Source organism: ANME-2 cluster archaeon (assembly GCA_019429385.1).
In the GTDB taxonomy this organism is placed as follows: Archaea; Halobacteriota; Methanosarcinia; order Methanosarcinales; family Methanocomedenaceae; genus Methanocomedens_B.
Map to the genome: position 1 here is coordinate 57,672 of JAHYIS010000004.1, position 50,708 is coordinate 108,379.

At 43.8% G+C, this 50,708-nt stretch carries 54 protein-coding genes (1 of these 54 only partly in view); 24 read left to right on the forward strand and 30 right to left on the reverse strand.

Features of this window, described 5'->3' with window-relative positions:
* The 5 genes from K0A89_02660 to K0A89_02680 all read left to right on the forward strand — a co-directional run.
* Positions 1–1,115, forward strand: the 3' portion of a protein-coding gene (locus K0A89_02660; GenBank protein MBW6517388.1) for an LL-diaminopimelate aminotransferase. Its footprint begins 43 nt before the window's first position; the window shows 1,115 of its 1,158 coding nt (coding positions 44–1,158); its start codon lies off the left edge, out of view; its stop codon occupies positions 1,113–1,115.
* A 91-nt stretch (positions 1,116–1,206) separates the two neighbouring features.
* Positions 1,207–1,944 carry an AAA family ATPase gene (locus K0A89_02665; GenBank protein MBW6517389.1) on the forward strand — a complete coding sequence of 246 codons (738 nt, stop codon included), beginning with the start codon at positions 1,207–1,209 and terminating at the stop codon, positions 1,942–1,944.
* A 184-nt stretch (positions 1,945–2,128) separates the two neighbouring features.
* A complete protein-coding gene (gene eif1A / locus K0A89_02670; GenBank protein ID MBW6517390.1) occupies positions 2,129–2,446 on the forward strand; it encodes a translation initiation factor eIF-1A in 318 nt (105 codons plus the stop codon).
* 6 nt (positions 2,447–2,452) lie between these two features.
* Positions 2,453–3,271: a serine protein kinase RIO gene (locus tag K0A89_02675; protein MBW6517391.1), complete on the forward strand. Its 819-nt coding sequence runs from the start codon at positions 2,453–2,455 to the stop codon at positions 3,269–3,271.
* 47 nt (positions 3,272–3,318) lie between these two features.
* On the forward strand, positions 3,319–3,852 hold the full coding sequence (locus K0A89_02680) for a KH domain-containing protein (protein MBW6517392.1): 534 nt from the start codon (positions 3,319–3,321) through the stop codon (positions 3,850–3,852).
* 42 nt (positions 3,853–3,894) lie between these two features.
* Here K0A89_02680 and K0A89_02685 read toward each other — a convergent pair whose 3' ends face one another.
* Positions 3,895–4,839, reverse strand: a complete 945-nt coding sequence (locus K0A89_02685) for a hypothetical protein (protein MBW6517393.1) — start codon at positions 4,837–4,839, stop codon at positions 3,895–3,897.
* A 300-nt stretch (positions 4,840–5,139) separates the two neighbouring features.
* Between K0A89_02685 and K0A89_02690 the strand changes: the two genes are divergently transcribed.
* From K0A89_02690 to K0A89_02715, 6 genes are all read left to right on the forward strand, one after another.
* Positions 5,140–7,227 (forward strand): minichromosome maintenance protein MCM, encoded by a 2,088-nt coding sequence (locus K0A89_02690; protein MBW6517394.1) that lies wholly within the window; start codon positions 5,140–5,142, stop codon positions 7,225–7,227.
* A gap of 40 nt (positions 7,228–7,267) precedes the next feature.
* A complete protein-coding gene (locus tag K0A89_02695) occupies positions 7,268–7,558 on the forward strand; it encodes a DUF424 family protein (protein MBW6517395.1) in 291 nt (96 codons plus the stop codon).
* An 86-nt stretch (positions 7,559–7,644) separates the two neighbouring features.
* On the forward strand, positions 7,645–8,319 hold the full coding sequence (locus tag K0A89_02700; protein ID MBW6517396.1) for a hypothetical protein: 675 nt from the start codon (positions 7,645–7,647) through the stop codon (positions 8,317–8,319).
* Positions 8,316–9,242, forward strand: coding sequence for a phosphoserine phosphatase (locus K0A89_02705; GenBank protein MBW6517397.1), 927 nt, complete (start codon positions 8,316–8,318; stop codon positions 9,240–9,242). The genes K0A89_02700 and K0A89_02705 overlap by 4 nt, the downstream gene beginning before the upstream one ends.
* A 1,277-nt stretch (positions 9,243–10,519) precedes the next feature.
* Positions 10,520–10,939, forward strand: coding sequence for a hypothetical protein (locus K0A89_02710; protein ID MBW6517398.1), 420 nt, complete (start codon positions 10,520–10,522; stop codon positions 10,937–10,939).
* A 257-nt stretch (positions 10,940–11,196) separates the two neighbouring features.
* Positions 11,197–11,481, forward strand: a complete 285-nt coding sequence (locus K0A89_02715; protein MBW6517399.1) for a carboxymuconolactone decarboxylase family protein — start codon at positions 11,197–11,199, stop codon at positions 11,479–11,481.
* Positions 11,482–11,540: 59 nt separating this feature from the next.
* Here K0A89_02715 and K0A89_02720 read toward each other — a convergent pair whose 3' ends face one another.
* Positions 11,541–11,924 carry a hypothetical protein gene (locus tag K0A89_02720; GenBank protein ID MBW6517400.1) on the reverse strand — a complete coding sequence of 128 codons (384 nt, stop codon included), beginning with the start codon at positions 11,922–11,924 and terminating at the stop codon, positions 11,541–11,543.
* Between the two features lie 241 nt (positions 11,925–12,165).
* On the opposite strand from K0A89_02720, the gene K0A89_02725 reads away from it, so the two are divergent.
* A complete protein-coding gene (locus K0A89_02725; protein ID MBW6517401.1) occupies positions 12,166–12,843 on the forward strand; it encodes a YkgJ family cysteine cluster protein in 678 nt (225 codons plus the stop codon).
* A gap of 7 nt (positions 12,844–12,850) precedes the next feature.
* Here K0A89_02725 and K0A89_02730 read toward each other — a convergent pair whose 3' ends face one another.
* From K0A89_02730 to K0A89_02765, 8 genes are all read right to left on the reverse strand, one after another.
* Positions 12,851–13,147, reverse strand: a complete 297-nt coding sequence (locus K0A89_02730; protein ID MBW6517402.1) for a hypothetical protein — start codon at positions 13,145–13,147, stop codon at positions 12,851–12,853.
* Between the two features lie 97 nt (positions 13,148–13,244).
* A complete protein-coding gene (locus tag K0A89_02735; protein ID MBW6517403.1) occupies positions 13,245–13,439 on the reverse strand; it encodes a hypothetical protein in 195 nt (64 codons plus the stop codon).
* A 15-nt stretch (positions 13,440–13,454) separates the two neighbouring features.
* Positions 13,455–14,477, reverse strand: a complete 1,023-nt coding sequence (locus K0A89_02740) for a zinc-dependent dehydrogenase (protein ID MBW6517404.1) — start codon at positions 14,475–14,477, stop codon at positions 13,455–13,457.
* Positions 14,478–14,488: 11 nt separating this feature from the next.
* A complete protein-coding gene (gene lsrF, locus K0A89_02745) occupies positions 14,489–15,277 on the reverse strand; it encodes a 3-hydroxy-5-phosphonooxypentane-2,4-dione thiolase (protein ID MBW6517405.1) in 789 nt (262 codons plus the stop codon).
* Between the two features lie 58 nt (positions 15,278–15,335).
* Positions 15,336–16,793, reverse strand: coding sequence for a TrkH family potassium uptake protein (locus K0A89_02750; GenBank protein MBW6517406.1), 1,458 nt, complete (start codon positions 16,791–16,793; stop codon positions 15,336–15,338).
* Positions 16,794–16,834: 41 nt separating this feature from the next.
* Complete coding sequence (locus K0A89_02755) at positions 16,835–17,998, reverse strand: NAD(P)/FAD-dependent oxidoreductase (protein MBW6517407.1); 1,164 nt, start codon at positions 17,996–17,998, stop codon at positions 16,835–16,837.
* A 46-nt stretch (positions 17,999–18,044) separates the two neighbouring features.
* A complete protein-coding gene (locus K0A89_02760) occupies positions 18,045–18,455 on the reverse strand; it encodes a Tfx family DNA-binding protein (protein MBW6517408.1) in 411 nt (136 codons plus the stop codon).
* Between the two features lie 180 nt (positions 18,456–18,635).
* Positions 18,636–19,466, reverse strand: a complete 831-nt coding sequence (locus K0A89_02765; GenBank protein MBW6517409.1) for a F420-dependent methylenetetrahydromethanopterin dehydrogenase — start codon at positions 19,464–19,466, stop codon at positions 18,636–18,638.
* A gap of 159 nt (positions 19,467–19,625) precedes the next feature.
* Here K0A89_02765 and K0A89_02770 point away from each other — a divergent pair, with 159 nt between their 5' ends.
* On the forward strand, positions 19,626–20,069 hold the full coding sequence (locus K0A89_02770; GenBank protein ID MBW6517410.1) for an FAD synthase: 444 nt from the start codon (positions 19,626–19,628) through the stop codon (positions 20,067–20,069).
* Positions 20,070–20,100: 31 nt separating this feature from the next.
* Here K0A89_02770 and K0A89_02775 read toward each other — a convergent pair whose 3' ends face one another.
* Positions 20,101–21,597: a hypothetical protein gene (locus K0A89_02775; protein MBW6517411.1), complete on the reverse strand. Its 1,497-nt coding sequence runs from the start codon at positions 21,595–21,597 to the stop codon at positions 20,101–20,103.
* A gap of 238 nt (positions 21,598–21,835) precedes the next feature.
* Between K0A89_02775 and K0A89_02780 the strand changes: the two genes are divergently transcribed.
* The 3 genes from K0A89_02780 to K0A89_02790 all read left to right on the forward strand — a co-directional run bounded on the left by K0A89_02780 (position 21,836) and on the right by K0A89_02790 (position 23,543).
* Complete coding sequence (locus tag K0A89_02780) at positions 21,836–22,048, forward strand: DUF2180 family protein (protein ID MBW6517412.1); 213 nt, start codon at positions 21,836–21,838, stop codon at positions 22,046–22,048.
* Positions 22,049–22,060: 12 nt separating this feature from the next.
* Entirely contained in the window at positions 22,061–22,282 is a 222-nt protein-coding gene (locus K0A89_02785; protein MBW6517413.1) for a DUF2180 family protein, read from the forward strand.
* Between the two features lie 61 nt (positions 22,283–22,343).
* Positions 22,344–23,543, forward strand: coding sequence for a hypothetical protein (locus tag K0A89_02790; protein MBW6517414.1), 1,200 nt, complete (start codon positions 22,344–22,346; stop codon positions 23,541–23,543).
* Between the two features lie 97 nt (positions 23,544–23,640).
* Here the strand turns inward: K0A89_02790 and K0A89_02795 are convergent, their stop codons facing one another.
* Entirely contained in the window at positions 23,641–23,874 is a 234-nt protein-coding gene (locus tag K0A89_02795; protein ID MBW6517415.1) for an Lrp/AsnC ligand binding domain-containing protein, read from the reverse strand.
* Between the two features lie 226 nt (positions 23,875–24,100).
* Between K0A89_02795 and ppdK the strand changes: the two genes are divergently transcribed.
* The 3 genes from ppdK to K0A89_02810 are packed head-to-tail and all read left to right on the forward strand — an operon-like array spanning position 24,101 to position 28,269.
* Positions 24,101–26,752 carry a pyruvate, phosphate dikinase gene (gene ppdK, locus K0A89_02800; GenBank protein ID MBW6517416.1) on the forward strand — a complete coding sequence of 884 codons (2,652 nt, stop codon included), beginning with the start codon at positions 24,101–24,103 and terminating at the stop codon, positions 26,750–26,752.
* 54 nt (positions 26,753–26,806) lie between these two features.
* Positions 26,807–27,145, forward strand: coding sequence for a DUF2098 domain-containing protein (locus K0A89_02805; protein ID MBW6517417.1), 339 nt, complete (start codon positions 26,807–26,809; stop codon positions 27,143–27,145).
* Positions 27,146–27,156: 11 nt separating this feature from the next.
* On the forward strand, positions 27,157–28,269 hold the full coding sequence (locus K0A89_02810) for a DUF2117 domain-containing protein (GenBank protein ID MBW6517418.1): 1,113 nt from the start codon (positions 27,157–27,159) through the stop codon (positions 28,267–28,269).
* Positions 28,270–28,321: 52 nt separating this feature from the next.
* Here the strand turns inward: K0A89_02810 and K0A89_02815 are convergent, their stop codons facing one another.
* The 11 genes from K0A89_02815 to K0A89_02865 form a co-directional block, all read right to left on the reverse strand.
* Positions 28,322–28,927 carry an orotate phosphoribosyltransferase-like protein gene (locus K0A89_02815; GenBank protein MBW6517419.1) on the reverse strand — a complete coding sequence of 202 codons (606 nt, stop codon included), beginning with the start codon at positions 28,925–28,927 and terminating at the stop codon, positions 28,322–28,324.
* 53 nt (positions 28,928–28,980) lie between these two features.
* Positions 28,981–29,469, reverse strand: coding sequence for a DNA-binding protein (locus tag K0A89_02820; GenBank protein MBW6517420.1), 489 nt, complete (start codon positions 29,467–29,469; stop codon positions 28,981–28,983).
* 4 nt (positions 29,470–29,473) lie between these two features.
* Positions 29,474–31,177, reverse strand: coding sequence for a hypothetical protein (locus K0A89_02825; protein MBW6517421.1), 1,704 nt, complete (start codon positions 31,175–31,177; stop codon positions 29,474–29,476).
* 220 nt (positions 31,178–31,397) lie between these two features.
* On the reverse strand, positions 31,398–31,790 hold the full coding sequence (trxA, locus tag K0A89_02830; protein MBW6517422.1) for a thioredoxin: 393 nt from the start codon (positions 31,788–31,790) through the stop codon (positions 31,398–31,400).
* Between the two features lie 16 nt (positions 31,791–31,806).
* The gene (locus tag K0A89_02835; protein ID MBW6517423.1) at positions 31,807–31,977 is read right to left on the reverse strand and encodes a 4Fe-4S binding protein; all 171 of its coding nucleotides are present in this window, start codon (positions 31,975–31,977) and stop codon (positions 31,807–31,809) included.
* Between the two features lie 110 nt (positions 31,978–32,087).
* Positions 32,088–33,446: an FAD-dependent oxidoreductase gene (locus tag K0A89_02840; protein ID MBW6517424.1), complete on the reverse strand. Its 1,359-nt coding sequence runs from the start codon at positions 33,444–33,446 to the stop codon at positions 32,088–32,090.
* An 82-nt stretch (positions 33,447–33,528) separates the two neighbouring features.
* Positions 33,529–34,203, reverse strand: coding sequence for a heme exporter protein CcmB (locus K0A89_02845; GenBank protein MBW6517425.1), 675 nt, complete (start codon positions 34,201–34,203; stop codon positions 33,529–33,531).
* A 3-nt stretch (positions 34,204–34,206) separates the two neighbouring features.
* Entirely contained in the window at positions 34,207–34,917 is a 711-nt protein-coding gene (locus K0A89_02850; GenBank protein MBW6517426.1) for an ABC transporter ATP-binding protein, read from the reverse strand.
* 61 nt (positions 34,918–34,978) lie between these two features.
* On the reverse strand, positions 34,979–35,791 hold the full coding sequence (locus tag K0A89_02855; protein ID MBW6517427.1) for an aspartate dehydrogenase: 813 nt from the start codon (positions 35,789–35,791) through the stop codon (positions 34,979–34,981).
* Between the two features lie 38 nt (positions 35,792–35,829).
* Positions 35,830–36,153, reverse strand: coding sequence for a DUF2551 domain-containing protein (locus tag K0A89_02860; GenBank protein ID MBW6517428.1), 324 nt, complete (start codon positions 36,151–36,153; stop codon positions 35,830–35,832).
* Between the two features lie 40 nt (positions 36,154–36,193).
* Positions 36,194–37,276, reverse strand: a complete 1,083-nt coding sequence (locus tag K0A89_02865) for a radical SAM protein (protein MBW6517429.1) — start codon at positions 37,274–37,276, stop codon at positions 36,194–36,196.
* A 119-nt stretch (positions 37,277–37,395) separates the two neighbouring features.
* Between K0A89_02865 and K0A89_02870 the strand changes: the two genes are divergently transcribed.
* The 4 genes from K0A89_02870 (at position 37,396) to K0A89_02885 (ending at position 41,179) form a co-directional block, all read left to right on the forward strand.
* Positions 37,396–38,433 carry a hypothetical protein gene (locus K0A89_02870; protein MBW6517430.1) on the forward strand — a complete coding sequence of 346 codons (1,038 nt, stop codon included), beginning with the start codon at positions 37,396–37,398 and terminating at the stop codon, positions 38,431–38,433.
* A gap of 114 nt (positions 38,434–38,547) precedes the next feature.
* A complete protein-coding gene (locus K0A89_02875; GenBank protein ID MBW6517431.1) occupies positions 38,548–39,360 on the forward strand; it encodes an HAD-IIB family hydrolase in 813 nt (270 codons plus the stop codon).
* Positions 39,361–39,413: 53 nt separating this feature from the next.
* Positions 39,414–39,941 (forward strand): hypothetical protein, encoded by a 528-nt coding sequence (locus tag K0A89_02880; protein ID MBW6517432.1) that lies wholly within the window; start codon positions 39,414–39,416, stop codon positions 39,939–39,941.
* A gap of 5 nt (positions 39,942–39,946) precedes the next feature.
* Positions 39,947–41,179: a glucoamylase gene (locus tag K0A89_02885; protein MBW6517433.1), complete on the forward strand. Its 1,233-nt coding sequence runs from the start codon at positions 39,947–39,949 to the stop codon at positions 41,177–41,179.
* 51 nt (positions 41,180–41,230) lie between these two features.
* On the opposite strand, the gene K0A89_02890 is transcribed toward K0A89_02885, so the two are convergent.
* The 5 genes from K0A89_02890 to K0A89_02910 form a co-directional block, all read right to left on the reverse strand.
* Entirely contained in the window at positions 41,231–42,442 is a 1,212-nt protein-coding gene (locus K0A89_02890) for a glucosyl-3-phosphoglycerate synthase (protein MBW6517434.1), read from the reverse strand.
* Between the two features lie 40 nt (positions 42,443–42,482).
* Positions 42,483–44,219, reverse strand: a complete 1,737-nt coding sequence (locus tag K0A89_02895) for an aldehyde ferredoxin oxidoreductase family protein (GenBank protein ID MBW6517435.1) — start codon at positions 44,217–44,219, stop codon at positions 42,483–42,485.
* Between the two features lies 1 nt (position 44,220).
* A complete protein-coding gene (locus K0A89_02900; protein MBW6517436.1) occupies positions 44,221–44,685 on the reverse strand; it encodes a (Fe-S)-binding protein in 465 nt (154 codons plus the stop codon).
* Positions 44,686–44,759: 74 nt separating this feature from the next.
* The gene (locus K0A89_02905) at positions 44,760–45,500 is read right to left on the reverse strand and encodes a tRNA 5'-guanylyltransferase (protein MBW6517437.1); all 741 of its coding nucleotides are present in this window, start codon (positions 45,498–45,500) and stop codon (positions 44,760–44,762) included.
* A 17-nt stretch (positions 45,501–45,517) separates the two neighbouring features.
* Positions 45,518–45,793 carry a PRC-barrel domain-containing protein gene (locus K0A89_02910; GenBank protein ID MBW6517438.1) on the reverse strand — a complete coding sequence of 92 codons (276 nt, stop codon included), beginning with the start codon at positions 45,791–45,793 and terminating at the stop codon, positions 45,518–45,520.
* Between the two features lie 191 nt (positions 45,794–45,984).
* On the opposite strand from K0A89_02910, the gene K0A89_02915 reads away from it, so the two are divergent.
* Positions 45,985–47,268, forward strand: coding sequence for a TraB/GumN family protein (locus K0A89_02915; GenBank protein ID MBW6517439.1), 1,284 nt, complete (start codon positions 45,985–45,987; stop codon positions 47,266–47,268).
* 51 nt (positions 47,269–47,319) lie between these two features.
* Here K0A89_02915 and K0A89_02920 read toward each other — a convergent pair whose 3' ends face one another.
* Together K0A89_02920 and K0A89_02925 are read right to left on the reverse strand one after the other, a co-directional pair.
* Positions 47,320–49,122 (reverse strand): PGF-pre-PGF domain-containing protein, encoded by a 1,803-nt coding sequence (locus K0A89_02920; protein ID MBW6517440.1) that lies wholly within the window; start codon positions 49,120–49,122, stop codon positions 47,320–47,322.
* A 276-nt stretch (positions 49,123–49,398) separates the two neighbouring features.
* A complete protein-coding gene (locus K0A89_02925; protein ID MBW6517441.1) occupies positions 49,399–50,568 on the reverse strand; it encodes a PGF-pre-PGF domain-containing protein in 1,170 nt (389 codons plus the stop codon).
* Between the last annotated feature and the right edge of the window lie 140 nt (positions 50,569–50,708).

Sequence of the window (50,708 nt, forward strand, 5' to 3'; positions counted from 1 at the left end):
CAGCCATAGATAAAGCAAAGTCCAGGGTCCGTGAAAAAGGCGTCGATGTGATCGACCTTGGTGTTGGCGACCCCGATATGCCCACACCTGGTAATATTGTCGAGGCTCTTTGCCGTTCTGCCAAAAACCCCGACAGGCAAAAATATCCTTCATATATTGGTATGCTGTCCTTCAGGCAAGCCGCAGCAAAGTGGTACAGGGAACACCTCGGTGTTGAACTGGACCCTGTCTCCCAGGTGCTGGCACTTATCGGCTCAAAAGAAGGCATCGCCCATATCCCCCTGGCCTTTTTGAATCCTGGCGATGTGGCACTCATACCAGACCCCGCCTATCCTGTTTATAAGATAGGTACGCTGTTTGCGGACGGTAAGCCATATATCATGCCCTTGCTGGAAGAAAACGACTTTTTACCAGACCTCGATGCAATTCCCCGGGATGTAGCAAAACAGGCAAAACTTATGTTCCTGAATTATCCCAACAATCCTACATCTGCCATTGCACCTGAACATTTCTATGAAGAGGTCGTAGAATTCGCAAAAGAGAATGATGTAATCGTTATTCTCGATAATGCGTACAGTGAAATGACATTTGACGGTTACAAGGCACCCAGTTTCCTGAAGGTCGATGGTGCTATGGACGTGGGTATTGAGCTGCATTCCCTTTCAAAGACCTATAATATGACAGGCTGGAGGATTGGATTTGCCGTGGGGAATGCAGATATCCTGGATGGTCTGGGTAAGGTCAAGACCAATGTAGATTCAGGCGCCTTTGAGGCCGTGCAGGAAGCAGGTATCGAGGCTATGCTCGGGCCCCAGCATTTTATCCGTGACATGAACAAGATATATACCCAGCGGCGGGATGCCCTGATGGTAGGGCTCAAGGATCTGGGTATTGATTTCCGGCCACCCAAGGCTACATTCTATGTGTGGGCACCTGTACCTGAAGGACACGATTCCATGGGATTTGCAAAAATACTGCTTGAGGAGGCAGGTATCGTAGCCACTCCGGGTGTTGGATTTGGCGATTATGGTGAAGGATATGTCCGTTTCGCCCTGACCAGGTCTGTGGAGCGTATCAATGAAGCTGTAAGCCGCATGGGAAAATTGAAAATCTGAAACGGTTCATATAGTATATAAGCTTCAAAGAACATCAGTTATACAGAAAGTTAAATAAGACGTTACATACAATAAATATTAGGGGTTTGTTATGACAACCGAACGTAAGACTATGGAAAGAGTACCTTCAGGTATTCAGGGCTATGACGAGATGATAAAGGGTGGTTATTTCAAAGGTACCGTCAACATCATATCAGGAGAATCCGGCACCGGCAAAACAGTATTTGGCTCCCAGTTCCTGTACGAAGGTGTAAAGAAAGGCGAAAAATGTTTATGCATTGTTACTTCAGAGGCCTCAGAATCATTAAAAAGGGAAATGAACTCTTCATTTGGCTGGGATCTATGGGAACTCGAAAAATCAGGTTCGATCATTTTTGTTGATATAACTGACCCGGGATTAAGATTACAAAAAACTGTTGATATGGCACCGATGGAACTGATAAAAAGTTTTAAGAAACTTTTGTCCCGCAAAGTTGAAGAGGTCAAACCTGACAGGATATTTATTGATTCTATTGAAGCTCTGTTTTTGGCAATTGATTCACATTACAAGTTAAAAACGCTGGTGGACGACCTGTTCGGCGAGCTCAGGACATTTGATATCACAACCCTGGTCACGGTTGGGACAACCTTCGAAGTGGAGTCAATAGTGGAGTACGGTGCTGATTCAGTAACCCGTTTGGGCAGGGTTGTTTCAGGAAACAATCTTCAGCGTTCTATTTACGTGGCCAAGTTCCGCGGTTCAGGTACGATAAATGAGATTCGTGTCCTCAACATTTCTGATAATGGTATCAAAGTGCTTGACCAATCACCATATACTTCAACGATGTAGCATAAATTGATACTATTTATGGGAACCACATTAATTTGGTCCAAATTACAAATGTGGCATCCCATTTTTCATTAGTTTTATATAGAAATGAGAATGTATAAACAATTATATCTTTACAATTAAAAGAACCACATGGAGAAATCCGTAAATTCAGTGGTTTTTTCTTATTTGGATTAGAGGTGTTATACTGAGTATTTACAAGAAAAATCAACCCGCTGAAGGTGAAGTCGTTAGAGTCAGGGTTCCCCGTAAGCAGGATAGAGAGATCCTGGGGACCGTTGAAAGCATGCTGGGGGCAAATAAAGTGCGTGTACGGTGCATGGACGGTGTAATGCGGCTTGGAAGGATACCTGGCAAGATGAAGAAACGGACATGGATTAGACCGGGCGATATTATCATTGTTGTACCATGGGAGTTCCAGAATGAGAAAGCAGATGTGATGTGGAGATATACTGGTCCACAGGCTGATTGGCTGGAAAGACGTGGATATCTGAAAGGATAATCCAATATGAAGGACTTTGACAGTGCGGTTTCTGAAAAAGTGTACAAAATTGATAAAAAAGTAGATGATTTTCGAAAACGGATAAAAGATTCCGAGGATTTAAAACTTAAGGATGAGGTTTTCGATACTTCTACGCTTATGTCACTATATAAACTTTCATCCAGAGGTTATCTGGATGCGCTTGGGGGTACTATAAGTACAGGGAAAGAAGCGAATATTTTTCATGCGATTAGAATGCAGGACAATAAAGAGCAGGAACTTGCAATTAAGATATATCGCATCAATAACAGCAATTTTAAAGCCATGCAGGATTATCTGATAGGTGATGTCAGGTTCAGGAACATAAGGCACACGAAAAAAGATATCGTTCTGGCCTGGACCAGAAAGGAATTTCGTAACCTTACCCGGGCACTTGAGTGTGGCCTGAATGTACCAAAACCTATTATTACGGAACGTAATATACTAATTATGGAGTTCAAGGGAACAGATAATATTCCTTATCAACAGCTTCGTGAATTTCATTTAACGAAGGAACAAGCGACCCGTATCTGTAGTGAAGTGAGCGATTTCATGCGTCGGTTGTTTTGCGATGCACAACTGGTCCACAGCGATCTGAGTGAATATAATATCCTGCTTGAACCCGAATCTTTGACCCCGGTCTTCATTGACATGGGGCAGTCTGTAACTCTTGACCATCTCAATGCCAGGGATTTCCTATTGCGGGATATCACTAATATGGCTCACTTTTTTGCCAGGTATGGGGTTGAAATGGATGTGGAAAGTACCCTGGAAATGATTGTAAAGTCCAGGATAGACCATCAGTAATATGTGCTATTAGTTATATTATGGGGGAAGTTATGTTAGAGAATAAAATGACCACTTATGTAAAGGTACCCATGGAAAGGATCGCTGTAATTATCGGACCCGATGGAAACACTAAAGCACTTATTGAGCAAAAATCCACTGCCACTCTAAAAATTGATAGCCAGACTGGCAGCATTGAGATAACTGACCCGAGCGACCCAATACTGGCAATGAGGGCTGCGGAGGTTATCAAATCTATAGGGAGAGGTTTTAGCCCTGATAAAGTGCTCCGCCTTTTTGACGATGACATGCTTACTGTTGAGATAATGGACCTGAGCCATATAGCCACAACTGCCAAGGAATTGCAGCGCATAAAGGGGCGTATTATTGGTAAAGGTGGTAAATCAAGGGAGATATTCGAGAACCTGACAGGCTGCAAAATTTCAGTGATGGGTAAGACCGTGAGCATTCTCGGACATCTGGACCAGATACTTGTAGCACGCACAGGTATCGAGATGCTGGTAAATGGCTCTCCTCATGGACCGGTATTCTCTTTTCTGGAAAAGAAACGCAGGGAATTAAAAGAAAACAGATGGGAATAGTAATATTTTTAATTCTATTACCATCTGTACAATGCCGGTACTTTAAACCGGGAATACTAATTTTTCAACTGCCACATATTTCAGTATGGTCAGTGCCGAATTTCCAGGATATATCAGGATTTTGTCTGCCCGATATGCATTAAGGATCACTCTGACCGAATAGCCACCATATCCTCCGAGAAGTTGATCGCTGTAATGATCTATCCAGGCCTTGAGTATCTTGGCTGCAACGGTTGATGGATTATCGTTCATAATTATATGCGACGGGGGATACTCGGATTGCACAATCCATTTATACATGTCATCCACGTAAATTTCATTACCGGTTTCGTATAAGATGTAACTGTCAGTTGACAGGGCTTTTAGCGTGTCCACATCAATGATTATCATCCGGTCCAGTCGACCATAATCATTCTCGGCTTTTTCAAAGAACTGTTTCCTATTCGATAATGCGCCAAGTTCAGTGATTTCAATGATCTCGGATTGTCGTACATCTTTGTGGTAAACACTGGCTGCTTTTGGCACATCCTTGTATACTACTACGATGAGGTAATCCGTGTCATCCCTGAGATCCTCCATACCACTTGTCCAGGCATACAAACTTCCACCAATGACCAGTGCAATAATTAGAAAAACTGCAAGGAATGACCGTCTCATTTTTTTCACAAATTTATTCGATTGTTTTTTCTCCACTTCTCTAATGATCACCACTTCCTTTTGCACTTCTTTTGGCGGGGTGGGTTCAGGTTTAGGTTTTGGTTTCAGCTTTGGAATGAAACTCGATTTGGTTTTTGCTTCAGACTTCAGGTTTGGTTTATTTTCGGAAGTCGTTTCGGTCGTATCATACCCAGAAAAATCGTCTTCCAGATTACCTTCAGTATCAGGACTTGATTTCTTCGCACCTGACGTAAGTGGTTTTCTATCAGATCCAGACGTTCCAGGCATATCTTCGGCTGCCTGTAAAGTCTCTTCATCCTTTTCGTTCATAATTATCCCTCATATTGACAATAGTATTTTTCAAATACAAATCAGTATATAGTTATCCTTTTTCATACTTTATCAAGTTTTCCTCACTATAAAGAAACAAATACAAAGTAAGAATCTGCTCGCTCAGGTCGCTGTTACTTGAGTATATTTCGTATACTAAAGAATTTTTAATAATATATTTCACTATAGATAGTAACCCCCCTTTGTTTCCACTCCATGAAAAACAGTAGCAACAATACTTTCAGTCCGCTCTTTACCACAACATTCTTATGCACGTTTGACTTAACCTATGGTTTGGAAATGGCTGACAATTCATCAGAGATTACATGGGAAGAGTTCATAAAACGTTATTATTTTGAGCAGTTGCTTTCTTTGGCAGGAGAATATCCTGAGCGAAAAAGCCTGATCATAGAATACCCGGATATAGAAAAATACAGTATTGAACTTGCCAGTGAATTGCTGGAAACTCCTGATAGTGTACTGCGGCACGCCAACAAGGCGCTGAACAATATTGACCTGCCTATGGATGTGACACTGGCTGATACCCATGTCAGGATAGTAAATCTCCCTGCTGATGTAGAGATTAGGCAGCTTAGAAGCGATAATATATCAAAATTAATAAGCATCAGTGGTATTATCAGGAAGGCCACAGAAGTAAGACCAAAACTTGTCATGGCAGCATTTGAATGTCAAAAATGCGGGCATATTACTGAATTGCCCCAGAGCAGTACTAAGTTTTCAACACCTTTTGATTGTGACAATGAACAGTGTGGCAGGCAGGGTCCTTTCAAGTTGCTTGTTAAAGAATCTACCTTTATTGATGCCCAGAAACTCAGGATACAGGAATCTCCTGAAGACCTGAGAGGCGGTGAACAGCCCCAGACCCTTGATGTTGATATTGAGGATGACCTTGTAGGGCAGGTCGCTCCTGGTGACCGGGTGACCATATCCGGCATACTGCGAAGCTACCAGAGAGAGAAGGGTATGGTAAAAAGTACCTTTTTTGACCTTGTACTGGATGGTCAGTCCATTGAACGGGAAGACCACGAGTTCGATGAGATAAAAATTACCCTGGAAGAAGAAAAGCAGATCGAAGAAATGGGAAATTCTCCTGATATCTTTGACCGGATAATTGCCTCCATTGCCCCCAGCATTTTTGGGTATGATGAAATTAAGGAGGCTATGGCGCTGCAATTGTTCAGCGGTGTGCCTAAACACCTGCCTGACGGGTCAAGAATTAGGGGAGATATCCACATGCTGCTGGTGGGAGACCCGGGTATTGCCAAGTCACAGCTGTTGCGTTATGCAATTAAGTTGTCACCACGGGGCATCTATACTTCAGGTAAGGGTACAACGTCTGCCGGTCTTACTGCCACTGCTGTCAAGGACGAGTTCGGGGACGGACGCTGGACACTTGAGGCCGGTGCCCTGGTATTGGCTGATAAGGGAATGGCTGCCGTGGATGAGATGGACAAGATGGCAAAGGAAGACAGGAGTGCACTGCATGAGGCTATGGAACAGCAGACCATCAGTATTGCAAAGGCCGGTGTCCTGGCAACCCTGAAGAGCAGGTGTGCCCTGCTGGGTGCGGCAAACCCAAAATTCGGTCGGTTCGACCGCTATGAGGGCATTGCTCAACAGATCAACCTGCCCCCTGCCCTGATATCCAGGTTTGACCTGATATTCATACTAACAGATGAAACAAACACTCAGCGTGATACAAATATTGCGGAACATATTTTGAGGGGGCACTATGCCGGTGAGATTGATGCCCAGTACAAAAATGTGCAGTCTTCCAAAATCACATTGGAGCAGATAGAGACTGCTATGGAGGTAGTCCAGCCAGCCATCAAACCCGAGATGTTGCGTAAATATATTGCATATTCGAAGCGCCACATATTTCCTGTGCTGGAAGACGATTCACGCCAGATGATCATTGATTTTTACCTTAATCTCAGGAGCCAGGGAAGCGATACCAATTCACCGATCCCGGTAACAGCAAGACAGCTTGAGGCCCTTGTGCGCCTTGCAGAGGGGTCAGCCAAAATGAGACTCAGTAATACGGTAACGACTTCTGACGTTAATCGGATAATCAGGATCGTTACTGAAAGTCTCAAACAGGTAATGACAGACCCCGAAACCGGGAAACTGGATTCCGATATGATCAACACAGGCATGGCAAAAAGCCAGCGTGACAAGGCCAAACTTATCAGGGATATCATCCGTGAAGTGCAGCAGGACCATGATGGTAAAGCACCTAAGAACGAAGTGATACAGCGTGCAGTGGAAGCGGGTATGGATGAGGATAAAGCTGAGGATTTTATAAAAAGACTTAAGCGTGAAGGGTCTATTTTTGAACCCAGTAATGGATTTTTGAAAACCACGTAAATACCATTAACTTTAATAGTCAATGAGAAGTGCATAGACTATGTACATCAAGATATACGAAACCGATGAATCTATACTGGTAACGGTATGTGATAGAGAACTCATCGGCAAGACCCTGAAAGGAAATGGTCTGAAACTGGAAATCGACGAAGAATTTTATAAGGGTGAACTGGCAGATGCTGCACAGGTAAAAACAGCACTGCTGGATGCCACGACCGCAAATATTGTAGGCGAGCGTAGTATTGATATTGCCATAAAATGCAGGGCTATAGATAAATCATGTCTGATTTACATTGATGGTGTACCTCACGCCCAGATGTTCTGTGTGTGAAACTAAGATTTTGGGGAGCATTTATAAATATATTTGTTATTCCGGATTATTTGATTATTTGATTATTTCCATAGGAGAAATCCATCATGACAGAGATAGAAAACCAGGCAGAATATCATCCTGTATCAATATTGAGCGATGTAGAATTGCATTCTGTTGTAATTAATAAACACAAGAAGTTCTTGCAGGATTTTACTGAAGAACTGGATCGTCTGGATGAACCAGTAAACAGTAAAAGGACAGAATACCAGCGTATCAATAATGAACTGGAAGCACTTGAGACACGAATTGTTGTGCTCAGAGAAAAACGTCATCAACTTTATCACCAGGCAACAAAATTACGTTTAAAACTTTTGAGTGGTGTTGATACAAACGAACACTTACTGCATAGAGAAAAAGAGATAAGTGATATAGATAACAGATTGCAGAATGCCAGTATGTCTTCAAGCGAAGAGTTGGCATGCATCGACAGGATAGGTGCACTGGTAAATGAAATGATGCAGGGTTTACCTGAACTGAATGATGTGCAGCGTGGAGATTTTTTATCAATTCTGGATGTTCTCAAGACCGCTGAATCTGCACGAAAAGAACTGGACATTATGGTAGATGCTCCAGCAAAGCACAAATCAGAATCCGCTTCAATAAAGGAAGATTTCGAAGAGATGGAATCAAGGCAAAGATGGTTAAAACTCAGGATCGAACTTCATAATGATGCTCTTGAGTACTGGGAAAAGACCTTGGCAGGGGGAGAACAAAAATGAATGATGTCGTGGCTATGTCTGAAAATGAATTGAAGAACATAATCAATGTGCTCAATCAGCAGGTGGAACACAAGGAACAGGATATCAAGGATCTCTACCAGGAAATGAAACTGCATAACAAGGGGGCAAATGAACTCAGGAAAAAACGTGACGAACTTAACCAACAGGTTAAAGAACTGAAAGAATCTGCTACTGAATTAAGGACCAGACGCGATGAGGTCAATAAGAAGATTGCTGAACTGAAAAAACAACGGGATGATATCAGGAGCAACAGTGATGGTTATACTGATAAAATAAGTGAATTGAAAAAGATTCGTGATAACCTGAACAAAATAGCAAGGGGCAGGCTTGAATCCCTCACAGAGGCATACAGGACTGAGCTGGAAAAGTTCTCCACATCTGATATACCATTGGATTATGAGCAGTCGCTGATGAAGAGATTGAGTGAACTGGGAGACCGTCTTAAAGCCATACAGGAAGCAAACACTATCCATAATGAGATGGGGGGTATCTACGGAAAAGTGAGCAAATTCCATCAGGAGATTGACACATTCAATGCTTTGATCCACGACCTGGCAAGTGAGTCCCAGTCTTATCACGAAGATATGCTGGATGCTTATAATAAAATGGACGAAATCAGGAAAAAATCAGACGAATATCACAGGCGTTTGCTTGAGATATACGAGTTTACTAATCCTATTAAAGAGAAGATCGATGCTGTTAAAAATTCAGTTTCCCAAACCCGGGATGAACTGGATGTATACCTGGACCAGATGAAAGAGATACAGCTTGTTAAGGACCAGAAAAATCTGGACGAAAAACGGGTGAATGCTAAAGATAAATTCCAGAAAAAGGGTAAACTGAGTTTGGAAGACTTGAGATTACTTCTGGAAAATGACGAAATAGAATTTGTGAAGAAGTGAGCCTGTGGCAAACCTACTGATATTCCATATTTTCTAATTCCAAATGCCATGATAACTTATATTATTAATTAATTTAATAAATCAAAGTTTTATTGAAATTAAATTAAAATAATAATGGTTATGCTTTATTAAAGTAATATTAGTGTTGCAAAACAAAAACCACATCTAATTGGGGCATAACCATGATTAAGATTGTAGGCAAGGGATATAAATATTTCATCAAACAATTTGATGATTTTTTAGGTGTAAACAGTCTGAGTGTAATAAGTCTCAAGAGTGTTGATGGCCAAAAAAGATACAAAGAAATCTTTCATAAAACGCCTGACGAAAAACAGATTACAAAAAAAATCCGAAATCTTTCAATATTTTAGTCAAAGCTCTCGGACTTTACACGAAAAATAAGATCGATTAGAAAATGTCAGAAAATAGTATGTGGAAACCAAGAAATTGTATTCACAGATACCCACAAAATAAAAAAGAAAAACAAACATGAAAGCTATGGCATCCATGTTTTTCAAACGAAGCTTACTGATTTCATAAATGGTACCTTATCATAGCTAAAAAGAAAAATCAGGATACCCTATAAAACAAAACCACTTAGGGGGAATAATGAAAAATATATGGAAGGTGTATTACCTGAAATTCAGATATCAGCCTTCCAAACATATCCTACTTTTCATGGATATTTGAATCACTTGTTTGCATTAAATCCCTCAATTGATGACTTCTTCATGAATATGCAGATAAATCATGGTTATAAGCCGCAGAATAATTTTGATTTCCTCAACTTCAATAATATTTTCAAGTTAGAAGTAGCAAGATGCAAGCTTGGATATACACATTTTAATTCCTGGATTAGAGAATTCAACCAAAATAAGTCGTTGAGAACAGAATTTGGAATACAAAGCCATTATCACCTTGATGTGCGTTCTTATCTTAGAAATCTGAATATCATCAGTTCATGCTTGAATGAATATGCAGATCAATTAAAACAAGAATGTAGAGCCCTGAATCTTATTGGCGATAAAATATGGATCTGGGATAGAAGATTCTTTGAATGCAATAGCAATGGTGTCAAGTGTAAAGAAACTGGGAAGTTTTCTGATCCTGATGCTGGGCATTACGTAAAAAAAACTGGAAAATATAGTGTACTTACAGGAACTGGTTATACTGATACTTGTCTCGTTGATCGATTGTGGGGATTACCTGTATATTGGGATGCAGTAAGTGCCAATAAAAATGATAATACAATATTTCAAGATACAATCATTGAGAGTATGAAATCAACAGACTTGAAGCTGATTTTTCTCATTGGTGATGCAGGACCTGATAGTCATGGATCAAATAAAGTTGTGAAGGATTACAAAATAATTCCTGTTATAGCCGCACGAAGAAATAATGTTGGTGATATAATAAAAACGGATGAAGGTAACTGTTTCAGAGGTGAATATATCCCTAGGAAATTCCATCCACTGCTTGGCAAATTATACAATCTTAGGACTATTATTGAACGTAGAAATTCTTACGAAGTGGTAGGATATCATCGTTCTGAAATGCCAACGAGAGGAATAAATTGGGCAAATTGTTTTGTTTCAATTTCTAACGTTACTTCTCTACTTACTGCGTTAACTGCCTATAAAGTTGGGAGATTTGACTTGATTAGATCTCCGAGTGCTTTTAGAAGGTTGTCAATCTAAACCAGCAAAATAAATTTTTTAGAGATTAAAGGGTTAATTGATTTTTATTTTGATTTTCAGGTGAATCTAACATGTTTGCCACAGGCTCAATTTAGTACTATTTCTGGTTGTTTTTGTCTCATTGATCTTTAACGTTATCAGAAAAACCTGAATTTTTGGCACACGAACAACATTATTATTTAATTCCGCCACTTCTGGACCGTTTAGATACCTTTATCATTGATTATTTAATACCTTCCCGGTATAAGGTGATTCTTTTGGGATGGTTGGATGAACGATTACCAGAAACACAGAAAGCTTTTGCTGGAATAAGAGAGACAATATTCAAAGACGGTGCACTGGATGTAAAAACCAAGGAACTTATCGCAATCGTGGCAGGGAATTTGATGAGATGCGAGTCCTGTGTACGTATCCATTCAGAGCGGGCCAAGCAACACGGTGCAACCGAAGATGAGATCGCAGAGGCGATATCCACGGGTCTTTTCGTGGCAGCAGGGAGCCAGATTCACTGGACCAGAGCGCTCGATGACATTATGAAATGATATCCTGCATTAACCTGTCTTCGCAGTTGAGAGCAAATCTATTCTCAATAATACCTTTCTCACATTTTGTGTTGCAGGACATATCCCATGCCTATGGTGAAAATGGGCATCATGAGGTAGCGTAAGCCGATATCTGTGAAATATTGGGTAATCGTCATAGGGAAGAATCCCATTGACACAAGACCCAGGTCAAAGACAAGACTTATTGCAAGCCATACTATTCCAATGGTAATTCCCTCTCGTACATAATTTTCATTGATATCCTTGAAGTACATTACTGCGAGAGTTACACCCACCAACCCGCCTACTAATATCATTATTGTTTTGAAAAATGTCTCAGGTATCAGGAAGTTACCACCTGCATCCACGAATGGGATTCCTGCGATAAAAGGAATTAACCATAAAAGAAATCCGAAAAGAATTATCTTTAGATATTTATTCATATATACCACTCCTTATATTTCCTTTGTTATCGGGAACAAGCAACATCTTACATATTTTTGTGGTTACTTGTATGCTCAAAGATATATATGAAATATTATAAAATATTATCCGCAGTCCTTAGCCAAAATGAAGAGCTTGTAAAGGGTTAAGCACATCAAGTTCTATTCTTAATCAACATTAATACCAGGACAACAATACTTTAGAGAGGTGGTGACCTTAACAGCACCCACAATCCAAACCATGCTCACCAACAGAGAAAAAGAACTGCATGACCTCATCCGGTATCCGGCAGAAAAACTCGCCAGCATTATCAGGGAAATAGGATTCGAGTGCGATCTGTGCGGTCGCTGCTGTACAGAAGAATTCAATGACCACGTATTCCTGCTCGATACCGATACTGCCCTTATCAAACAGATAGACCCCTCTGCATTAACACCAGCCCCCTACTTCGAGTTCTGCGACCAGCACGGGAAGTTCTATGTATCGGGCTATGCCCTGAAAAGCAAACCTGGCGGTGCATGTTATTTCCTGGAAGGAGGGCGGTGCCGCATATATTCCCAACGCCTTTCGATATGTCGCATCTATCCTTATATGCTGCACAGGGAAGCAGATGAGGCAGGGATTGTGGACTGGCGGCAGGTCAGCGGTTTGAACGAACACGGATGTTACTATTCAGAGATAGGAGAGAACGAGGCTGGAGAGATAGCAAAGGATACCATGGATTATGAAAAGTCATTCCTGGAACAGGAGATCCGTTTCCTGAAAGCCATAGATATCCACTTTCGTAAGAATGGACTCAGGCATGTTCAAAGAATGTATGACCGGCAGATGAGACTCAGCCGGGAAGGAGAAAGGATAGAGGTCTGGGTTTTTTACAATGGCACATTTGAGATAAACAGGCTACCTGCAGAACAATAAAAGTGTGTCAATGATGAAACGTTGTTTTCATCCTTTGACTGAACCCCTCATTGACTATATTCACGAAATGTTTAAAGAATAGAGCGAATCCTGTTATTGCCAGCAAAATCCCTATTCCAAAGATGGTTTGTTGTGACAGAGATGTCGGAAGCCTTGTATTTTTGTCCTCATAACCGGTAATTTCCCTGGGGATGGAGAAAAAATCCAGAAGCACAGGGGAAAACAATAGCAGTAAAAGAGCTATAATGACCAGTACGAATCCCGTACTAACTTCATCTACATCTTGATTTCGGTTTCTTATCATCTTTGACACCTCACATGTCAAGATAATAATATATGTTAGAGACTATCGGTAATAAATCCTTTCCTTCAATAATTGAAAACATTAGCCATTTAAAAGATTATTCAATGATGACAATTTGATAGTCCCTGTCAATCAACCATGCATGGAACTCGTGCGCCTTGCATTTCTGGCACTCTTCCTTCCTTACTACGTCAATGGCCATCTGGTCGGGAGCCACATTTATCTTCAGTTGGGAAGGACACCGGATGTCCCTGCAAAATTCCCGCTTCTGGTATTCCCTGACAATCTCCATTCATTACACTCCTTACTATTTCTGGGGTTCGATAATTATTTTCATGGATTCACCAGCACCCGCCACACGTTTGAACCCCTCACCGGTATCAGCAAGGCCGAATCGGTGAGTGATCATAGCATTGACCTCAACCCTGCCTGCACGTATCAACTCGATGGCTGCCGTAATATCCATCGGACTGGCGCCGTATGAATGAACAATACAGACCTCATTCTTCCACAGGTCAAATACCGGTAAAGGCACCGTTACCCCGGGTTCGGGCGAGGCGAAGAACAAAATGGTGCCACCCCGCTCCACCGATGCCAGCGCCTGGGTTATGGCTGGCACGGCACCGGTACAGATAATTACTACATCGGCCAGGTGGCCGTCATTGAGTTCCATCAGGCGCCCAGGCACATTATCCTGTGCATTGATAACCTGTGCCCCGGAATTTGATGCCATATCCAGCCTGTACGGATTAATATCCGTGGCAAATATGCTGCCGGCACCCAGTGCCGCTGCCAGTTTGATATGCAACAGTCCCGTAATTCCACTACCAATGACCAGTACGCTCTGTCCCGGCTTTATCCCTGCCATGCGCTGTCCCCGAAACACGCACGCCAGTGGTTCTATGAATACCCCCTCATCAAAAGACATTTCGTCTGGCAGCAGGAATACGCCGCGGTCGACATTAATAGCCGGCACCCGCAGGTACTCGGCAAAGCCGCCCGGGTCAAAATTGGTCGTGCGCAGGGTGTCACAGACCGTGTGGTGGCCGCTCAGGCAGTAGTTGCAGGTATTGCATGGCACATGATGGGACACGAATACCCTGTCCCCCGGCTTGTATCGGGTAACATTCTCGCCAACCTCGACCACGGTGCCCGCCATCTCGTGCCCCAGCACCAGCGGCGCGCGCATGATGCGATACCACTCCATCACATCACTGCCACAGATGCCGCTGGCATCAACCCTGACCAGCAGTTCATCCTTGCCGACAATGGGGACGGGTATCTCTTCGAGACGCACGTCGTTATTGTTATAATAAACTGCAACGCGCAATTATACGGCTCCTATTTTTCCTTCTCGCTGTTATACAGGTCCATTGCTTCCTTTGGTGTGTAGTTCTGGTGAACAATTGAACGTACTGCCTTTATCATGGCAACAGGATGGTCGTTCTGCCAGATATTACGGCCCATGTCAACTCCCACGGCACCCTCGGAAATAGCACCATGGACCAGTTCGAACACGTCTATTTCTGTATCCATCTGCTTGCCGCCGGCCACTACGATGGGTACGGGACAGCCTTCCACGACCTTGTGGAAATCATCAGAATAATAGGTCTTGACTATCTTTGCGCCCAGTTCGGCTGCTATCCGGCAGCACAGACCCAGGTACCGTGCATCCCTGACCATGTCCTTACCCACAGCGGTAACTGCCACCACTGGCATGCCGTAGCGTTCACATTCGTTGACAAGATTGCCCAGGTTCATCAGTGTCTGGTGCTCGTACTGGCTGCCAACATAGATGGACATGGCAACTGCTGCCACGTTCAGTCGCAGTGCATCTTCCACCGATGTGGTGATGCCTTCTCGTGAGAGGTCTTCGCCCACGATGCTGTTGCCGCCCGATACTCTCAGTACAATGGGGGTGGAAGTGCCAGGGTCCACGCCTGTGCGCAATACTCCGCGGGCAGGCATGAGCGCATCTGCATATTCAATAAGTGGTTTGATTGTCTCTCCGGCGTTTTCCAGTCTTGACGTGGGTCCAAGGAAATACCCGTGGTCCACTGCCAGCATTACTGTTCGTCCGGTTTTTGGCTGTATGATGTGTGATATCCGATTTTGCATACCCCAGTCCATGGTAGTCCTCCATTGATGGTTCAAATAGGTAATAGGTAGATTGATATTTATTATTTGCTTATTCTTTCCAGAATCCCGGAAGTAACAACACCAGCACCGTAAATATCTCAAGCCTGCCAATCCACATATTGGCAATAAGCACCAGTTTTCCCATTACAGGTATGGTACTGAAATTTGACCACGGTCCCACCAGGTCAAATCCTGGCCCGATATTGCCCAGCGTTGCTATGGATGCCGAAGCTGCACTGAAAGCATCAATTCCCAGTTCGCCCAATATGAACGTACTGGTCATGAACACCAGGATATACAGGATAATGAAGGAGAAAATACTGCTCATCACATCCTCGGGTACGACCCGCTCACCCAGGCGGATAGGACGCACTATTTTTGGCTGGAGCGACCTGAACAGTTCCCGATATCCGTATTTCAACATCAACAACAACCGCACAACTTTAATACCGCCTGCTGTTGAGCCCGCGCTGCCTCCGATGAACATAAGCATGCACAGTATCATGCGGCCAGAGTCAGGCCATGTATTAAAATCGTTCGTTGCAAAGCCTGTTGTTGTCAGGATGGACAGCACCTGGAATATGGCGTATCGAAATGATGTGCCAATTCCTTCAAATGTCCCGGTACTCCACAGGGTCCATGTCAAAACTACTGTTGTACCAACCACAATAAAGCTGTAGAATTTGAACTCACCATCTTTAAGCAGACTTCTATGGTCAACATATATCAACCGGTAATGCAGTGCAAAATTAGCACCGGCAACAAACATGAAAAAGGTGATGATACCCTCGATAACGGGACTGTTAAAAGCTGCAATAGAATCGGCCCTGGGTGAGAAACCACCGCAGGCCATAGTAGTGAACGTGTGGGTCAGCCCGTCATATACTCCCATACCGGCAGCCAGCAGCGCAATGAACTCAACTGCTGAGATGACCACATACACCATCCAGAGTATCTTGGCAGTTTCTTTTAATTTTGGTTTCAGTTTATCTTCAGTAGGGCCTGGTGCTTCTGCTTTAAATAACTGGCGACCTGCTATTGCCAGTTTGGGCAGGATGGCAAGGAAAAGCATGATGATACCCATACCGCCCAGCCATTGCATGAAACTCCGCCAGAACAGCAATGCTTTTGAATAAGACTCGATATCGGTCATAATGGTAGCACCTGTAGTGGTAAAACCTGACATAGACTCGAAAAGGGCATCAACCGGATGCATTCCGCTGAACAGGAAAGGTAAAGCGCCAAAGATTGCTGCTGACAGCCAGCCAAAAGCCACTATGCCAAAACTTTCGCGGTTCCTGAACTCATCAGTGCTGCGGTTGGTATGTTCCAGCACAAGTCCTACAGACGTTGTAATTATGAATGAATATACGAAGACCATAACAGATGGGAACTGTGCAGGGTCGTGCCGGGAATAATAATATCCAACCAGCGCCGGGATAAGCATTACAACGCCCAGGTATTTCAGGATGATTCCCAGGGTGTTAAGGACCATATTGAATTTCATTGTATTACCTACAGTGAATATAATTTATATAAAAAGTTCGGTTATTCCTTCCCCACCATTGCTTTTAATGCAACTCTGAAAACACCCAGCAACTTCTTTCCTTTAGCCCTGGCCACCAGCTTACCCAGCAACACTGACGGATGGTCAATATCCCCATGCATACTGATAAGCTCCAAAACCTCAGGCTCGCCAAAGAACCGCATAAGTTCATTGAAATCATCATCTCCCAGCCGCCCAAACACCTTGTGTATCCGCATCCCAACAGCCAGTTCGCGCCCCACAACCTCACGCCACCGCCTGTCATACTCCATCAGTGCCCGTGTAGAAGTATCACCTGACAGCACCGCATTTGCGGCAACCTCGCCTCCGATCTGAGCACACAGGGCGCCCATATACACACCACCGCCCGATGTGGGCTTAACCTGCCCTGCAGCATCCCCTGTGATGAGCACACCATCTGCCACAGTGCATGATTGCGGACCCAGCGGGATACAACCCACCAGCATATCCGAAAATCCACGTCCGGCACGTTCTTTCATCCTTGGATTGCTGGTCAGGAACTGCATAAGATGTTCATAAGCGCTCAAATGCGTCCTTTTTGGGTCGACACACAGTCCTATCCGTGCCACATTATCGCTTACAGGCACTGCCCACGCAAAGAACCCCGGTACCTCATGACCTACGAACACTTCCACATGGTCAGTATCTTCCACATCATAAACTGTCTCTATCTGCACCCCTGACAGTACTTTTTGCACCTGGCCCAAACCGCTCCATCTTGCAATACTTCCCTGCACACCGTCAGCCCCAATGACCACTCCTGCTTTTATCTGCATCTTCCTACCGCCGTGTACAACTTCAAGCACCTTCATACCATCAGCATCGTGCAACCCCACCGCCTTTGTCCCTAGCATGACATCAACACCCCCTGCAACAGCCAGTCTGAGCAAATGCCGGTCAAACATCTTGCGGTCAATCACATATGCCCTGACCTTTTCACCGCCAATGGAAATGATGCTGCCGTCGGGTGCAAATATGTGCGCTCCGGTAACTTCCTGGTAAACCCATGGCCCGGGTTCGATGCCACATACATCAAGGGTCTTACTGCTCACCAGTCCCGTACATTGTACAGGTGAACCCGCAGCCCGGTGTTCTTCAATGATAAGTGTCTTTGCCCCGCTCATCGCAGCATGCCTTGCAGACATGGAACCGGCAGGCCCCCCGCCTACAACCACAATATCATATGAAACCTCACTCAAAGGATACCTCACCGGTCCTGCTGATAAAGATAACAAAAGAACGTTTTACCCTCCGGTGTTCTATCACACCCGGCATGGTTTCATGGATCTGGGTGATGATATCAAGTGTATTTCCATGCATCTTTATTCCTGCCCGGTCAGCCTCATTGAATATGATGCGGGGGATAGACATTACATCAGTATCCTGGACAATAGTAATGGACACCAGTGCCTGGAGATGTTCCCATTCTACAAGGGTAGCTTTTGCCTTTTCTATATTCTGGTACGCTCGTTTTTCAATCACACTGACATTGACACGGCTTGTATTGAGCATCTTAGCTATGCGGTCCTGTGTATAACCTTTCATACGAAGCTCCAACACCCGTTTTTGCCGAATAGTCAAAAAAGAATTATTGTTAGGCATTGACAGTACTATCTATCTTTTCAAAGTAATAACTTTGGTGGATATTGCTCTGTCGAACAACAGAATAACGAAAAATACAAGAAAATCCTCCCTACGGTTGGATTAACTTGAGTACACAAAGTTATACTTTATGTACGAGTACAAAATAAAAAGGGGGCTAATGCCGCCCCTTCAATAAACCTATTGCGGTTTTTCGTAAAGCTTGGTCTTGGTCCTTCGGCTACCGTCCTTCATATGAGGCTGCCTGAACACTGCATCATTACCCTTTTCGATCTCCCTGGCGTCTATGGCCAGCTGAGCTGCTGCCCTCATCATTTCGTGACCCGTCGCTGTTGTCAGGGTAACCTGTTCAATCTCTTTCATCATGAAGCAGGCAGGGAAGTTGATCTCAGCTACCTTGTCAGCCATGTGCAAAGCTGCGAGCGCCTTGGCCTTTGCATACGGATTATTGAATCTTGCACTTTCTACAGCCTTTTGTGCAGTTACCAGAACATGAGGCAGTTCAAGGTCCTTGCCTGACTTGCCTGCATTTGCCTGGTCAATGACAGCATCAAACGCTTCCTGGATAAGCCTGACCACACCACAGGTGGATAGTACCTTCATGGCATCACTGTTGAAACTGGCCATCTCTACACAATCAAGGAACTCTGTCTTGGCACCGATGAGCGGGTCCACTTTCATAATTAAATATCCAAAACCTGCATCTTCCAGGGCCTGGCGGTCTTCCTTCTTGGTAGGACCATCAGAAATAACGATTACACGCCTGTCCTTCCATATCTCACGTGCAGCAGTGGGGCCTGGGGCTGATGAGTTGGGACTGATCATGACATAGAAATCAGCTTCATAATTCCTGAAGTGTTTCGTATGTTCAGCTTCTCCCTTCCCCATCTTGGCTCCAGTGCCAAACGACCTGATCTCTATTCCCTCTCTAGCCGCGATCTCATCAAGAATGAGATCGATAACCTGGGACATCCCCAAGTTTCCCAATTTAATGAATCCTATTTTAACCATATGGATCACAAAAATGAAATTGGACGATGTACTTATATGTGTTTTGAAATTGTTCGGACAAAATCATGGAATAGAAGCAAAATTGTAATTATTAATATACAACTTTAACTTCGGAATCCTTATGATAAATCAGCAGAATTTATAAACTGGTGATATTGATTGGTAAGAGTTCTGGCAACCGGTACATTTGATATACTTCATCCAGGACACATATTGTATCTGGAGGAAGCAAAAAAAATGGGCGACGAGCTGTGGGTAATTGTAGCCTGTACCACAATGGTAACGCACAAACCCAGACCATTCCTTCCAGAAGAGCAGCGACTTGCTATGGTGAAGTCATTGAAAGTGGTGGACCATGCTGTGCTGGGTGACGAGCATGATATGTTCAAACCTTTGACTGACATCCAGCCTGATATCATCGTACTGGGACATGACCAGCACTTCAATGAAAATGACCTTGAAAAGGAACTGGCATCCCGGGGAATAAATGCAAAAGTAGTCCGCGTAACAAAACGCGACCGATGTAATACGTGTAGTAGTGGTGCCATCATCAGGTTGATTACAGATAAACTTCCTTTCAGTCGGATTGACTATACAAGATAACGTTTTTCTTTAACCACTCAAAAAAAAGACGTTATAAATCAGGGAAAATCACTTTAAATATATTATTTTCAAGGTGTATCAATACAAGATGGAATCCTCCCTTATTAGCGGTCTTGACAAAACCAATCGGATTAACCAGCACATCCGGCACTTTAGACCCATACACCTTTCCCAGTACCTTCTTCACTCCCGCGTTGGTACCAGTATCTTTTCGGGCTGCTGATATAGCATCATCTTCAAATCCCTTGGTAGATAATAAAAATCCTGCCCTGAGACTGTTCCATTCATTCTTATTCTCTTTGATGTTCTCAAGTTCTTTAAGAAATACATCCACTTCATAGGACTTGGTAATCTTGTTCGTTATCCTGGCAGCAAACAGGACATTATCGGAACCGTCCTCAATGACAACATCAAATTTATGTTCTACATGACCTTCATGATAGGTCTGCGAGAATTTGATCACTTTCACTCTCGGGATATTCATCCAAATATTCTTAAGAGTGGCAGAGTTTCCGCTTTCTGCAATGTTCAGGAAAAAATCACTTAACAGATATTTTACAAATTCAAACTCCGGTGTTTTGGTTACCTGTACCTTAAATATCTCGGAATCATCCCTGTTTGCAAGTCCTGCAGGCAAACTAATGGTCAGGTCGACATTGTTGCGGGCAGCTTCTGCCAGGTTCAGGGATATATGTCCCTTAAATTCATCCACTATGGTATGGAGCGCAGGTTGTGATTCATCTACAATCAAAGCAAGTACCGTTATCCGTTTCATGGCATCTTCCATGCTGTTTACGAGTGTCCTGACCTTACTCTTGTATATGTTGACAATACCATTTTGCTTGCACATTTTATCCGGAGTAGAAGCTGTGTGTTTGTTATTTTTATCAAGATATACAGTCAGTATTTCCCCACCTCTATGATAACATGCAATATACCTGCCTTCAGGGAGTTTTAATTCGACATACCCTACCAATTTTTCCTGTACCAGTTTATAATTAAGTTTTGACAGGTCGGTAAATTCAGTATCAAGGTCTTTGTATATTGGTTCGAGGTCTTTTTTAGCTATGGAATTCAATAACAATGGTAAAGATTCTTTCCCTTCAGGGGATTGATAAATATCGATTATTGCATTTTGATAGTTACCCAGTACATACCTGAAAGCTTCCTCATCACTAACATCCAGTTTGTTGTTAATAATTCCTATGAGTTCACCACGCCACATAGAAAAGACTGATATCGTTTCATCGACATGAATAAAAAGACAACCCGAGAAATCTTCTTTTTTTAAATAATCAAGCAGTTTCACCAGTAAAATATAATATGACCTTAGTTGCAAATGTACTGGCTTGAATGTCCTGATAATCTCCAATATCCAATCGATATCATTTTTATTTTGAGTAATCTTTTTTGGTTTACGATGCGGCTTCTTCATGGCATCGAGGAATGTATCTAATCCCGATTCCTTTATGAAGTTCTCCAGTTCTGCTACATCAGTTAAATCTACTTTTTTTTCAGGCCCGCCCATTTTTACACCTATGTAAATAAGAAAAACCCGAATATCATACTTTTTTTCACAGATTAATAAATGATTTTATATATTGTATTCATATAAAAGTATTATCACACTCTGATTGCGTAAACTATTAGAAGTATCATCAATCATAACCTTTATAAAATTGGGTGGAAGTCAGTACCACGATATTTCCACCTAAACAAATGAACCTGGAATGGTATACTACACTTTTCAGGAACGGGTGAAATATATGAAATGTTATATATGTGCACAAGAGGGAAAGGACTCCGATGCTGTGGGAGTGTGTATTGTATGCGGTATGGGCGTGTGCCGCAAACATATGATGCGAGAAGAGACGCCGGTTTGGGACGGAACATATCCTGTCAGGCTTAAACCGGATACTGAACACATAAAACGTATCATCTGTCCACCGTGTCATAGGGCCCTGAAAGAGAATATGTGAGGAGTGAGAGATATGCTTAAATGCTTTATACATGATGAAAATAAAGAAACCGAAGAAGCAGTTGCGGTATGTATCGTGTGCGGTATGGGATTATGTATGGAACACGCCCAGCGTGCTGACCTGCAGATATGGGAAGGCAAATACCCTATGCCAGTTAAGGTCATGAAAACAAACCTTCCCCGTTTTCTTTGCAAATATTGCATCGAATCAATATATACAACAGGGTGTGAATAAAGGGGTACATCCATGTATCCCATTTTCATTTTTCCAAAACTTTTATCCTAATGGTGGCTCTATGATAAACGAACCATATATCAAAAGAATTCTCGCCTTGCTTTTCTTACTTATTGTTGTGTCATCATTTTTTATAGCTCCTTCACTTGCCCTGGAAACAAGGTCAATGATACTTACCGGTGAAAGAGTATTGGGTATTGGTGAATCATATGAACTCTACCAGGGATATAGTGTTAACATGGTAGAACCTGCATCATCCGGAAGGAAGGTGATCATACGGATAACATTTGATGGACAAACCGTTAGCGAGGACAGATTCATTAGCAAGGGCGAGGTCTATAATGTTACCAGGAAATATGATGACACAGATTTCATCGTACTTGCTATAACGTTAATGGATGTTGATATCGATGAACTAACCGCTACTATAAGGGTAGTACAATATATTGACCCTTCGCGCCCCACGACAGGATTCCTTATCATTGACCAGGAGGAAAAACTTGAACCTGGTACGTACCTAATCCTGGAACAGGGTTACCGTCTTAACATTGAAGATTTTGGGACTGATTCAACCACACTTGGTTTGTATAAAAATAATATCATGGTTAAGGAAAGCAAAATGAAAGGAAATGATATTTTCAATTATACATTAACTTCAAATGGAAACGACCATACAATTATTTCTTTTACCATTAAGAGTATTTTCAAGGGCAGTACCCGTAGTGCAGTGTTCATAGAACATCTATACCAGTTCGAAGAACCTTTCGATGCAATACCAGTAGAAACGGTTACATCAACGGAAATGAACGGCACCGACACTAATGATAACAATAACACCGGTAAAGCCAGTAGCAATATTTCACTCTCTGTTCAGGTCACCAATGATGATGGTGGAAAGAGAATTTATAAGAATCAAAGCATAAATGTAACCTATTATCTTAGCGGCAGTGATTCATTTGATTCAACACGCATAACACTTGATGGAACTATCATAGAAGAGTTTATTGCCCCACACCCCGGAATGCACAGTATCAAACTTGAACCTTTACCCGTCGGCAGCCATATTATTGAGGTTTCAGCCATATCGGGTGATGGCGGACGTATTTCGCATGAAACGAAACTATATGTTAGAAAGAACTTTGCTGAAAATCTCATCATCCCTGAAGTAAATCTAACATTTGCTCCAGTCGTCTTTGCAATAACATCCTTACTTTTGATTATCTGGGCGGCAATGCGAAGACCAAAAAAGGATGAATGGTAAGACAAGAAAATCCTCCCTACGGTCGGATTAACTTGAGACCATGGACTTAGTCCAAGGTGTCCGATATAGTCGGACAAACACACAGTTATACTTTCTATTAAAAACCAGCACCAGTAAGAGTCTTCATATAAGTGACTCCCTTTATTTTCCGTATCTTGTTAAAAACGATATCTCCCAGGTCTTCCATGCTTTTTACCGTGACCTTGGCGATAAGATCGTATTCCCCAAATAAGGGATGAATCTCCTGGATGTTGTTTTCTTTCACCTGAATGTCAAATACCTCACGCTCCCTGCCGGGAGTAACATTAATAAGTACAAATCCTAATGCCAATAAAATTTCTCCTTATCCAGTTATATGACTGCTAAATGGAACTATTTTTCAGTAAACGTTTACTGAGATGATATTTATACATATTTCGGTCCAGTATCCGGACTTTAGGGAAATATTTAAAGATACCCAAAATCAGACCGTAATATTATTAAGCATTTAATTGAATTTCGAGTCAAATTGTCGGCTTTAAAAATAATTATTCAGGACAGGATTTGGAGGACGCTACGTGGCAGACCATAAATACGTATATTTTTTCGGTGGAGACAAAACTGAAGGTAATGCAGGAATGAAAAATCTGCTTGGCGGTAAGGGTTCCCATCTGGCTGAAATGGCAAAACAGGGAATACCGGTGCCTCAAGGATTTACCTTAAGTACTGAGGTATGTACCGTTTATTACAATCACCGGCAGCATTATCCAGATGGTGTGGAAGAACAGGTAGCTGAACAACTTGCAAAGCTGGAGAAGGATACAGGGTTTATATTTGGCGACCCGGTCAAACCTTTATTGTTATCTGTCAGGTCAGGTGCCCGGATATCCATGCCAGGTATGATGGATACCGTGCTCAACCTGGGACTTAACGACAAAACCGTTGTCGGCCTCGCACAGGAAGCGGATGAGAGGTTCGCCTATGATTGTTACAGGCGTTTCATAAACATGTTCGGGGATGTGGTGCTGGGCATCGAGCATAAGGAATTTGAGAATATCCTGCATGCAAAGAAGGTTGAACTGAAGGTAACCAATGACACCGAACTGGATACTAAAGCCCTCAAAGACGTAGTGGTAAAATATAAAGCACTGGTCAAATCAAAGACAGGTGAGCACTTCCCCGAGGACCCGATGGACCAGTTGTGGAGATCCATCAATGCCGTTTTCGATTCCTGGAATACAAAACGGGCCATTACGTACCGGAAGATACACAATATCCCGGACGATTGGGGCACTGCCGTGAACGTGCAGTGCATGGTCTATGGTAATATGGGTGAAAATTCTGGAACCGGCGTAGCATTTACTCGCAACCCGTCCACAGGTGAGAAAATGTTCTATGGCGAGTATCTCATGAATGCCCAGGGCGAGGACGTAGTGGCAGGAATCAGGACTCCACATCCCATAGAGACCCTGAAACAGGAAATGCCCGAAGTATATGAACAACTGGATGACATCAAGGAGAGGCTTGAACACCACTTCAAGGAAATGGAAGATATCGAATTCACGATCCAGCAGGGCAAACTCTATATGCTGCAGACCAGGACAGGAAAGCGTACTGCAGCAGCCGCGGTCAAGATTGCTACAGATATGTATGATGAAGGATTGATCACCAAAGAAGAGGCCCTGCTCAAGGTGGAACCCGAGCAGCTGGACCAGCTCCTTCATCCCATGATCGACCCGAATGAAAAAGTGAGATCAGTAGCCAAAGGACTGCCTGCTTCACCGGGTGCTGCCGTGGGTAAAGTAGTATTTACCGCGGAACATGCTGAAAAGATGTCCCAGGCAGGAGAGAAAGTGATACTGGTGCGCAATGCGACCTCCCCCGAAGATATCGGCGGAATGTATGTTTCCCAGGGTATCCTGACCGTTCGTGGTGGAATGACGTCTCATGCAGCAGTGGTGGCCCGTGGCATGGGAAAGTGTTGCGTGGCAGGATGCGGTGCTATTCAGATTGATGAGGAAAAGGGACTGTTCATCGTGAATGGTCATACTATTCATGAAAGCGATTATATCACCTTGAACGGCTCCACCGGTGAGGTTATTCTTGGACAGGTAAAGCTCATCACCCCTGAAATCAACAGTGAAATGGAAACCATACTGGAATGGGCAGATGAAGTGAGAACCCTTGGTGTGAGGACCAATGCAGATACACCCAAAGACTCCCAGATAGCCCGGGATTTCGGGGCCGAAGGTATTGGCCTGTGCCGTACCGAACACATGTTCTTTGGCGATGAGCGGATACCTATCGTACAGGAGATGATATTGGCCGAGACCGAAAAAGGGAGAAAGGCTGCCCTGGATAAACTGCTGCCCATGCAGCGTGGCGATTTCAAAGGCATTTTCAGGGTAATGAAAGGATATCCGGTAACCATCAGGCTGCTGGACCCACCCCTCCATGAATTCCTGCCCAAGCATGATGAACTGCTTGATGAGTATATGAAGTTGAAACCATCCGGAGATACTAAAAAACTCCATGAATTGCAGGAATTGATGAAACGGGTAGAATCCCTCCATGAGGTCAATCCCATGCTGGGACATCGTGGATGCAGGCTGGGTATAACCTATCCTGAGATTTATGATATGCAGGTCAGGGCAATATTTGAGGCTGCCTGCGAACTGGCAAAGGAAGGATATGAGATCGTGCCTGAAGTGATGATACCCCTGGTCGGGCATATCAACGAGTTCAAGATAACCAAAGAGAGTGCGAAATCGGTTGCCAGGCAGGTCATGGATGAGCAGGGAGTTGAACTGGAATACCTTATAGGTACCATGATAGAATTGCCCAGGGCCGCCATTACTGCAGATGAGATAGCAGGTGAGGCCGAATTCTTCAGTTTCGGTACCAATGACCTGACCCAGACAACGTTCGGCTTGAGTCGTGACGATGCAGGTAAGTTCTTACCCTATTATGTGGAGCACGGCATACTTGAGATCGACCCCTTTGTAGCAATCGACCAGAAAGGTGTGGGACAGCTCATCAAGATCGGGGTTGAGAAGGGGCGGTCGACCAGGCCGGACCTGAAGGTCGGTATCTGCGGCGAACACGGCGGCGAACCCAGCAGTGTGATATTCTGCCATAATATCGGGCTGGATTATGTAAGCTGCTCGCCATTCAGGGTTCCTATTGCCAGGCTGGCTGCGGCCCATGCTGTGTTAAAGAAGGATGAATAGCATTAACAAAAATGTTAATGCCTTTGAAGGTAAATCCTGGATTGAAGGAATATCATGCCCGAGATTATAGAATGCGAATCTGGAACGCATCCAGTTGTGGATGCCCACGGCCAACCCCTTGAGGTAGGAAGCCCTGTACGGTATGGTGGGACCGGTACTACCGGTCATGTAACCGAGATCATCTGTGATTCGGAAGGTGCATGGGCAATTATCGATACCAAAGACCTGCTGTACAAGCTTGAATCACTTACTTTGCTCACTGAACTGCAACAGAAAGATGAAATGGGAGAGCGGCAGTTTACCAAAGAAGAGATTGAGGAAGTGCTGGAGAAAGCAAAGGACGATGCCAAGGAAGCCAGACTGGACGATGCAAATCTGGAAGCTGGCGGATAGACACTTACTGTATGACACGTATTGGTGTCGTTATCCATGGACCTGCAGTCATCGATTCAGGGAGAGCTAACACAGTACTTGAAATAGTCGCCGGTATGGGTGAGGTCAGGGCTGTACTTGGCGGTACTATGGGCAGGGCAGCCGTGATCGATGCGGGACTGGAAGATGTTATTGATATCAGCGCAAGCCAGAAACCCAGCGAATCAGTTTTAGCTCTGGGTACGTGTTGTGATGCGGTGTTGCTGGTCAATGAGGGGAAATGTGCCAGGTCCGGGTTTGCCTTCGGCCACATGGTTTTTGAAATCCTTGGTTCCTGTGCCGTACCACTGATACAGGTTGAGTTCGCATCGCCAGAAGTCGGTGGTTGTGTATTGATACCCTGGACTGGGATGACTGATTCCCTATTGATGCATGCCCTGCTGGACGGACTTGAAAAATGGGTCGGGGTCAGAGTAGTCCAGCCGCCTGGATCCCTGACATGCCTTGAGATAAAGGATGATTTGATCAGGAGGAGGATTGCCGGTGTCAGGCCGGGTGAATACATTACGGTCAATGGCTTCGTGGTCGGTAAAGCTCTGTCAGATGTGGTTTGTATCGTTGCCAGGAATGGCGCCATTATTGAACTTCAGGGCGGCAGGCTGAAGGCCCACGGAGTCGATAAACTGAAACAGGTTGACCTTACAAATGCTATTGTGAGATCAGGACCGCTCAGAACTGCTGATGTTACACCAAGGGTACTTAAGCACAACGTTTCAGGAATTGTGGTGATCATCGACCATTCGGCAGAGCAGACCTTTGAGATTGCCAAGGACGCGGATGTTGCAGTGACAGTTGGTGATGATACAACAGCAGTAGCCGGGGATTTATTGACCAGGCTGGGCATACCCTTGATAGGGATTACTGATGGTGACCTGGACGGTATCACTCATCATATTCACATACCCCAGAGTTCAGTAATCATACGGTTGGCACCCGGGAATGATGATATTGTGGGGCACCGGGTGTATGAGGAGATTTTCGGTGGCAGGGATAGGATTGAGATGGGAAGTGCTGGGTTTAAGGGGATACTGGATGATGTACTGGAAATCGCTGAAGGACTGGTTGAGGACATATTACGGTATTGATGGCAGGAACTTCCTCAGTTCATTAAACCTTTTGTCTTAATATTTCTGTTCATTACTCTATCTTATCCACTCTTGAAACCTTGAGCATTGAACTCACAGGTACACCATCAATGGAATCCATACCATTCTTGTCGATCAATACAGCAATAGCAGTTGGATTTGCCTCCCTTGACCTGAGCAGCGATATGACATTACTTGTAGTATTCCCGGTAGTAATCACATCATCCACGATGACACAGTCCTTACCGTCCACACTGGAGAAATTCTGGGATAGCATGCCCTTATGGGACTGCTTGTTGGACTGGAACACTGCCAGCTCAACCTCCAGTTCCTCGGCAACCATGCTGGCTAATGGCACACCGCTCAGCGCCACACCCACTACCACATCCACATTGGACTGCGACCTCTCAAGGCTCTCCAGCAGCATATCTGTTATAATACCTGCTACCAGGCTTATCCGCTTTGAATTTTTCCCGATACTGCTCCAGTTTACATAAATATCCTTTGGAGCCTGGGAAATTTCGCCTTTCGCGGAATGGGCCAAAAGCCAGGTCGCCGTATCCCCTGAAACATTAAGTTCATCTGCAATCTGCCCCTCTGAAAGACCGCTTTGCTGGAGTTCAAGCGCTTTTTGAATAAGTTCTCTAATGTTCTTCATAGCAATACCAACAATACTTCATCCTGTAACATTATATATTTAATCCAGAACCGTCAATGGCTCGCCCTGCGTCTTTTTATTGCACAACCACATATCTTGCACTCACTGCCAGACTTCACTACTACTCCGCATCCCGTACAGTACAGTTCCCATACTATTCCTTTTGAAATCCCTGTTGAACCGGCAGGCTTGAACTCCACTTTAAGAACAGAAGCCACATTCTGGACAGCATAATCATCAGTTACAAGGGTCACCGTAAATTTTTGTATAAGTTCAAGGGCCTTTGCGAGCACATCAATATCAGTATGAGAGAGCACACCTGCATCCCCTGTAGATACTGCAGCTGATACTACCTGTTCTTTGAATGTAGCAAGGGGCGGTTCGACTCTCATACCTGCATCCTGCATCAGGTCAAACCTTAAACGGCTGGAGCTGTCAATAATCTCGTATTCAACAGAAGGCACTGTTATTATGGCACCATCCGTTATCTGTACACCCACAATAAAGCCGGAAGTATCAATAACATATACTTTATCTTCCATTTGTTTACCTGTTTATCTTTGCTGCCGAATTATATTCTTTTTCAAAATGATTGAAACGTTTAGTCTCGTCAGCACCAAAATAGCGCTCGAGTTCCTTTATCATTTTATCGACCTTCACACGCTCCAGTTCTGAGAGCCTGGCAAATGCATTTGCAGAAATCGAAATAGAATTTTCCAGTCCTTCCGTGATGGGATACCTGGCCACTTCCTTTAATGCCCATACAGCCTGGTCCACTGCATCCCCAAGTTTTCGCAGTGATGACTCCACACCCACATTTGCAAGAGCAGTAACCACTACATTAAGACCTGTTTCTTCCCGCTGGTATCCATAGGACAGCCCGATATCCTTGATAGACCAGATAGCCTGTTCAGTACCCAATTCCAGTTTATTTGATGCCGCGATAACGCCCATTTCTTCCAGTTTGGATACTATCCTGACACTCTCTTCAATCAGGTTGTTCTGGACGGCTGAAGTGCCAATATCGCGTAATTTAAGGGCAGTTTTCCTCACGGCCCCTTCTACAGAATGTACTGCAGCCTCCCTGCCAATATCATATAATGCATTAATGGAATTATTCAGGGTATCCATTTCCTTACTTCTGATGGCAGCTGCTCCAATAATACCCAGCATATTTCCTGCTTTCGAAGATGTCGAATCTATGCTGTGAGCTGCCGCTGCAATTCCAATCTTTCTGACAGCACCGGTAACCGTTATCTTCATAATCTCAAAATTTTTCTGGCTCAACACGTCATAATATTCAAATATTCGTCTCAGTATGTCATCAGCAGGGGCATCAAATCCCCTGGTCACAGCACACTTGCCAATATCACCCAGAGTTTCAATAGTTTCGTTGGCAGCCTCGTCCTCATCCATGCGCAGGGCCAGTTTGCCAATATCATCAATATGACCCACGAAATGTAATGTGACCTTTACAAGATTGTGTTTGCGCATACCAGAAGCCGTCATCAGTTCAATACTTTTATGCTTCAATATGGACAGGCCGAACATGGACGGACCGAGCACATCTTTCATTATCGAACCCCTGATTATATCCACAACCGGCTGGACAGGGTCACGCTCGTGCATCTGGCTCCCGCTGCTCTGGACAGTAAGCAGTACATTGTCCCTGGTAATCTCATTTGAAAAACGTTCAAAACTATGGGTATACTGTTCATTTTGTAAATATTTGTAAATGCCATGTCCAGCATAACCCACTCCTGCTGAAGTCAAAACTGCTAAAAAAAATGGAGTTATCAGTGATTTCCAGTTATCTGCTCCTATTTCGACTACATTGAACATCATCATTAAACTGAATGTCAATCCGGTGGAACCCAGGATATAGGAAAGAGATTCCCTGGTACTGCTATGTTTCCTGAAGTAGTATGTGATGTTCTGAATAACGTTGGTCGAGTGTTTACGTGATGGTTTTCTTCGTTTCAATAGCCAGACCGTCAAGAACCAGATAAATAATGTAAGGACCAGCGTTACTATGTGAACCAGGATATTTATGTGCATCTCTCCTGACGTCCACACTGGCAAGGTCAACATAGTGACCTGTATGAAAAGCGCGCCAAGACAAATATCAGAACCAACTGATCTGAGGTTTTGCCCGTTCACATATTTCAGGTACAATACCATCAGGAAAAAGATACACAATAAAATAGCTATAGGTAAGAATTCAAATGCAGCGGAGATAATACCTATCATACCTACTAATATTTTATATTAGTACTTAAAACAAACGATAATCAGGAGCTTAACTCAAGAATATTATTTATGTAGTATATACTGATTTACTGTATCTGATGTTAATGAATACGATTGTATAAATTGAACTAAAATAAAATCAGAGTAGTGGACATAAAATTAGATATAAATAAAAATAATGACGTTTAACTATATATAAAAAAGAAAAGATTATTCTGGATTACTTCAGTAATTCAGAAATCTTTGCCTCTAATTGCTGTTTTGGAAGTGCACCCAAAACCCTTCCAACCGGTTTACCATCCTTGAATATCAGCATTGTCGGAACTGCCGTTATGGCGTATTTCATTGCTGTCTGTGGATTATTGTCAATATCCAGTTTCCCGAAGACGATCTGTCCTGCTTTTTCCTTGGCAAGTGCTTCAATTGTGGGTGCCACCATTCTGCACGGACCACACCATACTGCCCAGCAGTCAACTACCAGTTTTGAATGTTCAGTTAAGGCTTTATCCATGTCCTGGTCAGTAAGTTCTATGGGCACGTCAAGTTTGGGTTTATTCAAGCTTTCTTCCAACTCCTTTAATTTTCGTTTCCTTATCGCTTCCAGTTCATCCATTGGTAGTTCACCATGACTACACGATGGACAAAGCCTGGTGTGGACAATTATCTACACATTGACCACATTCTATGCAGCTATCCTGGTCCACTTGAGGATATCCGCCGGCCTGCTGGGATATTGCACCTGCAGGGCATAATCGTATCATTCCACAACGTGGGGCTTTGTCACATGCATTTTCATTCATTAATACAGTCATTGTATCACCAATATGATAAATGCTTTATTGATACATATACTTATGCGTAGTTTTCACAAAACCGTGCATTTGTGTGTAGTCATCGTATTTATACGAATTTATTTATTCAACTTGCGCACCGCAAAGTCACAGGCTTTTGTTAATACGTCATAGGTTTCAGAAACAGCCGGGCAGTATGCGAGTTCCACTTCTGCCAGCTCATGTACGGTCAAATTTCCCTTTAGTGCTACAGCCACCACATTTATCCTGGCAGCAGCGCCCTTGCCCACAGCCTGGGCACCAAGCAGCTTTCCGGTAGATGAATCTGCCAGAACCTTTACACTAATATCCTCGGCTCCCGGATACCAATCTGGTCTTGTTTTCCCTTTTGCCTTTCCGCTCACTACATTAAATCCGTACATTGCAGCAAAGTAACTATTAAATCCGGTAGCTGCCACTTCCAGGTCTCCAACAACTGAGACAAAAGTAGTCAGTGAGCCGTCGTAAGTTGCATAACCACCTGCCGCATTCGTACCTGCAACGGCACCCTGCCTGTAAGCCGAATTGGCAAGCTGGGATGCCCATGGCCTGTGGCTCAACGGATTTGTTACTTCAACTGAATCGCCTGCTGCAAAGATATCCTTTACAGTTGTCATCATTCCCCTATTCGTGGTAATGCCGAACCGTCCTATCTCAATACCTGCATCTTTCATAATCGAGTGGTCAGCCCTGACACCAGATGCTGCCACTAACAGGTCAGCGTCAAGAGTCTCACCACCCACTTCCACAGCTTCGATATGCTCTTCCCCAATTACTTTTTCCACAGCTTTTCCCATGTATGAGCGTATTCCCAGAGATGTTAGGGTATTGGTCACTGCACTGGCCATATCCTTATCAAGGGCCTTAGGGAATGCCCATTCCAGCATTTCCACCACCACAACATCGAGACCTATGGATTTCAGGGCCACTGCAACTTCAAGCCCGATTGGACCGGCGCCCATGACCACGGCATGTTTCTTACCTCTGGCAGCTTCCCGTATTGTATTCGTATCATCAGTATTACTAAGGGTATAAACGCCCCTCCCCAGCAGTTCTCTTGCTCCCGGAACAGGAGGGATGAACGGCTCTGACCCGGTAGCAAGGATGAGACTATCGTATACTATCACTTTTTGTGTACCTGTTGCAAGGTCTTCAACTTTTATTACCTTATTTTCCGCATCGATCGAATGCAATTCATGTAACAGCAGTTTCTCAACTCCCATACTGCCGGTTGGAAGTATATGCTTCAGGTCCTCCGAATCCGGGATGATGCCTTCGATAACAAAGGGCAGCCCGCAGGGTGAGAACATATCGTAATTCCTGCGCTCAACAATAGTAATATGTGATTCAGGAGATATCCTCTTTGCAGCCATCAGAGCGGAAAAACCGCCCACACCCAATCCAACTATAACAATGTTCTTTTCTGCCATGTTTATCATTACTCGTACTTTATAACAATATCAGACATAAAGGTAACAGATATTACGAGCAGTCAACGGGAACATCAAGTTCAATTAACTGCTAATCCTCTATCACATACTCGAACATCAACTGTGCTGCAATAAAGAATACCACATCATATACCAGCAGCAGCCTGAGTTCATCAGCAGCATCCATTATATTACCACTTGTCAGGACCTTCTGGGTTGCAAGCACGGCTGACATGATCAATGGTATGATTATGGGAAACAGGATGACAGGCAGCAGTATTTCCCTTGTCCTCATGTTCACGGTCAGGGCTGAGAAGAGGGTTCCCACCAGTATAAAGCCCAGAGTACCCAGCAGTATTACAATACCCAGCCCGGTAAGGCTCTTAATATCGGTAAAATTGAACAGTATCATGAAAAGGGGCACAATAATAACCTCTATCATGAACATTATGATCAGGTTCGAGGTCACCTTTCCCAGATAGATGGCGCTCGGGTCAACCGGACACAGTTTCAAACCATCAAGACACCCGTCCTCTTTCTCACCGGCAAAAGAACGCGAGAGTCCCAGCATCCCTGCAAACGTGAACGCTATCCACAATATGCCTGGAGCAATATCAGATACTTCAATGCTGAACAGGACATTCGTAAAAGAATAACTAAAAATAACGATCACAAGGAGCGAGAAAATTATCATGCTGTTCAGCATCTGCTTGGTCCGGAACTCCATAAGCAGGTCCTTCCAGGCCAGGTACAATAATTCCTTCATATCTTACACCTCGTGCACATACTGTTCATAGGTCTGCCGGAACTCATAAATATCCTTTATGGTGTCTTTTTCGGTCTCGAATACGATACGGCCGCCGAATAGGATGACCACTTTATCTGCCAGTGCTATACCCCTCTCAAGGTCATGCGATACCATGACCTGGGTTTTATCTGAAACATCCAGTTCTTTCAGGATGGAATCGAATGTCGCAGCAGCATGCTGGTCAAGACCGGTATATGGCTCATCCAGGAACAATACCTTCGGGTCGTGCAAGATAGCGCGGGCAATGCTCAGGCGCTGTTTCATGCCCCTGCTGAACGTACCCACCCTGTCATCCAGGCGGTATTGCAATCCAACTTCCTCGACCAGTTCATGTATCCTGCTATCCAGTACATCCGCTTTCATACCGTACATCCTGCCAAAGAATAACAGGTTCTCCCTGGCAGTAAGGTCCTGGTACAGGTAGGTTTCGTGGGATATGATGCCGATAAGCCGCCTCACTTCAAGCGGAGATTCCCTCACATCATGCTCGTGTACCCTGACAGTCCCTGAAGTAGGGCTTACCAGCGTAGACATTATCTTGACCAGGGTGGTCTTGCCCGCACCGTTGGGACCAAATATAGTAAGGAAATCACCGGTCGGTATTTCCAGGTTGATATCATTAAGAACATCGTGGTTTCCGAACGTCTTTGAAAGATGTTTTATCGAGATAATGGCTGATTGCTCCTGTAAATACTGTGTACAATAGGAAATTAATATTAATGCTTTACTTTTTTTATGTTCCGATTTGCAGCGGGCTGGCTATCTTCTTGAGGGTAGCTACCGCTGAAAGTGCTGCCAGGTAACTGGTCCTCGGGTTTTCCGGGAATGGGATATTCTCCACTTCGGTGGTAAATCTGCCAAAGTCCCCTATTACCTCAATCTCATGCCGGTTCCGGGTGGATCCAGGGTCCACCACTATTTTCACCCTTGTCCTGTCCACTCCGATACCTGCCAGGCTGATGCATGCCGCCACATTCACATTGGCAGGGAATGCTTTTACTGCCTCGAACGCAGTTCCATCAAATATGACGGAAGGCCGGTCAAAAGCATCCAGGTCGATCTTGTTCGCGACTATATAGGGAGCTCCGGCCAGTCCCCTTGGCGGTTTAGTGGTGGTCAATGTCACCGATTGCACTGGGGCAACAGATGCAGATTTGATGCCATCAATACCCGCTACAGCACCTGATGGCAGATATATCCTGCAATTATGCATGCGGGCAAGATCAACAAGATTATCGAGGAGTTGCCCGTCGACCAGGGCCCCAACACTCATTATCATCACGTCACAGCCACTTTCCAATGCGGGAATGGCAGCCTGGGGAACAGCTATTGCCGAGGCAGATTCAACAACCAGGTCTACCTCTTTCACCATCTCGCTAATTTTCATAACCCCTGGTTTATGGGACAACTCTGCACAGAGTGTATCAATGTTTTCAGCATGGTGCTCGTGAATGGCTACCAATTCAGCACCTTCAATGCCCTTATCCAGAGCGCGGCAGATAATTGAACCGATTGCACCACAACCAACTACTCCTACCCTGAGCATACCAACATCCTCATCCTGAAACTAACTATTCATTGCACCTAAAAATTATCCAGAACACCCTTTACTATGTCTGTAAAATCATCCTTCAAGGAATAATGATTGTGCTCCCTTGTCACGTCTATGCGCAAAATACCAAGCCGGGTGTTCATCAATCCTACCATGGCTGAGACACCGCGATAGTTCACGTCAAATCCATGCTGTACCAGGTTATTGTATATGTCGTTCGTGGTATAGGTATCTCCATTCAGGAACATATTAAGGACGGTCTTGCGCAGATTGGTCTCATCCCTACGCAGATATTTAACCAACCTTTCTTTTACTTGATCTGTTGTCTGGCTCAGTGTTAACCACCAATTACTCATTATTGTATTAGAATTAAGGATAATTATGTTCTTTTATAGGTTAATAAAAGTTGGCGTTAATATTAAAGCCATCTGCATTATCAAGGGGTGTTTTTTCAACCACCATCCTTCCGTATGTGGGATAACATTCTTCATACCAGGCTGAAAAACCACTGGCAATCTCATCTGCAATATCCTCAAGCACCCACCAACCCAGTTCTATCCTTCCCCGGGTGCATTCATACAGGTTTCCGGGCACGTCCAGATGCTCCAGGAGACCAGTGATACCTTCAGCTTTTCCTTTCACGACCCCGTATAGCAGAGTGCCATCAGGAGTGACCTCATCAAATTCACGGGCTATGGTCTGTGCGGTGCGAAGTAGTCTTTTGCGTAATTGTACTCTATCCTTGAAACTGGATGAACAAAAATGTACATGCAACCCGGAACAATTTTCTACGATTGCCTGTGCATTTTCCCTGCTCCCTGCAACGGCACAGCCCTCATCATTTACGGTGGAAAATCCCTGTTGGTCCATTGCCTGTAAATTGGTCAGGGAGACCTCAAGTTCGTTTAGGTTAATGAATATATCATGTTCAAGGGCAAAATCAGCAACATGCTGCGCCCCCGGAAGGGACGGGATCTCAATACCCACATCCATACCCACTTTTTTAGCCTCTTCAATGGATGCAGCATAGTCGCCACCCTCAAGCCGGTCCCAGGTATCCATGTCAGGATGGAAACGTATCTCGTCAAGTCCGGCTGAGTGGAGTTGTCCCAGTGTTTCCCTGGAAGGAATATCGGCAGTATAGAGATGTATATGGTGTCCAGGTCCGAATTCGCCTTTAAGGAGCCTTATATAACCCAGGACCCGCTCCAGCATTAGAAGCGGCTCGCCTCCGGTTATCCCAGTACCCTGTGCCCGCATGCTGCGCGCTTCACAAAGTATATCCTCGTCTGATAAAACCGGTCTTTCATTGGCGAAAGTAACATCGTTTTGTCGCTTTTCCTCTGATATTGGGCAATAGAAACAGTCACGATGGCACAATCCGGTTACGAACAGTACCATTTTTGCTCCATCCCGGCAGAATGTGCAGCCTGTGGGCAGGTAATTATAAAATGAACCAGAATCAGTTTCATATTTCATGATAAAACCCTTACATGTTTTCATAAATATTATATCTATGAGGTAACACAAAGAATAACTGAACAATCAAACGGGGGATTTGATAAAATATCTCCGGTTAGTAGATATTCCTTATGAAAATGAAAAATATCTCACTTATATTATTTACCATGGTGCTGGTATTCGCAGCATCTGCCCACGCAACCTCTGAGTCTATTCCATCAAATATCTGGGAGTTCACTACAGATTATTATGACGTTATTGGTGAGCCGGGTTTATCTGCATCGTTAATTGGTGATAATGAATATAATGCAGGTGATAAGGCCACATTGTTCATCCAGTTGATGAACGATGGACTTGTCTTTGGATTCAGAACAGTGAATACGCCTTCCAATGCTGATGAAATAATGGATGCCCAGATAGAACTTGACAAGGAATATGATGTGACCACAGCCCTGAATATACGGGGAACACTGAAAAACATCAATGATGCACCGGTAAAGGTCCTGAGCGGGGTTTTACAGGGCGGGTCGCTGCGGGAAGGTGAGGTATCTACGCCCATGGAGTTCGATATTGAGATATTCAACAATGCTCCTTCAGGTACCTACAAATTTGCATTGAACCTGACATACCAGTACCAGTACGATGTTAAAGTGGATGGTTACCCTGACCAGGAGTATGATTACTGGTACGTTACCAGGAACCAGACATTGCCTGTGACAATAATAGTGAAACCCAGGGCATCTTTTTCGGTAGAGGATGTCACTTCTCACTTAAGACCCGGCGACCAGACCGTGCTCTACATAACCTACAAAAATATAGGGGATGAGACTGCTCAGGATGCGGTGGGCCGTATCAGTGTGGTTGACCCTTTCAGTACTACTGATGACCAGGCATACATGGGTACACTGGCACCGGGAGATTCATATCAGGCAAAGTACAGGATAAAAGTAGATGGAAATGCACTTCCTAAGACCTACGGAATCAATACTGAAGTGAAATTCCGTGATGAACGGGGCGATATCCGGATATCTGATGTCATGAAAGCGCCTGTCATAGTCTATGAGACTATACCCTTTAGCGAAAAGGTGGGGAACAGCGCATATCTGTTCGTGGTGCTTGTGATTGCAGGTGCATTGGGACTGTATTACTATAAGAAACGGAGCCGTACAGAATAGCTATAATCTTACATCGGTTCTATGCCGGAGCACAGAACGCTATTGTTTTTAAACTCCGGACATATAGTAAAATGTAATATACCTGTCAGTCCAACTATAGAATGGAGTGTTAACATGCCTGAGCCTGAATACGTCATATATACTGACATGGATGGCACGCTGATAGACCATGATACGTATTCATATCAAGCAGCTCTCCCGGCTCTTGACCTGATACGTAAAAAGCATATTCCTCTGGTGTTTTGCACCAGCAAGACAAGGGCAGAACTTGAAGTCTATTGCAAAGAACTGGAACTATACCATCCGTTAATATCTGAGAACGGCGGCGCCATATTTATTCCTGAGGATTATTTTGATCTTCCTTACGAATACGATAAAATATCTGACCATTACAGGGTCATCGAACTTGGCGTGAAATATGACATCCTTGAGAAGACCTTAAAAGAAGTATGCACCGATATTCAGTGCGAAGCCGTAGGTTTCGGGGACATGGATGTTGACGAAGTGTGCACAGATACAGGACTCAGTGCAGAAGCTGCAGCCCTGGCCAAACGCCGTGACTATGACGAAGCTTTCAGGGTTTTGAGTCCTGCACCAAAAGGTGACGAACTGGTAAGGGAGATTGTCAGGCGGGGATTTAACTGTACCAGGGGTGGACGGTATTACCATATTATGGGCAACAACGATAAAGGGCGAGCAGTGGAGATATTGACCGGCCTGTACCGCCGCACGTGGCCGGGGATCAGGACTATAGGTATTGGTGACAGCCTGAATGACCTGCCTATGTTAAAAGCAGTTGATATTGCCATACTGGTGCAAAAACCAGGTGGTATCTATGACCCGGACGTCACACATCCAGGGATCAAAAAAGGAGATGGTATTGGTCCTGAAGGATGGAACAGGGAACTTATTAATATTCTAAGATGAAACATATGGTATAGTACTGTTGATATCGTAGAGTACAAAGGGAGTGATGAGTTATGATTCGACTTGGCAGCATGCTGCCACAGGCATTTATGGTAGGCATATCGGACCTTGTTGATATGGTCGGACCTGAAATGACCGTTAAATGGTTATTCCAGATTGGACGAGATCTGGCAGAAACACAGGGACCCGGGTTGGAAGGGGACCCGGAAGGAGATTTAAATTACATTACATTGTGCCCGTTCTCAGATGAATTAATACGATTTATTGATATGTTCGGTGAACGACCGGAAGAATACCATAGAATTGTAGAATATGTAAATAGACGTGAAAATGAGGATAAAGATAAGACCGAATGTCCTGCAGTAGCTTCTGTCCTTTGCATTATGCATAATGCATATCGCGCGAAAAGAGCAGAAATTGCAGGTATGAAAACACTGCACTTTGCCTGCAAGTCCCCGGTAACCGGTAACATACCCGTATATAATGAAGAAGCAATTGCCGAAGCAGGAGTGAGTAAAGAAGACGTTGATACCCTATTGAAGAAAGGAGTGTGTATTTTCAAGTTCATCAAGGAGGATTGAGAACGATGGACCTTAAGGAGGCCGAGAAGCTTTACACGAACTGTATGAAGATCCTTATCGAAAACCAGCACCCCAATGGTGGGTTCTATGCCAGCCCGCCCGGGACCAGGTATCCTTTCATCTACCCCCGTGATCATTCCATCTGCATTCTCGGTACTGTCTCGGCAGGATTACTCCCCGAAGCGAAAAAAGGACTTGAATTCATGCTTGCCGCCCAGAAACCTTCTGGCGAGTTCAGCCAGCGGTATGATGTGGACGGGAACGATACCAGTTACAAGGATTTGCAGATCGATGGTAACGGCCTTACCCTCTATGCCCTGAACAAGTATCTCAAGGCCACTGGCGGTATGTTCTTTGAAAGCCTTGCCGACCGGGCATTTTGCGAACAGTACTGGGAAGCTATTGAAAGAGCAGTTAATTTCATATTACAAAATAAAAACGAAGAAGTCAACCTGATCCACACCATCAACAGTATCCATGAATACCCTGCATATGAACATGGATTTGAGATATATGCCAATTCCACCTGCTGTGCCGGACTTTTCGGAGCCGTGGAGATAGGAGAGGCTTTGGGCAAAGATGTGGGGGAATGGCGTCTACAGGCCGAGCAGGTCAGGGAGGCAATTCTTGAGCGGCTGTACAGTCCAAGGCGCAGGTCGTTCATTAAATGCATCAGAGTGAAATACAAAAGCAGTAATCCGATCGGGTACGATGCCTATGCATCCAGTGTTATCGATGTGGATGCTGTTGAATATGCTCCTGCATTGTTCGGTCTCATCGATGAACATGACCTGAGAAATGTAAACACGGTAAAGCGCATCGATAAATTACTGTGGGATGAAGAACTGGGAGGGTTGAACCGGTATCCTGAACTCTGGGACCGCAACAATGGAGGGTATGGGCCATGGCTCCATTTTACCTGCCAGCTTTCCAACCATTACACGGCAGTGAATGACCGGGACATGGCAGAGAAATACCTGGATTGGGTAATAAGTATGGCTCATGATTACATGCTACCGGAACATATCTCAACAGTTGAGCGGTTCGAAATGTGGCTGGAAGATTATACCAATGCCAGGATATTACGGGACAGTAAAATTACAATGATAGAACAGATCAGAGCACATCCTAAATGGAAAGAAGGATTCGCTTATGTTATTATGCCCCTCATCTGGCCCCATGCAGAGTTCATCATAGCATATAATAACTATAAGACAAAATTTTTAACTAAATCCTGATTCCATAGCTGCACGTTGATACTAAGGTACAGGAATATGGTGGGTCAGGTATTATCGGTACGTATTGTAGTCATGCAGGGCAGCGTCTTTCAATTTTTCCCTGGTATCCGGCATGGCAGATATGGCTCTTTTCCAGTCAGGGAGCAGTAGTCCCGTGGGGTTATCTATGTATTCTTTCCCTGAAATAAGCACAATCCTGGAAAATTCCTCTACCATGCATTCTTCTGCATGCCTGCTGTAATTCAAACCGTTACACAGGGCATCGGCATGATACTGCCGTATGCGGTCCTGAGCGGTACGTTTGAACAGCACAATGGAGCTTTGCAGGAATGCTTCGTTAATATCTATCCCATCAACCTCCACAAGGTTGCGGAATATGGTCTTGGTGATATCCTTTATCATCTTCAGGATACCTTCATCAGAATCGGTCCCAATCGCGCGGTGTTTGTGTTCGTAGAATTCCAGGTCAACCTGGGATATCCGCTTAAGCGCAGCACCCTTGTAAACTTCGGCAAGCAGTCCTACCTCAAGCCCCCAATCACCAGGAATACGTATATTCATGGCAAGGTCCGAAGTCATACCGAACTCTCCTGATAGTGGATATTTAAACGCGCACATATACTTTAAAAAATTCGAACTATATTTCGTTTTTTCCAGTAATGCATTGAGCAAGGGACTGAGCAAAAGCCTGTAGACCCGGCCGTACATTATCAGTTTTTCCATGTCAATTCTTGCGTAGTAGCCTTTATTGAAAAAGAAACTGAGCTCTGGTTCTACAATAGGATAGAACAATTTTGCAGGAAGTAATTTTGAATATGATACGATGTCAGCATCATGCATGGCTATGGCATAACTATCAAGGCTTGCCACTCCCAATGCTATCCAGGTGTCTTTGCCTTTCCCGGCAAACGTGGTGATGTCAAGCCCCTTCTCTTTCAGTTCATCGATAATATGCATTACCGTGGGGCCATTACACCACACAATTGTATGAGGTATCATTAACCTGGAAAAGAATTCCTTGACTTCAACATATTTATGTTCATCATCTGCTGCAAGAGCAATGATAACCCTGTTCAGATAGGTCGATTCATTAATGCGGTCAATAATCGTATTCAGACTGATTCCCTGTATCTCGTCATAGAACATCGGTATCAATAACGTCATAGGACGCTCATCTTTCAATTCCTCGAGTGATGCTATGATAGTCTGTTCGTCTATCCTGAAATCATGGATAGTTGTTATCCATTCCTGCCTAAAATCCATCTGCCCACACCCCTTTCTATTCAAAGAACCGTATTTGGACCTATATACCTGTTTTTTTCCGATATAATTTCAACATATTTTTCACGGTATCCTCTTTTAGCATGCCCAGCTGGGACACGGTCTCAAAAAACCGTGCCGGAACTGAAATGTTATCCATATCAAACCCTTCACGTTCCTTGAATGCATATTTTGCAAGGAATATTTCCTTACCTATTGCCTCAAGGTCGTCCCGGGTCTTTTTAATACCTACACATTCAAGAGCATCAATCATGTTCTGCTCGCCATACACACCCCTGGCAAACAGGCAGCATACCAGGCTATTGTTTATCATGCGCCAGTAGTCTTCATAGATGAGTTTATCCACCATTTGCTCCTCATTCAATTGTTGGCTGGAAGCTTTCTGGTCTATGCTGTATCCACCATTGTCCAGGTGGGAATGCCGCACGCCCACTATCTGACCCACTATTGAAGCGGGCCCTGTATGGTACCCTGCAATTTCAAGACGCCCCAGGTTCAGGGCAAATTCTTTGCCGCCGTATTCTGCTGCTGCTACTGCAGTACCTTTGGCCAGTGCCTTGTAGAATTTATTTGGCATATCGACAATACGATCGATGATCTTCAGGTAATTGTCAGTATCACCCCAGCGCAGTGATATGCCCAGAGTGTCTGGTGGGGTGATCAGATCGCGTTCATACATTTCTGTTGCCCATGCCAGCACACCTCCGGTGCTCATTATATCAAGACCATACTGCTCGCACCTGTCAATAAGGCGCAGCACATCCTCACCCATGGTGATGCCGAGGTTCGTACCCAGGGAATAGATGAGTTCATAGTCATAACTGATGTGGGATACCTCAAATTCATGCCCCTTCTGGAATGGTGTCTTGAGCATAGCAATGTGAATGCACCCGATAGGACAGTTACTGCATGCGATCTTGCGTAATAACAGGTTATCTGCAAAGTATTCTCCTGAAATACTCTCGGCATTTTCGAAGTGTGACTGCTTGAGATTCTTGGTGGGCAGACCCTTCAACTGGTTCAGAACATTGATATTGGCAGCCGTTCCAAGGTCATGGTACTTGTCCATGACTTCGGTATCCACCACTTCTTCATAGAGCTTGCTATACATCTTCTTATAGGCGGACATGTCAGGCAATTCTACCTCTTCGGTCCCTGATATAACGATGGCTTTGAGGTTCTTGCTGCCGAATACCGCGCCCAGGCCCAGCCTTCCGAAATGGCGGTATGTATCGACATTCACGTTCGCATACCTGACCTGGTTAACCCCGGCCTTTCCTATACGCATAATACTGCGCCTTCCCTTTCCCGGTTCTACTTCGCGCAGTATCTTCCCTGTGACCTCCACGGATGACAGGTTCCAGATACTTGTTGCATCCTTGAGCTTGACCTCATCATCGTGTATCGATAAGTAAGTCGGTTTTGCGGCGCGTCCTTTAATGACTATGCTGTCATATCCGGCAAACCGCATTGCCATTGCCAGTCGCCCGCCTGCGTGGGATTCGCCCAGTTCCCCGGTCATAGGGGACTTGAACATGGACACAACCTTGGAAACGCAGGGGAAGATGGTTGTCAGGGGCCCGATGCTGAATATGATGGGATTTCCGGGTGAGAGTGCATCAATGCCGGGAGGACATTCTTCCAATAGCAATTGAGTAGCAACTCCCGTGCCGCCCAGGTATTTATCGAACAGGTCGTGCCGGTCCCGGGTATGGTGCTCACCGGTCTCAAGGTCGATATAGAGCACATTGGACCACATATCACAGCACCTCGGTCTTTCTTATCTCAAGTACATCATGACTGCAAAACCTGGCACATACGCCACAATGGATACAGATCACCGGCATATCCGCCCTGTCAAAGTGAATTGCCCGGGGGAGGCAGGCATCAGCGCATACCCCACACGAGTCGCACAGGTTCTTGTTCAGCACCACACCGCCGCCGTTGCGGGGTGCCAGGGCCCCGGTCGGGCATGCCCTGGCACATGGCGGGTCTATGCATGAACGACAGACGATTATTCCGATGCCGCTCTCAATACCGCCAGATGTCCGGATATCAATGGCACTGTCTATTAATGAAACTGAATCTGCATTGGCGCGACTGCAGGCAAGCATACAACTGTAACAGCCAATGCACCTGTTCGGGTTCGCCACTTTAATCTTGGCTGGCATTACTCCTCCTCCCTTAACATTTAATTTAGCATAAGGTACACTTATGCTTTTCATTCTAAATTATTTCATTATTTCAGATATCCGGTTTATTCTGGCTTTGACTGCAAAGACTTCATAAAAGAGATGTTCTAAGTTTGAAGCTCATTGATTATCGAATGTATCAACTGCTCCCCATCATCTGATTTAAATAATGGGAGTTCCCAATCCTCTACTATCTTTGTCCTGCTGACCATTGGATTTTCTCCGGTAAGAGGATTATGTCCCTGTTTTTCAAACGTTTGTTTGTAAATCATGACGCCTCGGCGCTGCCATGCCGGTGTTTCTGCAAGGTTTATACCATGTTCCCAGGCAAGTTGGTGTAATGTGTCTGATTTCATACCTTTCAGCTTTACTGCAGCTTCTTTAGCATTCATTCCATCCTCAAGCAACAGATAATAGGCATACGAACTTACCAGGTTGCGCCAGCACTCATTTTGTCGCCAGTTGAGGTATTCAGTAATCTCATTTCTGTCTATGATAGATACTCTTGAATCAAAGGACAGGGGGTAGGCACTTTTCAGGTGTATGGTAAGTGCCGAAGCAATGAAACTGGGAATGACAGAATCAATTTTCTCAAGCCTGCCGTTAAAAGGTAACTCCCGGGTAAATACCAGGTTTATCTCATCCGAGAACAGATATGCAAACGTGGGATTAATACCGCTTTCGCTAAAAAAATCATGGGTGGAACGAACCATACTCTCGGTAAAACGAATATCATACGGTTTCTTGAACTCAAGTTTACGGAGGGTTTTGGAAAAACCCCTGCCGTCAACTCTTAATACGGCAGTGCTGACAACCTTTAACTGTGAAAATAATTCCTTATTCTTCATCCTGTGGTTGTGAATTTTTAATCCGATTCTTTTTCAGGCTCAGCTGCCTCTTTCTTGAAACGGTGAGCCATCTGTTTAATAATGATAATATCACCTGATGCAATTACCCAGCGGTAAGGAAGAATTACACCTTTATGTGCAATATCGAACAATTCAGGGTTGATCTTCCCGACAGCCAATCCTGATATTTTGGATTCATTTGGGTCAAGTACTAGATCGTTGACCTTTCCCACATAGACTCCTTTATCAGTATAAACATTTAATCCAAACAAGGTTGATACTTCAGCACGCATGTTATTCCCTCTATTGCTACTCATTTAACCTTACTGGTTATATAGTTTATTAATAGTGCTTGATGCGTGTACTTCTATGCGAGCGTTAACCCGGGTGTAGCGTTTATTTTCCTATTCATGAAAGTATATGTAGTATCCCGTAATATCACCAGTGTTCTTATCATCAATTACCTAATATATACGGTGAATGAATGAATTCGGAAAATAATCAATATAAAATCAATTATTCGTTCAACATTTGTCAGTCAGACAGGGAACATTCCCCTATCTCTGATAACCCGGTAGACAACATCATCATAGTGGGTACAGCCCACGTTTCGAATAAAAGTGTTACCGAGGTTGACGAAACTATTGAGCGTGAACAGCCTGATATTGTCGCAGTAGAACTATGTCCTGCACGGTACAAGGCACTGACCGAGCAGGTAGAGGAAAAAAAGATATCTCCAAAGGATATTCTCGGTGGTAGCCAGCCTTACTATTTCCTGATACACTGGTTGTTGGCCTATGTGCAAAAGAAGATAGGCGATGATATGGGAGTTGACCCGGGGGCTGAGATGATCCATGCAATTAAAAAAGCTGAATCCACAGGTGCCCGTATCGTGCTTCTGGACCGTGACATCCAGATAACATTGCAGCGATTCTGGATGAGCATGGGTCTTTGGGAAAAGCTCAAAATGACTGGAGCCATACTGATGGCGGCTGTGGGGCTAAAAGGTGAAGAAGTGGATATTGATTCTGTTACTGAACAGGATGTTGTCACCCAGCTGATCAATGAACTTCGTAAATTTGCACCTTCTGCAGCAAGGGTGTTCATAGATGAACGTGATGCTTATATGACCACAAACCTGCTGAAGGCTGCAAAGACAGGAAGGGTTGTGGCAGTAGTAGGTGCCGGGCACAGGCAGGGTATCAATAATTACCTGCAGCATCCTGAGAGTCTTCCCCCCATGGAACAACTGGTCAGTGTACCTAAAAAGAGGTTCAGCCTCATGAAGATAGTTGGATTTAGTTTTGTGGTAATTGCGATTGCCACGTTCTTACTGGTCATTTTGGGGATTATGCAGGGTGCCATTTCACCTTATATGTTATTTATTGTCATGGGTTACTGGATCGTAATAAACGGTGTACTGAGTGCTACCGGTGCTGCCCTGGCCGGGGGGCATCCAAAGTCCATATTGACAGCATTTTCAGTGGCCTGGCTTACTTCCCTGAATCCTTTGATGGCAGCAGGTTGGTTTGCAGGACTTATGGAAGCAAAACAACGTCCTCCATCCCCACATGATTTTAAGAGATTACTTGATGTTGAGACTATTGGAGAAATGATGGGGATTCCGCTGTTTCGGGTGCTGCTGGTGGCAGCTCTTGCCAACCTGGGAAGCGTACTGGGTACATTCATAGGAATATATGTGGTGCTGCGTGTGGCAAATATCAATCCGACTGTTGTCCTGAATGATGTATTTAGCAGTATTTTTTGAACTGGGAACAACTCTCCTTAAGGAAAATAACACCATTTCCGGCTGTCTCCATCAGGATTCTTTTTCAGGGTCATTTTGGACGTTTCTCCAGAACTGGTCATGATTTTGGTTTTTTTCAAGACTTGCTTCCGATGGCATTTCTGGATTTATTTTATTAGAGTATGGATATCTCTTTGTTATATGCCGTGAATGCTCAGGATCCGGTATTTGCTCTTCATCTGAAAGGATAATAGCAAATGTTTGTTTTGAGGTCCGTCCGGGTATTGGTGCAGGTACTTTAATTGGCACTATTTTTTTGTCGGGTTCCTTATGCCAAAAACTATCGGGAACATGAGAGTGTCTTTCTTTGGGTCGAGTGACAAATAAAGGTTTTTCTTTTAAATTAAAATAAAATTGTGTCAAGACAATTGGCAATTTCTTTGCTGTCCTGGATAATTCACCCATCATTGCAGGTAGTTTATTTACTTTATTTTTATTTGCCATGGTATGTGATATCCCGATATAGATTGAGATTATTACGAAAAACGTTAACAAAATTTTGCCTGGTGGTAGTTTTTCTTTCAGAAAACCTGTCCACATGATTGGTGCAATTGTCGTATTATTCTTTTCAGTTGGTTGCACTGTTGTGTTATGGGTGGGAAGAACAGTTTGTATTATCGATGAATTGGATGCGAGCATTGAAGGGGATGATACATTGCTTCCCGAGATTGCCAGTGGCCCAATATTTATTCTTACTGGAAGACTGGCCTGGTAATAATACGTGGTTGAATCTTCACCGATCTTCTTTGTATACATCTTTTCCCAGTCTGTTCTTGAGTCATCATAACTATAAAGGTAAATGGTATTTAACGTAATACCATTCTCTTTTACCCATGATTTATCAATAATAAATGAGATTGTTGGATTATTTACATTGTTTTCAGATATCAGGCCAAAGCTGCCGATCCAAACATTCAGGTTACTGAAAATTACTCCGGGAGCGTCTTTATCGACCAGTGATGAGGTGTGGTTGAGAATCTCTACTTTTACTGCTTCTTTTCCAAAACTGACGAGACCTGTAAAGTTGATATATTTCACATAATTACATTCCAGTTCAAAATTAAAGCTGACCTCCTGGTCTTTACCGATAAATCTGCGGTCGGTTTCTGTGCAGATTATGTTCTTGAAGGTTTCACCTGACGTGCCGGTGCTGCCACCACTACCAACACCAGTGCTTTTAGTGGTTGTAACTTCATTTACAGTGACGGTCAATGTATCATTGTCAGAATTTCCAGCAAAATCACTAACCGTAAGGGTAACCGTATATGTACCAGGATTGGAGTAGGTGTGGGTTGTAGTAACTCCATTGGCGTCAACAGTTATATCGTTACTGGCATCGAAATCCCAGGAATAACTGACAATACCAACATCATCAGATGAACCGGAACCATCGAAATGAACGACTGTATCTTCATTAACGGTCTGGTCAGGACCAGCAACAGCGGTGGGAGAGGTAGTATCAAGGAAAGGAGCGGTTGTTGCTGTATGATTCGTCCATGTATGATTGATATTACTATTGTTATCCTGAGTTTTGGTAGAGATGGTATATTTAGAATTAGGGATTAGACCTGTGGCATTAAAGAATTGAATCCCTTTTGAAATATTTTTGATGAATGTGTTGTTTATCCAGATGCTTACGTTTGCGAAGTCAGCATCGGATGGGTCGATCCATGTCCAGTTGATATATGTAGCTGAATAACTAATATTGTTAAGATCAGTTATGTTTGAAGGGGGGGTAGTCACATTAGCACTAACAACTCCAACTGTTACAAATAAAAGCAATATCCCAACAACTGATAAATATAATCCCCGCAATTTTCATCACCAAAATATTAAGTACAATATTCTATTTAGCTAAATTTTATTTGTATCCGATATCCTTTTTCTCACTCGAAAGTATCGAATAATATAGGATTGCCTACAGTTGTGTACCTTCTGACTATTCCCTCAAATGTATAGTAAATTTCCAACCCCCTGATTGGATGAATCTATATTAACTACTATACGAAATCAAAATTAATATGTCTTTCGGATGGTTCCTGCTTTTTATTGTTGAAAAAAGTGACAGAATTGTTATATCAAAACATTTTATCAGGTTCCTACAATTGCGATAGGTACGGAGAGAGAAGGCATACTCGCCTCAAAGAATAAATACATGGCTTCCTGGCCAATCCCCTTTATAGTAACAATATCCCATTTACCATTGACGAACAGTTCGAGTTGCACATTACGAATCTTGTTTTGAGTTATCCATTTCCGGTCTATTTTGAACCTGATAACCGCTTTATCTACAGCTTCATCATGTATATTAAGTCCAATATTATCGAACTCATATACAAGCCCTTCCGTAATAGGACCAGCTTTTACAGAATGTTCTTTCAATAGTTCTATAGTGATCTTCACGTCTTTTTTTGAAATTTTTGACCTGAAATCGATGACGTTTATACTGTGTTTTGAATCAAATGCCTTGATTACCCTTTTCCCTTCCTTGACAAGTATCGGCACAGATTCATAGAACATTATATTAGATTCCGGCTCTTTATCTGGAACTGGTTTTTTTATAAAATCTTCCAGCAATACAGGTTTTTCAGGTATGGCCTGTTTTTCTTTTAGAACCGGTGCTGAAGCAGATACTGTTGAAAGTACGGGCTCTGGTTTGACTTCATGTTTCTCACCAGCTTTTAATTCACTGATAATATCGTCAAAAGAAAGATGTTTCTCAGCTTCACGACGGGTAGGTTCCATAACAGGTGCATGCCGCGTTTCATATTTTTTAACCACTGGCTCTGGTTTTTGATTTAATCCTGATATTGTCGCTGGTTTTTTGATTTGTCTTTCCCTGATAACAGCCCCCTTGAGCTCTAAACCATCAGGGATACCAGATGGTCTTTCTGTACGTGGAATACCAGTTTCGGTTTTATCATTTACTTTTAAGGATAAATCGGGTAAAACAGGTAACTCGGGTGATTCCTGTGTAACTGCTCTGACCAGTGATATTACACTTTCAACCACAGAATATCTTTCATCACCGAATCGTCTGCGGCCCAGACTAATACCTGCATCTATTATCAAAAGTGAGAGGGCAAATATCAGGATAATGATGAACAGACCCCCATCCTGATGAGTTTCAAGCCATCCAAGACCAATTTTTGTAACATCGAGGATATAAAGGAGAATTCTTAAAAAAATATAACCAATGCACAATGTGCCTATGAGATGAACGGTATTCATGAACAAAGGATTGTCCAGTATCTCATCCACTTTAACATTGGTCCGGGTCATCTAATCCCGCCTCCGGCCAGTGACAGATAATACAACCAGTACAAATAAGGCTATCAATACCTGGAACCCGGGTACCTCTTCCTTCCACAATCCTGTCCATGTGATTGGTGTCATACCCG

Excerpts from the sequence above, each read along its gene's own strand:
- K0A89_02710 (MBW6517398.1), top strand. The coding sequence starts at position 10,520 with ATGAAATCAACAGACTTGAAGCTGATTTTTCTCATTGGTGATGCAGGA.
- K0A89_02695 (MBW6517395.1), top strand. The coding sequence starts at position 7,268 with ATGTACATCAAGATATACGAAACCGATGAATCTATACTGGTAACGGTA.
- K0A89_02680 (MBW6517392.1), top strand. The coding sequence starts at position 3,319 with ATGACCACTTATGTAAAGGTACCCATGGAAAGGATCGCTGTAATTATC.
- K0A89_02815 (MBW6517419.1), bottom strand. The coding sequence starts at position 28,927 with ATGAAGAACATTAGAGAACTTATTCAAAAAGCGCTTGAACTCCAGCAA.
- K0A89_02700 (MBW6517396.1), top strand. The coding sequence starts at position 7,645 with ATGACAGAGATAGAAAACCAGGCAGAATATCATCCTGTATCAATATTG.
- K0A89_02885 (MBW6517433.1), top strand. The coding sequence starts at position 39,947 with ATGGACCTTAAGGAGGCCGAGAAGCTTTACACGAACTGTATGAAGATC.
- K0A89_02780 (MBW6517412.1), top strand. The coding sequence starts at position 21,836 with ATGAAATGTTATATATGTGCACAAGAGGGAAAGGACTCCGATGCTGTG.
- K0A89_02665 (MBW6517389.1), top strand. The coding sequence starts at position 1,207 with ATGACAACCGAACGTAAGACTATGGAAAGAGTACCTTCAGGTATTCAG.
- K0A89_02895 (MBW6517435.1), bottom strand. The coding sequence starts at position 44,219 with ATGTGGTCCAATGTGCTCTATATCGACCTTGAGACCGGTGAGCACCAT.
- K0A89_02760 (MBW6517408.1), bottom strand. The coding sequence starts at position 18,455 with ATGCCTAACAATAATTCTTTTTTGACTATTCGGCAAAAACGGGTGTTG.
- K0A89_02720 (MBW6517400.1), bottom strand. The coding sequence starts at position 11,924 with ATGAATAAATATCTAAAGATAATTCTTTTCGGATTTCTTTTATGGTTA.
- K0A89_02900 (MBW6517436.1), bottom strand. The coding sequence starts at position 44,685 with ATGAAAAGCATAAGTGTACCTTATGCTAAATTAAATGTTAAGGGAGGA.
- K0A89_02910 (MBW6517438.1), bottom strand. The coding sequence starts at position 45,793 with ATGCGTGCTGAAGTATCAACCTTGTTTGGATTAAATGTTTATACTGAT.
- K0A89_02855 (MBW6517427.1), bottom strand. The coding sequence starts at position 35,791 with ATGCTCAGGGTAGGAGTAGTTGGTTGTGGTGCAATCGGTTCAATTATC.
- trxA (MBW6517422.1), bottom strand. The coding sequence starts at position 31,790 with ATGGATGAACTGGAAGCGATAAGGAAACGAAAATTAAAGGAGTTGGAA.
- K0A89_02675 (MBW6517391.1), top strand. The coding sequence starts at position 2,453 with ATGAAGGACTTTGACAGTGCGGTTTCTGAAAAAGTGTACAAAATTGAT.
- K0A89_02685 (MBW6517393.1), bottom strand. The coding sequence starts at position 4,839 with ATGAACGAAAAGGATGAAGAGACTTTACAGGCAGCCGAAGATATGCCT.
- K0A89_02905 (MBW6517437.1), bottom strand. The coding sequence starts at position 45,500 with ATGAAGAATAAGGAATTATTTTCACAGTTAAAGGTTGTCAGCACTGCC.
- K0A89_02875 (MBW6517431.1), top strand. The coding sequence starts at position 38,548 with ATGCCTGAGCCTGAATACGTCATATATACTGACATGGATGGCACGCTG.
- K0A89_02835 (MBW6517423.1), bottom strand. The coding sequence starts at position 31,977 with ATGAATGAAAATGCATGTGACAAAGCCCCACGTTGTGGAATGATACGA.
- K0A89_02805 (MBW6517417.1), top strand. The coding sequence starts at position 26,807 with ATGCCCGAGATTATAGAATGCGAATCTGGAACGCATCCAGTTGTGGAT.
- K0A89_02790 (MBW6517414.1), top strand. The coding sequence starts at position 22,344 with ATGATAAACGAACCATATATCAAAAGAATTCTCGCCTTGCTTTTCTTA.
- K0A89_02825 (MBW6517421.1), bottom strand. The coding sequence starts at position 31,177 with ATGATAGGTATTATCTCCGCTGCATTTGAATTCTTACCTATAGCTATT.
- K0A89_02860 (MBW6517428.1), bottom strand. The coding sequence starts at position 36,153 with ATGAGTAATTGGTGGTTAACACTGAGCCAGACAACAGATCAAGTAAAA.
- K0A89_02915 (MBW6517439.1), top strand. The coding sequence starts at position 45,985 with ATGAATTCGGAAAATAATCAATATAAAATCAATTATTCGTTCAACATT.
- K0A89_02725 (MBW6517401.1), top strand. The coding sequence starts at position 12,166 with ATGCTCACCAACAGAGAAAAAGAACTGCATGACCTCATCCGGTATCCG.
- K0A89_02775 (MBW6517411.1), bottom strand. The coding sequence starts at position 21,597 with ATGGGCGGGCCTGAAAAAAAAGTAGATTTAACTGATGTAGCAGAACTG.
- K0A89_02870 (MBW6517430.1), top strand. The coding sequence starts at position 37,396 with ATGAAAAATATCTCACTTATATTATTTACCATGGTGCTGGTATTCGCA.
- K0A89_02730 (MBW6517402.1), bottom strand. The coding sequence starts at position 13,147 with ATGATAAGAAACCGAAATCAAGATGTAGATGAAGTTAGTACGGGATTC.
- K0A89_02705 (MBW6517397.1), top strand. The coding sequence starts at position 8,316 with ATGAATGATGTCGTGGCTATGTCTGAAAATGAATTGAAGAACATAATC.
- K0A89_02735 (MBW6517403.1), bottom strand. The coding sequence starts at position 13,439 with ATGGAGATTGTCAGGGAATACCAGAAGCGGGAATTTTGCAGGGACATC.
- K0A89_02690 (MBW6517394.1), top strand. The coding sequence starts at position 5,140 with ATGGCTGACAATTCATCAGAGATTACATGGGAAGAGTTCATAAAACGT.
- K0A89_02865 (MBW6517429.1), bottom strand. The coding sequence starts at position 37,276 with ATGAAATATGAAACTGATTCTGGTTCATTTTATAATTACCTGCCCACA.
- K0A89_02765 (MBW6517409.1), bottom strand. The coding sequence starts at position 19,466 with ATGGTTAAAATAGGATTCATTAAATTGGGAAACTTGGGGATGTCCCAG.
- K0A89_02890 (MBW6517434.1), bottom strand. The coding sequence starts at position 42,442 with ATGGATTTTAGGCAGGAATGGATAACAACTATCCATGATTTCAGGATA.
- K0A89_02750 (MBW6517406.1), bottom strand. The coding sequence starts at position 16,793 with ATGAAATTCAATATGGTCCTTAACACCCTGGGAATCATCCTGAAATAC.
- K0A89_02845 (MBW6517425.1), bottom strand. The coding sequence starts at position 34,203 with ATGAAGGAATTATTGTACCTGGCCTGGAAGGACCTGCTTATGGAGTTC.
- K0A89_02810 (MBW6517418.1), top strand. The coding sequence starts at position 27,157 with ATGACACGTATTGGTGTCGTTATCCATGGACCTGCAGTCATCGATTCA.
- K0A89_02840 (MBW6517424.1), bottom strand. The coding sequence starts at position 33,446 with ATGATAAACATGGCAGAAAAGAACATTGTTATAGTTGGATTGGGTGTG.
- K0A89_02820 (MBW6517420.1), bottom strand. The coding sequence starts at position 29,469 with ATGGAAGATAAAGTATATGTTATTGATACTTCCGGCTTTATTGTGGGT.
- K0A89_02880 (MBW6517432.1), top strand. The coding sequence starts at position 39,414 with ATGATTCGACTTGGCAGCATGCTGCCACAGGCATTTATGGTAGGCATA.
- K0A89_02755 (MBW6517407.1), bottom strand. The coding sequence starts at position 17,998 with ATGTCTGCAAGGCATGCTGCGATGAGCGGGGCAAAGACACTTATCATT.
- lsrF (MBW6517405.1), bottom strand. The coding sequence starts at position 15,277 with ATGGACTGGGGTATGCAAAATCGGATATCACACATCATACAGCCAAAA.
- K0A89_02785 (MBW6517413.1), top strand. The coding sequence starts at position 22,061 with ATGCTTAAATGCTTTATACATGATGAAAATAAAGAAACCGAAGAAGCA.